The sequence below is a fragment of the Kitasatospora sp. NPDC048194 genome (assembly GCF_043202455.1).
Lineage (GTDB): Bacteria > Actinomycetota > Actinomycetes > Streptomycetales > Streptomycetaceae > Kitasatospora.
Map to the genome: position 1 here is coordinate 1 of NZ_JBIDAK010000007.1, position 56,293 is coordinate 56,293.

Consider the following 56,293-nt stretch of genomic DNA (forward strand, 5'->3'; position numbering starts at 1 on the left):
CCCACCCGCAGGCCGAGATCATCGAGTCCCTGCCCGGCATCGGACCGATACTCGGCGCCGAGCTCGTCGTGGCCGCCGGCGACCTGTCGGCCTACGCCGACGCCGGCCACCTCGCCTCGGCTGCCGGGCTCGTGCCCGTCCCCCGCGACTCCGGACGCCGCACCGGCAACCTGCACCGGCCCAAGCGGTACAGCCGCCGCCTCCGACGGGTGTTCTACATGTCCGCCCAGACCAGCATCATCAAGGACGGCCCCAACCGGGACTTCTACCTCAAGAAGCGCGCCGAGGGCTGCAAACATGTCCAGGCGATCATCGCTCTCGCCCGACGTCGGGTGAGCGTCCTGTGGGCGCTCCTGCGCGACAACAGGGTCTTCACCCCCGCTCCGGTCGCGCAGGCGGGTTGACTTCGTCATTGAGACTCCGGGGTCGGGGCTTCCGGGCGGGAGCGCCGAGAACAGTAGGAGCGCGGCGTGTCGTGTACCGCACAAGGGAGGTGAAGAACAGGCGAACAGCTGCGACGCGGTCGCCACACGAAGCAACCGGCGCGGCGGTGGATCTCACACCCGCCGCGATTGACCCGTTTCGGCCGCCCGTGGTGGGATCACGGGGGCTTGGACGAAGGAGCACGGGACGTGATCGGACTGATCGCCGGCGGCGGGGTCCGGCCGCACGCCGCCGACCCCCCGGCCCTGCGGGTCGTCACCCCGGACGATCCGGACCGCGGCGACGTCCTGGTGTTCCCGCGCACCCTGGTGGTCGGCATCGGCGCGGGCGGCGGCGCCGAACGGACCGAGGTCCTGCGGCTGTTGGCGGACACCCTGGAGGAGAACGGCCTCGCCGGCTCCGCGGTGGCCCGGCTCGCCACCGTGACCGGCAAGGCGGACCACCCGGCGGTGCGCTGGGCAGCGTCCCGCCTCGGCGGGGTGGCCGTGGACGAGCACCCGCCGCAGCTGCTGGCGGACGTGCCGGTGCCCAACCCGTCCGAGCTGGTCGGTGCGGCCGTCGGTACGGCCAGCGTCGCCGAGGCGGCCGCACTGGCCAGTGCCCCGGGCGGCCGCCTCGTGGTCACCAAACGGAAGTCGGCGACGGCGACGGTGGCGGTCGCCCGGGCGGCGGCGGTGCGCGGGCGGCTGGTCGTGGTCGGCCTCGGGCCGGCCGGGACGACCGACCGGTTGGGGCCGCGGGCGCTGGCCGAACTGCGGGCCGCCTCCGCGGTGGTGGGCCGGCCGGAGGCGGTCGAGGCGGTGGCCGGACTGCTGCGGCCGGAGCCGCCGCGGGCCGGCGCTGCTCCCACCGCTCGGACCGCCCGGTCCGCCTCCGGGACGGTACCGGGCGCCGGCGGGCGGGTGGTGGCGCCCTGCGTCGGCGAGGCGGTGGACGGCACCGGAACGGCGGTCGACCACGTCGGGGCGGCCGCCGCGCTCGCCGCGCACGGACACGCCGTCGTGCTGGTCGCCCTGGGCGACGGCGCGGAGCCCGCGGTGCCACCCGGCCCGTACGAGGTCCACCGCGCCCCCCGCCCGGCCACCGACGCCGCCCGGCCCGTTTGACCGGTCCGACCGGGTCAACCGGCCGGCCGGTTCAACCAGTCCGCTCGACCAGCTCCACCCGTCCGGACCGCCCGACCGGATCCACCCACTCGACCAGATCGACCAGATCGACCGGATCGACCAGCAGGAGACTCCGCGTGACCGCCATCGAACCCGACCTGCGCCACCACGGCGACGCCGAGGTCCGCGCCGACGGGCGCGCCCTGGTCGACCTCGCCGTCAACGTCCGCACCGGCACGCCCCCGGCCTGGCTCCGCGAGCACCTGGCCGCCACCCTCGGCGACCTCGCCGCCTACCCGGACCAGGGCGCCGCCCGCGCCGCGGTGGCCGCCCGGCACCGGCGCCCGGTCGAGGAGGTGCTGCTCACCTCGGGGGCGGCGGAAGCCTTCGTCCTGCTCGCCCGTGTGCTGACTGCGCGTCACATCGTTGTCGTGCACCCGCAGTTCACCGAGCCCGAGGCGGCACTGCGGGACGCCGGCCACCGCGTGCACCGGGTGCTGCTCACCCCCGAGGAGGGCTTCCGGCTCGCCGACGTCCCCGAGGAGGCGGACCTGGTCGTCCTCGGCAACCCGACCAACCCGACCTCCGTGCTGCACCCCGCCGGGGCCGTCGCCGCGCTCGCCCGGCCCGGGCGCATCCTGGTGGTGGACGAGGCCTTCATGGACACCGTCCCCGGCGAACGGGAGTCCCTGGCCTCGGTGCGGGACCTGCCCGGCCGGGTCGTCGTCCTGCGCAGCCTCACCAAGACCTGGGGCCTGGCCGGACTGCGGATCGGCTACGTCCTCGGCCCGGCGCCGCTGATCGCCGACCTCGCCGCCGCCCAGCCGCTCTGGCCGGTCTCCACCCCGGCGCTGGCCGCCGCCGAGATCTGCAGCGGCCCGGCGGCGCTCGCCGAGGCGGAGCGGGCCGCCGCCGAACTGGCCCTGTGGCGCGCGTACTTGCTGAAGGGCCTGGCCGCCTTCCCGGCACTGCGGATCCACGGCGAACCGGCCGCCTCCTTCGTGCTGGTCCGGCTGCCGGGAGCGGCGGCCGTCCGCGAGCGGCTGCGCGAGCACGGCTTCGCCGTCCGGCGCGGGGACACCTTCCCCGGGCTCGGCGAGGACTGGCTGCGGATCGCCGTGCGGGACGAGGAGACCACCGACCGCTTCCTCGAGGCCCTCGGAGCGGTGCTCGGTTCGGACTGACGCTGTCGCCGCTCACGAGCCGGCCGGGACGCCACCACTCGGAAGCCGCACCCGGCGGCCGCACCCGGCCACCGGGCCCGGCGCCGGTGCGGCGGCCGGGTCAGCATTCCTCCTGTGCCCACTCCCGCAGCGCCGCGAAGTGCAGCTCACCCAGGCCGAACCGCGGGTCGACCCAGAGCGGCAGCGCCGGCGCCGGGTGGTGGGCGGCGATCCACTCGATGTCCGCCGGGCCGAGTTCGTCGTCCAGCCAGACGAACGGCCGCCCGGCCGCCCAGGCGACCAGCTCCCTGGTCTTCCAGTGCAGGCCGTCCGGGTCCTCCCGGAAGACCTCCGTCCACGGTATGTAAGGGAGTTCGGGCAGTCCGATGCGCGGACCGATGAAGGTGTTCGCCTCGTGCATCCAGGTCGTCGCCCACACCAGCTCGTACGGCAGCGCCGACAGCTCGGGCCCGTGCAGCGGATTCAGCCACACCCGCAGCGGCTTCACCCGCGCCCCGGGCTGCGGCTTCTGGCGCGCCACCCAGGACTCGGGCAGCAGCCGGTGGGTGCCGTAGCCCGCGGGGCGGCGGGTGTTCGGCGCGGCGTAGGGGTTGAGCGGTCCGTCCACGTCGAGCAGGAGCAGGGGCCGTTGAGTCATGCCGCGCATTCTCCTGCGGCGGCCGGGGACCGACCAGCGATTTCCACCCGACCCCGCCCGGCTCCGGCCACCGCGCCTCACCACCGCACCGCGGCACCACCGCACCACCGCACCACCGCACCACCGCACCACCGCCGGCCCTACCGCCCCGGCGCCCGCGGCACGCAGGACGCCCGCAGGCCCTCCCCGAGCGGGAAGGGCCTGCGGGCGCGGTGCGTGCCCGGGGGCGGATCAGACCTGGCCGGCCTTCTCCAGCGCCTCGCAGCAGGTGTTGATCAGGAGGCGGGTGACGACGTAGGGGTCGACGTTGGCGTTCGGGCGGCGGTCCTCGATGTAGCCCTTCTTCTCCACCTCGACCTGCCACGGGATGCGCACGGAGGCACCGCGGTCGGAGACGCCGTAGCTGTAGACGTTCCACGGGGCGGTCTCGTGCTTGCCGGTCAGGCGGGACTGGATGTCGTCACCGTACTGGTTGACGTGCTCCAGCACCTTCTCCTGGGAGGCGCCGAGGGCCTCGCAGGCGGTGATGATGGCGTCGTAGCCCTCGCGCATCGCCTTGGTGGAGAAGTTGGTGTGCGCACCCGCGCCGTTCCAGTCGCCCCGGGCCGGCTTGGCGTCGAGGGTGGCGTCGATGCCGAACTCCTCGGCGGTGCGGTAGAGCAGGTAGCGGGCGATCCACAGGTCGTCGGAGACGGTCAGCGCGTCGACCGGGCCGATCTGGAACTCCCACTGGCCGGGCATGACCTCGGCGTTGATGCCGCAGATGGCCAGGCCGGCGTCGATGCAGCGGTCGAGGTGCAGCTCGACGATCTCGCGGCCGAAGACCTCCTCGGCGCCGACGCCGCAGTAGTAGCCGCCCTGCGGGGCCGGGAAGCCGCCCTCGGGGAAGCCGAGCGGGCGGGAGCCCTTGAAGAAGGTGTACTCCTGCTCGATGCCGAAGATCGACTCCTGCGCGGCGTACTTCTCGTCGACCTCGCGCAGCAGGGCGCGGGTGTTGGACTCGTGCGGGGTGCCGTCCGTCTCCAGGACCTCGCAGAGGACCAGGATGTGGTCGCCGCCGCGGATCGGGTCCGGAACGACCTTCACCGGCTCCAGCACGCGGTCCGAGGCGTGGCCCTCGGCCTGGTTGGTCGAGGAACCGTCGAAGCCCCAGGTGGGGATCTTGTCGGCGTTGGGCAGGACGCGAGTCTTGGAACGGAGCTTCGCGGTCGGCTTGGTGCCGTCGATCCAGATGTACTCGGCCTTGATTGCCACGGCGTGTCCCTCGCAGTGCTGGGTGGTGGGTGCCCGCGTAGCGTTGCAAGGCGCCGTTTCCCGGTTGTTCCTCTCGTGTAACGCGCATGTGAACCAACCGTCCGCAGTGGCACGGTTACGGTGCGGGAGTGCCGGGCGCGGCACTCCCGCCGTTCGCGGTGCCGACGCCCGGCGGCTCCGACCGTCCGGAGGGCCGAGGCGCGGTGCCCCCGCACCTCCGGACGGCCCGCCGGCTCAGCGCCGACGGGCGTGCGCGGCCCGGCGGCGCCGGGTGGCCCAGAGCGCGGCGGCCCCGCCCGCGACCAGGGCGGCGGCCCCGGCGGCCAGCGGGCCGGTGGCACTGCTGCCGCCGGTGGCGGCGAGCTTCCCGGGCTTCTCCACCGCCGCCTGCGGCACCGCGGCCCGGGTGGTCGTCGTGGTGTCCGCCACCGGCTGGGCGGCGGGCGCACCGGTGGACGCCACCGGGCTCGGGGTGCTGCCGGGCCCGGGGGTGACGGGCTTCTCGCAGCTCACCGACGCGACGGTGATCGTCCCGGTGACCTTGGCGACGTTCAGGTTGAGCGGGTTCACCTCCACCTGCACCTCCAGCGCCGAGGCGGCGGCGGTGGTCGTGGTGGTGGTCTTCTTGGAGAACTCCACCGACACGCTGCCGACCAGCGGCACGTCCACCTTGGTCGGGCCGTACAGCCCGACGGTGACCGGCTTGCCGAGCACGCTCAGCCTGGCGGGCGCGACCACGTTCGCGGTGGGCTGCCCGTCCACCGGGCAGGTCGCCTCCGCGCTCATCGCCTCCAGGCCGAGCAGCGCGGTGGCCGGCAGGCCGGGGGCGTGCACGTCGGCGTTGACCAGCTTGACGGAGGCGGCGGCGCCCTTGGCGTCGGCGCGGGTGACGGACGTGCCGACGTCGGCCTTGACGAGCTCGACCGGGCCGGTCTGGTCGACGCCGTCCACCTTGGCGGTCAGCACCGAGCCGTCGCGCCGAGCGGGCGTCTCCACCTTGTTGAGGGCGATGTCCACCGGGACGTCGACCGCGTTGTTCAACAGCTTGACGTCCAGGTCGAGTTCGGCGGTGACGGCACGCGCCTTGCCTGCCGGGGACGCGACCGGGGGCACGGTCGAGGCCGAGGGAGCGGTCGGGGCCGGGCTCGCCGGAGCGGCCTGGACGGGACCGGCGGTGAGCAGGATGCTCACCACCACGGCGGCGGATGCGGAAACGATTCGGCGAGACGGCCGAGAAGGCATGACGGGACCCCCACACAGGTGGAACGATGAGCCGCCAGTCTTCTCAAACGATCCGTCACATGAGTCACACAGAACGTCATTTCATCCGTTGGAGTGAGTTTGACGTTCCGCACTGACCACGATCTGCTACGGCAACCGCCAGTCCACCGGCTGCGCCCCCTGCCGCACCAGCAGCTCGTTCGCCCGGCTGAACGGCCGGGAGCCGAAGAAGCCGCCGTTCGCCGAGTACGGGCTCGGGTGCGCCGACTCGATCGCCGGGATCTCCCCGAGCAGCGGCCGCAGATTGCGGGCGTCCCGGCCCCACAGGATCGCCACCAGCGGCCCCCCGCGCGCCGCCAGCGCCCGGATCGCCTGTTCGGTGACCTCCTCCCAGCCCTTGCCCCGGTGCGCGGCCGGCTTGCGCGGCGCGGTGGTCAGCGCCCGGTTGAGCAGCAGCACGCCCTGCTGCGTCCACGGGGTCAGGTCGCCGTTGGACGGCTGCGGCAGGCCGAGGTCGTTGCCGTACTCCTGGAAGATGTTGACCAGGCTCGCCGGGATCGGCCGCACCTCCGGCCCGACCGAGAAGCTGAGCCCGACCGCGTGGCCGGGCGTCGGGTACGGGTCCTGCCCCACGATCAGCACCCGCACGTCGGCGAAGGGCTGCTGGAAGGCGCGCAGCACGTTCGGGCCGGACGGCAGGTAGGTGCGGCCGGCGGCCAGTTCGGCGCGCAGGAAGTCGCCCATGGCGGCGACCCGCCCGGCGACCGGCTCCAGGGCGGTGGCCCAACCGGGCTCGACGATCTCGTTCAGTGGACGCGGTGCCATGGTCGCCACCCTATCGGCCTACACCGACGGCCCGTTCAGCGGACGATCATGCGATCGACCGCCGGACCGGGCCGGTGGCGCGGTCGACGGAACCGCCCGTCACCCCGCGCCCACCGGGACCGCCGTTCCTCAGCCGCCGGGACCGCCGTTCCGCGCCCACCGGCACCGCCGTTCCACCTCCACCGGCACCGCCGTTCCGCGCCCACCGGGATCACGCCACCGGACGCCCCCGCAGCCCCACCGGGATCACGCCACCGGACGCCCCCGCAGCACCACCAGCCGCGGGTCGGCAAGCACCCGGACGTCCGCCCGGGGGTCCTCCCCGTACACCACGAAGTCCGCCGGCGCGCCCTCCTCCAGTCCCGGCCGCCCCAGCCACTCCCGCGCCCCCCAGCTCGCCGCCGACAGCGCCTCCGCCGGACTCAGCCCGGCCTTCACCAGCTCCGCCACCTCGTCCGCGACCAGCCCGTGCGCGAGCGAGCCGCCCGCATCCGTGCCGACGAACACCGGGATGCCCGCGTCGTGCGCGGCGCCCACCGTGTCGTAACGGCGCTCGTGCAGCCGCCGCATGTGCGCCGCCCAGGCCGGGAACTTCGCCTCGCCGCCGGCCGCCAGCCCCGGGAAGGTGGCGATGTTGACGAGCGTCGGCACGATCGCGACCCCGCGCTCGGCGAAGGCCGGGATCAGCTCCTCCGTCAGGCCGGTGGCGTGCTCGACGCAGTCGATCCCCGCCGCCAGCAGGTCCGGCAGCGACTCGGCCGCGAAGCAGTGCGCCGTCACCCGTGCGCCCTCCTCGTGCGCCGCGGCGATCGCCTCGGCCAGCGCGTCGCCCGGCCAGCAGGCGGCGAGGTCGCCGCGGTCGCGATCGATCCAGTCGCCGACCAGCTTCACCCAGCCGTCCCCGCGCCGGGCCTCGGCCCGGACGTACGCGGTGAGGTCGCCGGGCTCGATCTCGTGTGCGTAGTTGCGGATGTAGCGGCGGGTGCGGGCGATGTGCCGGCCGGCGCGGATGATCCGGGGCAGGTCCTCGCGCTCGTCGATCCAGCGGGTGTCGGCGGCCGAGCCGGCGTCGCGGATCAGCAGGGTCCCGGCGTCACGGTCGGTGAGCGCCTGCTTCTCGCTGGTCTCGGCGTCCACGGCGCCGTGCGCGTCCAGCCCGACGTGGCAGTGCGCGTCCACCAGACCGGGCAGCACGAAGCCGCTCACCGTCCGGACGTCCCCGGCGGTCCGCGGACGGGTGAAGCTCACCCGCCCGTCCACCACCCAGAGTTCGTCCCGGACCTCCTGCGGGCCGACCAGTACCCGACCCCGGACGTGCAGCACCGCGCCATCGCTCATGGCCGCACTCTACCGACGGGCCGGTTCCGGGTGGGCGGCGAGAATGCGGCAGACTCGGTGCGACCTACCCGCGCCGCTCACCGGCCCCACCAAGCGTCCGGACCGAGCGGCCGGACCGAGCGGCCCGACCGCCGGTCCGAACCACCGTCCCCGAAGTGAAAGGCCGTGTCGAAGCCGTGAGCCCCTTCCTCGACCTCCCCCCGCTCAGCGCCGCCGGGTTCGCGGCGATCGAGGACCAGGTGGCCGCGCTGCTGCACACCGAGGCCGACGTGATCGTGACCCAGGGCGAGGCGCTGCTCCCGCTGGAGGCGGCAATCCGCGGCGCCGCGCACCCGGGCTCCACCGCGCTGAACATCGTCACCGGGCCGTACGGGCAGACCTTCGGGAACTGGCTGCGCTCGTGCGGCGCCACCGTCGTCGACCTCGCCGTCCCCTTCGACGGCGCGGTGAGCGCCGCCCAGGTGGCCGAGGCGCTGGCCGCGCACCCGGAGACCGACTTCGTCTCGCTGGTGCACGCCGAGGCCGCCACCGGCAACACCAACCCGGTCGCCGAGATCGCCGCAGTGGTCCGCGAGCACGGCGCCCTGCTGATGCTCGACGCGGTCGCCTCCGTCGCCGCCGAGCCGCTGCTCACCGACGAGTGGGGCATCGACCTGTGCGTCATCGGCGGCCAGAAGGCGATGGGCGGCCCGGCCGGAGTCTCCGCCGTCTCCGTCTCCGGGCGGGCCTGGGAGCGGATCGCCGCCAACCCGGCCGCCCCGCGCCGCTCCTACCTCTCCCTGCTCGACTGGAAGGAGCGCTGGACGGACGCCGGTCGCGCCGTACTCCCGCACGCCCCGGCCCAGTTGGAGATGCTGGCGCTCGGCGCCTGCCTGGACCGGATCGCCGCCGAGGGCCTGCCCGCCGTGATCGCCCGGCACCGCGCCGCCTCCGCCGCCACCCGGGCCGGCGTCCGCGCCCTCGACCCCCTCGCCCCCTACGTCCGCGAGGACGCCCACGCCGCCCCGGTCGCCACCACCGTGCGCACCCCGGCCGGTCTGCACGCCGCCGAACTCGCCGCGGCCCTCGACCCGGCGCTGCCCGTCCAGCCGGGCGGCGGAGCCCTCGCCGCCGAGATGCTGCGGATCAACCACTACGGCCCGGCCGCCTCGCTGGAGACCGTCCGCGCCTGCCTGGCCGCGCTCGCGACGGCCACGAAGGCCGACGCCGGGGCGGCCCTGGCGGCCGCCGAGGCCGCCTGGTCGGCGACGGCCACCGCCTAGTGAGCTGGTTCGGAGTTGGTGCGTCGCCTCATGAGTTGCCGTGCGTACCGACTTCCGGCGAACGGCTGCGGCCGAGGCCATGAGCGCGGTGTTCTGGGGTACGTGGGTGACAGCAGGCTGATGCCGCTTGTGCTCTCCATGGCGGAGCGGCAGGTGCTGCAGGGCTGGGTGAAACGTCGGACGACCGCGCAGGGGCTGGCTCTGCGGGCGCGGATCGTCCTGGCGTGTGCGGAGGGTGGCAGCAATCTCGCAGTGGCCTCCCGGCTGGGCGTGAACCGCGGGACCGTGACGAAGTGGCGGGCCCGTTTCCTGCGCGAGCGGTTGGACGGCCTGTGCGACGAGCCGCGCCCCGGGGTCCCGCGCACCATCACCGATGCCCAGGTGGAGGAGGTGGTCGTGCGGACCCTGGAGGAGGTTCCGGAGGGCGGCACACACTGGTCCAAACGCGAGCTGGCGAGGAAGGTCGGCATCTCGCCGTCCAGCGTGCTGCGGATCTGGCACGCCTTCGGGCTGCAGCCCTGGCGCACGGAGGTGTTCAAGGTCTCCCCGGACCCGCTGCTGATCGACAAGGTCCGGGACGTCGTGGGCCTCTACCTGGCGCCGCCGGCGAACGCGGTGGTGTTCGCGGTCGACGAGAAGCCACAGATCCAGGCGCTGGAGCGGACGGCCCCGGTGCTGCCGATGCTGCCCGGAGTGCCCGAGCGCCGCAGTTTCGACTACGTCCGCCACGGCACCATCGACCTGTTCGCGGCCCTGGACATCGCGACCGGGAAGGTGATCGGGAAGCTGTCGGCCCAGCACCGGGCGGTGGACTTCCGGGACTTCCTCGACGAGATCGACCGCCAGACCGAGCCCGGTCTGGCGGTCCACGTGATCTGCGACAACCTCTCGGCCCACAAAGCGCCCGTGGTGCACCGCTGGCTGCTGGCGCATCCTCGCTTCCAGCTGCACTTCACACCGACGTACTCGTCGTCGATCAACCAGGTCGAGCGGTGGTTCGCCGAACTGGAAAGGCGCTGCCTCGAACGCGGCGTTCACTGCTCGCTGGACGACCTCAAGGCCAGCCTTGAGAACTGGATCAAGGTCTGGAACGAGAGCGCCAAGCCGTTCACGTGGACCAAGACCGCCGACCAGATCATCGATCGGATCTGCCGCTACTGCTCACGCATCTCCGAACCAGCTCACTAGGCAGCCGCCGGAGCGGCCCCCGAACCGCGTCGGGGGCCGCTCCTCGGCTCCGCCGCTCCGCCGGCTCCCCCCTCCGCCGTTCCCCGAGGCTGCGGCGCTCCCCGAGGCGCCGCCGTCCGTCCGGCCCTGCTCAGTGCCCGCCCGCGTCCACCACCTCGACGCCCCGGATGTTCCGCTCGATCTCCTCCGCCGGCAGTGCGACGGCGAGCGCCCAGTAGTAGATCACCAGCGAGAAGACCACCACGACCCCGATGTCCCACCACAGCGGCAGGTTCCCCTGGGAGCCCGCCCCGAAGCTGCCCTGCCAGGAGATCACGCCCATGCCGACCAGGTAGACCGGCAGCCACTGCCCCGCCCGGAAGTCCATCCGCGGTGCGTTCGGCACCCCTTTCGACGCGGCGTACGCGGAGTACCCGCCGAGCAGGAGGTAGCCGATGAGGATCGCCAGCCCCAGCCGCCACAGGGTGTCCCAGCCGGACCAGTAGATGACCAGCCCGGCCACCGCGAAGGCGGCCGGCGAGATGATCGTGCCGCCGGGCAGGTGGTACGAGCGCTCCATCCCCGGCAGCCGCCTGCGCAGCACGCCGAAGGCCAGCGGCGCGCCCGCGTACATCAGGACCACCGCCGAGGTGATGAAGCCGACCAGCCGCTGCCAGCTCGGGAACGGGAGGAAGCAGATCACCCCGGCGACCCACGCGATCAGCAGCCCCAGCCACGGCACCGAGTTGCGGTCGGTGAACTGCAGGGCCGGCGGCGCGTAGCCGTTGCGGCTGAGGCCGTAGGTGACCCGGGAGCTGGAGGTGATGTAGACCAGTCCGGTGCCGGCGGGCGAGATCACGGCGTCGATGAAGAGGACCGTCGCCAGCCAGCCCAGCCCGATCAGCGTCGCGAGGCCGGCGAACGGTCCGCTGATCCCGGGGTAGGTGAGCTTGCTCCAGCCGCCCGCGACGGTCTCCGGAGGCAGCGCGCCGATGAACACCACCTGGAGCATCAGGTAGACGATGGTGCCGACCACCACCGAACCGAGCACCGCCCGGGGGATGTCCCGGCGGGGGTTGCGGCTCTCCCCCGCCCACTGGATGGCCTGCTCGAAGCCGAGCAGCGCGAAGATCACCCCGCTGGTGCTGATCGCCGTCAGCACGCCCTTGGCACCGTCCGGCGCGAAGCCGTGCACGTCGAAGTTGGAGCCGTGGAACTCGGTGATCCCGAAGGCGAAGATGGTCAGGATCGGGATGGCGACCTTCCAGACGGTGGCCACGCTGTTGGTGTGGGCCAGCAGCCGGACCCCGAGGAAGTTGATCGCCACGAAGACGCCGAGCAGGACGGCCGCGACGACGAACCCGACGCCGGTCAGCGTCAGGTCCTTGTTCAGCAGGCCGTCCGCCCAGCTCCAGTGCTGGGCGTAGTTGATCATGGCCTGGACCTCGATCGGCGCGATGGTCGCCGCCTGCAGCCAGGTGAACCAGCCGAAGGACATCCCCGCGAACCCGCCGAAGGCGTAGTGCGGGTAGCGCGCCGTGCCGCCCGCCACCGGGAACAGCCCGCCCAGCTCGGCGTGGATCAGCGCCAGCAGGATGATCGCCACCGCGCCGATCGCCCAGGACAGCACGGCGGCCGGGCCCGCCGCCACCGCGGCCTTCTGCGCTCCGAACAGCCAGCCGGACCCGATGATCGCCCCGACCGAGGCCCACAGCAGGCCGGCGACCCCCACCTCCCGCCGGAGCCCGGTGTGCCCTGCGGGCGGCGGGGTCGTGGTACTGGGATGGGCCATGGCGCAGCTGCCTCTCACCTCGGGGGAATCCCCCCGACGATGCCGCAGCCGCGCACGGCCGCCCGCGCCGAAACGCGCCGGGCCCGGCCGCCCTCACCCGAACAGGGGGCCAGGGGGAGCGCGGATGGCGGCACCCGGGCACCGTCCGGGGCGACGGGGCGACGGGGCGGACGGCGCGGCCGCCGACGGCGGGCGGGCTGTTTTCGGCCACGCCTCCGGGGACAGTTCCCGCAGCGTTCACCCGTTCGGCACCCGTTCCTTGCCGGGGGCAGGCAAGCTCCCGCCAAGTGGGTGGAGTTGGCTATACAACTTCTGCCCGGAGGAGCCCGCCGAGGAGGACCCCCATGACCGAGCTGCCGCCCTACTGGCTGCGCGACAACTGCCCGTGCGCCGAGTGCCGGGACCCGCGCAACGGGCAGAAGCTGTTCCAGATCGGCGACCTGCCGGACGACCTGGCGATCGCGGCGAGCGCGGAACTCGACGGGAACCTGGAGGTGCTCTGGTCGGACGGGCACCGCTCCCGCTACCCGCTCGCCTGGCTGCACGAGGAGGCCGGGGACGACGGGCGCACCGAGCAGGGGAAGCGGCTCTGGACCGCCGCCGACTTCGCGCGCGGCATCCCCGAGGCCGACTGGGCGTCGTACCTCGGCGACCCGGCCGAGCAGGCGGCGGTGCTGGCCGCCGTCCGGCACAGCGGCTTCGCCCTGCTGCGCGGGGTGCCGACCGCCGACCGGCAGGTGCTCCGGGTGGCCGAGAGCTTCGGCTACGTCCGGGTCACCAACTACGGCGAGCTGTTCGACGTCCGGATCGAGCCGGACCCCAACAACCTGGCGTTCACGGCCGAGGCGATCGCCCCGCACACCGACAACCCGTACCGGGACCCGGTGCCGACGCTCCAACTGCTGCACTGCCTGGAGAACTCGGCGACCGGCGGCGACTCCGGGCTGGTCGACGGCTTCCGGGCAGCGGCCCTGCTGAGGGACGAATCCCCCGAGGACTTCGCGGTGCTCACCCGCACCCCCGTCCCCTTCGTCTTCCGGGACCGCCGCACCGAGCTGCGCGCCGACCGCCCGCTGATCGACGTGGACGCGCTCGGCCGGATCCGCGAGGTCCGCTTCAACAACCGCTCGATCGGCACGCTCCGGGGCGACGGCCTCGAGTTCTTCTACGCCGCCTACCGCCGCTTCGCCGCGATCACCCTGCGGCCGGAACTCCTGCTCACCCTCCGCCTGGGCCCCGGCGACTGCCTGGTCTTCGACAACACCCGCCTGCTGCACGCCCGTACGGCCTTCCAGCAGGACGGCCACCGCCACCTCCAGGGCTGCTACGCCGACCTCGACACGCTGTCGAGCACCCTCGCCGTGCTGCACCGCCGCACCGCCGCGCTGGACGGGATCGCCGAGCTGTTCGCGGGCGAGGGCGCCGGGGAGTACCTGGGCGAGCCGGTGACCATGGCCGAGCACATGCTCCAGGCCGCCGCTGCCGCCGAGGCGGCCGGGGCGCCGGACCACCTGGTCGCCGCGGCCCTGCTGCACGACATCGGCCACTTCCACGGTGCGCTGCACGGCCGCGACCTGATGCGCGGCCGGGACAACCGGCACAGCGACACCGGCGCCGACTGGCTCGCTCGCTGGTTCGGGCCGGAGGTCACCGAACCGGTGCGGCTGCACGTGGCCGCCAAGCGCTACCTGTGCGCGGTGGAGCCCGGGTACCGCGAGCGGCTCTCCGAGGCCTCCGAGTACACCCTGCGGGTCCAGGGCGGTCCGATGGACGACCGCGAGGCCGCCGCCTTCGCGGAACTCCCGGGCGCGGCCGACGCGGTGGCCGTACGGCGCTGGGACGAGCAGGCCAAGGCGCCCGGCGCGGCGACGCCGGACTTCGAGCACTACCGCCCGCTGCTGGCCGCCCTCATGCGCTGAGGCGCCTCACGCACCGGACCGCGTCGCGCGGCGAGGCGCCACGCCCTCCCGCGCCGAACCCCCTCACCCGCCGGGGCGCGCCGCGCGCCGGACCGCGTCGCACGCCGAGAACCGTGCCGCCCGGGCGCCGGACCTTCAGTCCAGCTCCCGGGCGTGCCGCGAAAGCGCCGAGGTGGCCAGCGAGTTGTGCACGCTGAAGGCCACCGTGCCGGGCAGGTACCGGTCCTGGGACCACTCCACCGGCGTGCCGGTCGGGTCGGTGGTGCGCCGCCGCTCGCGCAGCAGTGGTCCGCCCCGGCGGCAGCCGAGCAGCCGGGCGTCCTCCGCGTTGGCGGCGACGATGTCGATGGTGTGGTCGGCGTCGGTGAACAGGATGCCGTGCTCGCGCAGCACTTCGGTGTGCGAGACCACGTCCGGCGGCAGCTCGGCGACGATCTCGCCGACCCGCGGCGGGTAGATGGTGCGCTCGACCATCACCGGCGTGCCGGAGAGCGTGCGCAGCCGGACCGTCACGTACACCTCCGCGCCCGGCTCCAGGCGCAGTTGCTCGCGCTCGGCGGCGTCGGCCGGGCGGCGCACCAGCGAGTCGAGGATGCCGCCCGGCTCCTCGCCCATCGAGTACGCCCAGTGGGTGAAGCTGAGCAGTTCGGAGAAGCTCTGCACCCGCGCGCCCCCGAGCACCACCCGCCGGGTGCCGCGGCGGGAGGTGACCAGCCCGTCCGAGCGCAGCACGGCGAGTGCCTGGCGGACGGTGCCGCGGGAGACCCCGTACTGCTCGGCCAGCGCGCCCTCGGCGGGCAGCCGGCCCGCCTCGCCGTACGCGCCGGTGGTGATGGCCTCGCGGAGATCGGCGGCGACCTTCCGGTAGAGGGCGCCGGCAGCGCGCTCGGCGGGGCGCCCGGGCTCTACTGCCACGTCAGTCAATGTCCCTCCTGGGGCGGTGTCCTGCGCAGCCGTACCGGCGCGGACAGCCCGACCTTACCCCGCTGCGCATTCAGAGCATCGCACCGAACGGATCACCCATCGATGGCCGGATTCCACCGTTCCCGCAGCCGACCCCGGTTCTGAGTCGTCCGTTCACCTTCCCGTCACCGGGCTCCGGCGTACTTACCCCCGTCAGCAAAGTTGGCTAGTCAACTCGGACGACTCCGACGTCAGTCGACGCGGGCGGCTCCGAAGCAGGCCGGCTCCGGCGGCTCCGACCGCCACCCCGCTGATCCCCCCCGATCAAGACACCCGCTCGCAGTTCCCCCTTCTCAGGAGACTGACCCGTGTCCGTGCACCGCGCCCGCACCGCCGCCTTCGCGGCCGTCCTGACCGCCGCCGCGCTGTCCCTCACCGCCTGCGGTTCCGCCGGCTCCTCCTCCGCGAAGTCCGGCGGCGACGCCGCGGGCGGCAAGAGCGCCAGGACCGCCACCTCCGTCGCCGACTTCGGTGGCATGGACGGCCTGGTCGCCGCCGCCAAGAAGGAGGGGAAGCTGCACGTCATCACCCTGCCGCGCGACTGGGCGAACTACGGCAAGCTGATGGACGACTTCAAGGCCAAGTACGGCATCGAGATCGAGGACGAGAACCCGGACGGCTCCAGCCAGGACGAGATCAACGCCGTCACCTCCCGCAAGGGCCAGGACCGCGCGCCCGACGTCGTCGACCTCGGCTCCGCCTTCGCGATCAGCGCCGGCAAGCAGGGCCTGCTGGCCCCCTACAAGGTGACCGACTTCGACAAGATCCCGGCCACCATGAAGGACGCCAACGGCCTGAGCTACAACGACTACGGCGGCTACATGTCGATCGGCTGCGACGCCAAGAAGGTGTCCGTCTGCCCGAAGACCTTCGCCGACCTGCTCAAGCCCGAGTACAAGGGCATGGTCGCCCTGAACGGCAACCCGACCAAGGCCGGTGCCGCCTTCGGCGCCGTCTACGCGGCCGCGCTCGCCAACGGCGGCTCGCTGGACAACATCCAGCCCGGCATCGACTTCTTCGGCAAGGTCAAGCAGGCCGGCAACTTCAACCCGGTCGAGGTCACCCCGGCGACCATCGAGAAGGGCGAGACCCCGATCAGCATCGACTGGTCGTACCTGAACGCCGGCTACAGCGACAAGTTCAAGGACAAGGGCATCGACTGGCAGGTGGCCATCCCCTCGGACGGCTCCTACGCCCAGTACTACAACCAGGCGATCAACAAGGACGCACCCCACCCGGCCGCCGCCCGACTGTGGGAGGAGTACCTGTACAGCGCCCAGGGCCAGAACGGCTTCCTCGGCGGCTACGCCACCCCCGCCCTGTTCGACTCGCTGAAGGCCGCCGGCACCCTCGACGCCACCGCCGCCGCCAAGCTGCCGGCCGTCGAGAAGCCCTTCACCACCTTCCCGACCCAGGACCAGACGGACGCGGCCAAGAAGGTCGTGACCGAGAACTGGGCCAAGGCGATCGCGGGCTGACCTGAGATGACCACGGCTCCCACCCCGGTGCCGGCCACCGCCTCCGCCGCCCACAGCGGCGGAGGCACCACCGCCGGCCCCGCCACCCCCACCCCGGCCCCGGCCGCCGCCACCGCCGCGACCACGGCGACCACGGCGAACGCCCCGGCCCCCCGCCCGGCCGGGCGCCGGGCCGGCGGCAGCCGCGCCTGGCTCGCCGCCCTCCCCCTGCTGCTGTTCTTCGTGATCGGCTTCGGCCTGCCGGCCGTCGCGATCGCCATCGGCGCGTTCACCACCTCCTCGGACGCGCCCGACGGCGGCGGCACCTTCACCACGGACAACCTCACCGGCTCGCTCCAGGGCGCCTACTGGACGGCCCTGTGGGGCAGCGTCAAGCTCTCCCTGCTGACCGCGCTGATCGCCACCGTCGTCGGCCTGCCGCTGGCCCAGGCCGTGGCGACCTCCCGCTTCCGGCTCTTCCGCGAGGCCGTGATGTCCGCCTCCGGCGTGCTCGCCAACTTCGGCGGCGTGCCGCTGGCGTTCATGTTCGTGGCCACCCTCGGCAACTCCGGCGAGGTCACCAAGAAGCTCGGCCTCACCAAGCACGGCTGGAACCTCTACACCTTCTCCGGCCTGTCGGTGGTCTACCTGTACTTCCTGGTCCCGCTGATGGTCATCACCATCACCCCGGCCCTGGAGGGCCTCAGGGTCCAGTGGCGCGAGGCCGCGTACAACAACGGCGCCACCGCGCCGCAGTACTGGCGGCACGTGGCGCTGCCCGTGCTGCTGCCCTCGCTGCTCGGCGGCTTCGTGCTGCTGTTCGGCGCCTCCTTCGCCGCCTACGCCACCGCCGAGGCCATGGTGGGCAGTTCGGTGCCGCTGATCTCGATGCAGATCGGCGACGCGCTGTCCGGCAACGTCCTGGTCGGCCAGGGCAACCTCGCCCTCGCCCTCGGCCTCGACATGATCGTGGTCGCCTGCCTGGTGATGGCCCTGTACCTGCCCCTTCAGCGCCGGAGTGCCAAGTGGCTCGCCTGATCGATCGCATCCGTTTCGGCCGCGGCCTGATCCTGCTGGTCTGCGGGATCTACTTCGCGGTGCCGATGGCCGCCTCGCTGTGGTTCAGCGTCGACGACAACAAGGGCGGCACCACCTTCCGCGCCTACACCGAGCTGCTGAACGCCCCCGGCTTCACCGACAGCCTGGTCCTCAGCCTGGAACTGGCCGCCGTCACCGTCGCGGTGCTGCTGCTCCTGCTCGTCCCGGCGGTGCTCGCCGCCCGGCTCGGCGCGCCGAAGCTGCGCCCGGTGATCGAGATCATGTGCTCGATGCCGCTGGTCGTCCCGGTCGTCGCGCTCACCACCGGCATCATCGGCGTGCTGCGCTGGGGCCCGGACTACCTCCAGGACACCCCGCTGTTCCAGACCATCGTGGCGATCCAGGACCCGGACTTCCCGATCGTCCTGGTCATCGCCTACGTGCTGATGGCACTGCCGTTCGCCTACCGGGCGATCGACGCCGGCCTGCGCGGCGTCGACGTGGCCACCCTGGTCGAGGCCGCCCGCAACTGCGGGGCCGGCTGGCTGCGCGCCGTGTTCACCGTCGTCCTGCCCAACCTGCGCAGCTCGCTGCTGAACGCCGCCGTCCTCACCGTCGCCCTGGTGCTCGGCGAGTTCACCACCGCCTCCATCCTCGGCTTCGCGCCCTTCTCGGTGTGGATCAACTCCAACGGCAAGAGCGACGGCCAGATGTCCGTCGCGGTCTCGATGCTCAGCCTGCTGATCGTCTGGGTCGTCCTGCTGCTGATGTCCGCCGTCGGCCGGGGCCGCAAGGCCGCCCGGTCCTGACCGCCCCGGCCCGGCGACCCCGGGCCCCGGTCCCACCCCCTTTGCCTTCCAGGAGTCACCAGCCATGACCACGGCCACCGCCCCCGTCACCGGCGTCGCGCTCGCCCCGGGCAGCGCCACCGTCGAGTTCCGCTCGCTGCGCCGCTCCTTCGGCGCCACCACCGCCCTCGACGGCCTCGACCTGACCGTCCACCCCGGCGAACTCGTCGCCCTGCTCGGCCCGTCCGGCTGCGGCAAGACCACCGCGCTGCGCATCCTGGCCGGCTTCGAGCAGCACGACTCGGGCGAGGTGCTGGTCGACGGCCAGGACATCACCTCGATCCCCGCGCACAAGCGCGACGCGGGCATGGTGTTCCAGTCGTACAGCCTCTTCCCGCACCTGACCGCGCTGGACAACATCGCCTTCGGGCTGCGGATGCGCGGCACCGGCAAGGCCGAACGCCGCAAGCGCGCCGAGGAGCTGCTCGAACTCGTCGGCCTGCCGCACCGCGCCGGCCACTACCCGCACCAGATGTCCGGCGGCCAGCAGCAGCGCATCGCGCTGGCCCGCGCGCTCGCCCTCCAGCCGCGCGTGCTGCTGCTGGACGAGCCGCTGTCCGCCCTGGACGCAAAGGTCCGCCTCCAGCTGCGCGAGGAGATCCGGCGCCTCCAGCAGGAGCTGGGCATCACCACCCTGTTCGTCACCCACGACCAGGAGGAGGCGCTGTCGATGGCCGACCGGGTCGCCGTGCTGCGGGCCGGGCGGCTGGAGCAGTGCGCCACCCCGGCCGAGCTGTACGGCCGGCCGGCCACCGCCTTCGTCGCCGAGTTCGTCGGCACCATGAGCCGCATCCCGTGCACCCGCACCGCGGACGGCGTCGAGGTGCTCGGCCGCCGGCACGCCGTGGACGGCACCGTCCCCGCCGACGGCGACCTCCAGGTGCTGGTCCGCCCGGAGAACGTCACCCTCGCGCCGTCCGAGGACGGCCCGGCGCTGGTGATCACCGCCTCCTTCCTCGGCGCCGTCACCCGGCTCACCGTCCGCCTGGACGACGGCACCGAGGTCAAGGCCGACCTGCCCACCGAGGCCGCCGCCGCCCTGCCGGCCGGCTCCCGCGCCGACCTCACCCTGCCGGACCGCCCGGTCCTGGTGGACCGCCGCACCGCCTGAGGGCGGGCTGCCGGAGAATCCATCGCGGGGGCCCGTGCACCGAGGGCCGCGCCCTGCCACGTCCCGCCCCCGCGCCGTCCGAGGAACCACCGAAGGTACCGCCATGCCTGAATCCGCGTCCGCACTCCCCTCCGCCGTCCTCTTCGACATGGACGGCACCCTGGTCGACACCGAGCAACTCTGGTGGCAGGCCGCCGCCGAGCTCGCCGAGGAGCTGGACCACCCGCTCACCGACCGGGACGCCCCCGAGGTCCTCGGCCAGGCCGTCGAGCACACCGCCGCCCACCTGCACCGGGTCAGCGGCACCACCTGCACCGAGGCCGAACTCGCCGCCCGGCTGGGCGAGTCCTTCGCCGGCAAGGTCGCCGCCGGGACGGTGCCGCGCCCCGGCGCGCTCGCCCTGCTGGCCTCGCTGCGCGAGGCGCGGGTGCCCACCGCCCTGGTCTCCGCCTCCCCGCGCCGGGTGGTCGACCTCGTGCTCTCGGCGATCGGCCGCGACTGGTTCGAGGTCACCCTCGCCGCCGAGGACACCCCGCGCACCAAGCCCGCACCCGACCCGTACCTGGCCGCCGCCGACCGGCTCGGCCTGGACCCCGCCGCCTGCGTCGCCGTCGAGGACACCCCGACCGGCGTCGCCTCCGCCACCGCGGCCGGCTGCGCCGTCCTCGCCGTGCCGTCCACCGCCGTCCCGATGCCCGACGGCGAGCGGATCACCCTGCTCACCAGCCTGGAACAGGCCGATCTCGCGCTGCTCGGGAAGCTCTGCGCCGCGCCGGCGGTTTGACAGCGACATGTCCTACGTCCTGCTCGCCCTCGCCATCATCAGCGAGGTGTGCGCCACCAGCTGCCTCAAGCTCACCGAGGGGTTCACCCGCCTCTGGCCCAGCATCGGGGTCGGCATCGGCTACGCGCTCTCCTTCTCCCTGCTGGGCCGCGCCCTCAAGCACATCCCGGTCTCGGTCGCCTACGCGGTCTGGTCGGGCGCCGGGACGGCGGCGGTCGCCGGCATAGGCGTGGTCGCCTTCGGTGAGTCGCTGGGCCGGCTCCAGTGGCTCGGGCTCGCCCTGGTGATCGTCGGAGTGGTCGTCCTCAACCTCAAGGGAACCCACTGACGGTTCGTCAGTTCACGCACCAGCAGGCCGGAGAGGGAAGTCGGATCCACCGACTTCCCACTCCGGCCGGTTCGCTACCGTGTTCCCCATGACGGATCCCAGACCCCATCACTACCGCTTCGTCCACCGCGTGCTCTCCCGCCAGGTGCTGGAGTTCGGCCCGCGGGTGACCACCCCCGCACCGGACGGCGGCAGCCTGCTGCCCGTCCTCACCGGCATCTGGGACGACCTCGGCCAGAGCCTCCCGCCCGAGGACCGGCTGCCCAGCCACGGGCTCGACTGCCGCCACCTCGCCACCGACGACCACACGATGCTGCTGGTCACCCTCCCCGCGCCGGTCGGCGCCACCGAGGCCCACTTCGCCGCCGCCGTCCACCCCCGGGGGGCCAAGGCCGTCCGCTACCTGACCCTCGAACACGCCCTCAACCCCTTCGACGGCAGCGTCGGCACCGTCCTCGGCGAATGGACCACCGAGAGCCACCTCAACCACGGCCCCGGCCCCTCCCCGGTCGCCGAACTCTTCGTCGCCGCCGTGGCGGAGCTCACCGCCCCGAAGAAGCGCGGCTTCTGGCGCCGCTGAACCCCACCGCGGGGGCCTCCCGCCGCCAGGATTCCGTACGCGTCCCGCGGGAGCACCGCACCACCGATCACCCATCCGGCGACCGGCGTTATGCTCGGCCGGTCCGACAACCGACGCATCGGGGGAGATGATGGCCGACTTCACGGTCAGCCCGGAGCTCCTGGCCAAGCTGGCCAACGACCTCAGGGGCTGCGGCGACGAACTCGACCAAGGGCTGAAGGCACTCAAGGAGGCGAGCCGCGACGGGCTCGGCTTCGACTTCCTGGAGGAGGCCGGCAAGCACTTCCAGGAGAAGTGGGAGTACGGCCTCAAGAAGGTCCGCGAGTGCGTCAAGGTCCTCGACGACGGCCTCGGCAAGGTCGCGCAGTCCTACGACGGCACCGAGCAGTCCATCGTCAAGGCCCTCAGCCCGGCTGCGGGGCAGTCATGACCGACCCCAAGCCCCAGCCCGACTGGTCCGGCCTCGGCTTCAACCCCGCGCCCGGCGACCCAGGCGCCGTGTCCGGCCTCAGCGCGAGCCTGCGACGGGTGTCCCAGCACCTCACCGGCGTCCACACCACGCTCTCCCAGATCTCCGCCAACCAGGGCGAGTGGACCGGTGACGCCGCCAAGGCCTTCGCCGGCCAGTTCGGCAAGCTCCCCGGCTACCTCCAGGACGCCGCCGACTCGATCACCGCCGCCTACCAGGCCCTCGACACCTGGTACCAGACGCTGAACGAACACCAGCCCAAGGCCGTCGAGTTGGCCCGCGCGGCGCTCACCGCCATGCAGGACAAGGAACGGGCCGAACAGGCCCACCGCACCGCGGCCGCCGCCCCCGACCTCGAACTGGCCGGCAAGAGCTTCCCCGACGACGCGTCCCTCGCCGCCGCCGAGAAGCGCTACAACGCCGCCAGGAACCACCTCGACCAGGCCGCCAAACTCGTCAGCAGCGCCACCTCCACCCTCACCGGCCTCCAGAACCAGGCCCACGAACTCGCCGAGAACCACAAGGCCGACGCCCACAAGACCGCCACCGCCATCCGCAAGGCCGCCGACAGCAAGGCCCCGCCGGAGCCCGGCTGGCTCAGCAAGGTCGGCAACTGGCTGAAGAACCACGGCGCGGACCTGCTGACGGTGGCGGCGGGCGTCTGCGGCGTCGCGGCAATCTTCTTCCCGGCCTTCGCCCTGCCGGCGATCCTGCTCAGCGCGGCGGCCGCGGGCGCCCACGCGACCCAGTACGCCGTCAAGGGCCAGTTGTGGCCGCCGCAGAAGAACATCGGCAACTGGCTGACCCTCGGCGGTGACGTGCTGGGCGCCATTCCCGGCGTGGGCGTCGCCGCCAAGGGCGTCACCGCCGCCCGGGAGGCCGGCGCCGCCGGTGCGGGCGTGCGCGGCGTCGTGAGCGCCGGCGCGACCGAGGTCCGCGCCGCGGCCCGCGGGGTCGACCCGGCCAACCCGCTGTTCACCAACGCCATCGAGAAGCCCGCCGTCAAACTCGGACTCTCCAAGTCCGCCGCGATGGACCTCTCCGACGGCGTCCAGGCCGTCACCACCGCCGGACTCAACGCCCCGACCGCGTACGCCCTCACCCAGGACAACCCGAGCAACGGGCTCACCAGCGCGGTCAACTACACCACCGGTGCCAACAACATCATCGGATCGGGCGGCCTCGCCGCCGGCGGCGGCAAGGCCAACGCCGTCGTCGGCACCGTGTCCACCGTCGGCAACCTGCTCGGCCTGGGCGGATGGGCGGCCGGCTATGGACGTTGAGACCACCCCCGCACCGCCGCTCTGGCTCACGCTGCCCCCGGGCTTCACCGCGGTCGACCTGGACGAGGACCTGGGCGACCGGATGGCCCGCACCGCCTCGACCCTGGACTCGGTCTTCCCCGATGTCCGCCCCGAGCAGAAGCTCGGCGCCGTGATCGCCGCCGAGACCGCGCTGCAGGCCCAACTGCGCGAGGGCGTCGCCCACGTCGCCAGCTGCCTGGTGCGTGCCGAGGACGGTGAGCCCATCCACGGCATGCTCGCCGTGTTCGTCCGCCCGGAGGAACTCGACCCGCGCGACAGCTACCCTGCCCGCGTCGCCGAGGACCTGGCCGAGGCCTGGCCGGACGCCGACGTCGGCGTGGTGGAACTGCCGGTCGGACGCGCCGCCCTCGCCGCCCGGGAACTCGCCGTCCCGGTGCCCGGCGCGGTGCGGGGCGTGCCCGAGCCCAGCGTCAGCACCGTGCGCCAGCTCGAACTGCTGATCCCCCACCCGTGGAGTCCCCACGTGGTGGCCGCCGTCTTCACCACCGAGGACATCGACTACTGGTCCGAGTGGCTCCCCCTGCTCGCCACCGCCTTCCGGGGCATCTCCTTCCACCCGCCCCGGGACGAGAGCCTCGACGACCTGCCGCCCGAGCAGTGGGACAACATCCGGAAGGCCTTCGGATGACGGCGACCGCCGAAGGCCACCAGGGTCCGCGCAGCGGGCCACGCCGCCTGGGCGGCGCAATCGCCCTCATCGCCCTGTCCACCGCCCTGATCATCGGCATCGCGGCACTGGACGTGTACGTCGCCTCGTTCCTGGCGACGCTCGTGGGATTCGGCTACCCGCTGGCCATGTTCCTCGCCCTCGTCATGCGGCGCGATGCCGACTGCAACCCCGCCTTCCAGAAACGCCAGTTCGGATGGGGCGCAGCCATCGCCCTCCTCGGCTTCGCCGCCTACGTGTCGGGTGTCATCGCCTGGAACAACCTGATCCTGGAATCGGGCCGCACGGTGAGAGCGGTGGTCCTCAGCGAGAAGGTCGCCAACTCGCTCCACGGCACCGGCCGGGAGTACACCCTCGCCTCCTCGGAGTCGAACGACGAGGTTCCCGGCGGACCGCTCTCCCAGAGCTCCGCCCGGTTCAAGCCCGGCGACGTGATCACCGTCCGGATGGACCCGGCCGGGCGGGTGCCCCCCAAGCTTCCGGGTGAGGCGGACTCCCCCGTCGGCATGCTCACGTTCCTCGGGTGCAATGCGGTCATCGACGGCATCCTGCTCTGGTCCGCCAGCCGTCCCCGATCCGCCACGGCCGAACCGGCCGCAGCCGCTCTCGACTCCCCCGGGGCGTGACCCGACTCACCTTGCCCCGCTGAAACCCCGTCGGCCCGCCCCGTCGTCCTTTCCTTCACACTTCCTGATGAACAGGCAGTATGGGGGATGACGCGATGGCAGATGACGGAGCGAAAGCAGGCGGACCGGAGTTCAAGATCAGGCCGGGGGACCTGAAGGACGCCGCGCCGACCTTCGAGGCGCAGAGCAAGGCACTCAAGGACGCCCTCGACAAGCTCAGGAAGGCCCTCGCCGAGGCGGGCAGCCCCTGGGGAAGCGACAAGCAGGGCAACGAGTTCGCGGCGGCCTACAACCCGCCGCACGACCACGTGCTGTCCGCGCTCGACGTCCTCGTCCAAGGGCTCGACAGCATCAACACGGGCCTCCACGCCCACGCGGACAACCACACGGACGCCGACAACCACGCCAGGAAGAACTTCACCCCGTGACCGGGCACCAGTCCCGGAGGGGAGCCCGGCATGGGTGAGTCCACCGCGGCGAAGGCCGTCCGCAAGCTCACCGGCATGTGGTGGCCGGACGCGGACCCGGACAAGCTGCGCAAGGTCGCGGACGCGTGGGACGCGATGGCCACCGCCATCGACAACGTCACCGTGCCCACCAACCAGGCCGCCGCGGCGATCGTCGCGAACAACCACGGCCCGGCGATCGACGCGTTCGGCCGCTTCTGGGCCCAGTACTACGGCGGCAAGGACAGCGCCGGCAAGGGCAAGGGCTGGCTGCCCGACGCCGCCGAGGGCTGCCGCAGCCTCGCCAAGGCCCTGCGCGACTTCGCCGCGGAGGTCGACAAGGCGATCAAGAAGCTGGAGGAGGAAGCCGCGATCGTCGGCGCCAGCCTCGTCGCCGGCACCGCCCTCGCGTTCTTCACCGCCGGCATCTCCGAGGGCATCGCCGCCGGCGCCGCCGCGAGCATCGTCGCCACCGCCGCGGGCCTGGGCATCACCGTCTCGGAGACCATCGCCACCATCGCCGCCACCGTCCTGGTGGGCGCCGCCTTCGGCGCGGTCGAGGCGATCACCGTCGACCTCGCCGTCGCCCAGCCGATCCGCGTGGAGTTCTTCGGCGACGGCGGCTACAGCTTCCAGGAGGCCGTCGACTCCGCCGAGACCGGCGGCATCATGGGCGGCGCGGGGGGCGGCCTGGGCGCCGGCGCCCGAGCCGTCTCCACCGCCGCCGAGGTGTCGGACAACGTCTCCGTCGCCCTCGCCGCCGCCGGAAAGGTGGCCAACGCCGCAGACACGATTCCCGGCCGCATGGTCACCGGCGCCGGGCTCACCTACGCCTACGACGCCACCTTCCAGACCGGCCCGGTCCTGCCCCTCGACATCGTCCTCGGTGGAGTCGGTGGTGCGGCCGGGCCCAGTGGCAGGGGTGTCGACACCGTCAGGCGCATCGCCGCCCTCAGCGGCGAGGGCCACGCCCCGGGCCGCCACGTCAAGGCCACGGATGCCGCCCTCAAGACCCGTCTGGGCACCACGATCTACAACCAGGACGGCTCCCCCAAGGTCTACGGTCCGACGTCGGTGAACGCCGGCCACGTCAAGTCACGGGACCACATCGATCCGCTGACCGGCACCACCGTCGACGGCGACCACGGCGGCGTGCACAAGTGCGGCCCCTACGCGACCCGCTACAGCGATCCCGCGGACCTGGTGACCGTGGACAAGTACATGCGGAAGTACATCCGGGAGCACGGCGAAGCGCCCAGGGACCCGGTCCCCATCGAGGACATCCTGGGACCGGAGGGCCACAAGCGTTTCACCGGGTTCTACAAGGACCCGCAGGACCCGAATCAGTACCTGCCGGTGGACTTCGAAGGAGGGAACATCGTCGCCATCTACGTGAAGGACGCGAACGGCCACTACGATCTCCTGACGTCCTACGCAAACCCCGCGCGAGGAAAGCATCCCTAAGGAAACCATGGACCCCGAACTCGCCGGCTTCATGCAGATGTACCTCAGTGTAGAAGTCGCCTACGGCACCCTCGCCCGCGTCAAGGAGACCATCCGATCGGCCAGTTGGTGCGAGGACGTACAGCAGAGGTTCGAGCGGATGCTCGCAGAACGGAACATGACCAGGGGCGAGTACTGCGAACTCACCTGGATCGACTTCGAGACCGACGAGGAGATGTACGAATACCTGGAGAAGCTCCACGCCTATCTCTTCCTCGACCAGGGGGAACTGCCCCTGCCACCCGACTGATGACCGGACCGGCTACCCACGCGGAAGGTCGAGGTCCTCGGTTCGGTTCCGACGCCGTGCAGTCGGTGGTCGACCGACTGAAGGCTGTGAACTGGAAGTCGCCTGGCGAGGCTTTCGAGAAGGGATTCTCCCGTGCCGCGCTGATGAAGGAGTACTTCCGCCGGGCCGCGCTCTGGGTCGACACCTGTGGAGAACCCCAACAGTGGCCCTTCTTCGACCTCGCGGAAATCGTGAACCCCGCCATTCGCGTCGACCCGGCGGTCATCGCGGACGTCGAGGACTTCATCGACGAGGCCTGCGGCTCGTCGTACGCCATGGACAGCGGCGCGGCCGCCGTCCAGTGGGCCGCGGTGACCAGCACGCCCGGAACACGACTGCCGTCACTGCCGGACCCGTTCGAGCCCCTGCTGCGCCTCTACGAACGCGGTGGCGCCGGATTCGCCTTCGCCAACGGCTTCATCGACTTCGGCGTGGTCATGGTGAGGCGCGGCAAATGGCGCATGCACGTGTCCTCGACCCCCGTCATCGAGCTGAACGACGAAACCCTCGACTTCCTGGACGAACGCAAGTGGGCGGAACTCAACGCACTGGCGGCCCGCAGCGATCGGCGGTCGACCGGCCACAGTTGACCACCGAGACCACGGGACGGGGCACAGGCAAGGGAACGACACCGACTGACGGCGGCCGTCGGCGGCCCCGGCCCGCCTTCCCAGCCTTGATCACCGCGCACAGGAATGATCCGTGAACGTCACACAGACCCTTGCCGACCGGCTGACGAGCGTCGACTGGAATCCGGCGCAGACCGACCCTCGGCTGCGTATCTCGCTCATGAAGGAGTTCCTTCGGCGCTCGGCGCTCTGGGCCTACCAGTTAGGTTCGGACAGGTGGCCCATCTTCGACGTGGCGGCTCTGATCGACCCGTCCGTTCGCGCCGACCCCGAGCTGGTGGACCAGGTCTCAAAGAGCTGCGCGACGCAAAGCACGGCCGTTCAGCAGAGCTGCGTGGGAGCACTGCACTTCGCCGCCCTCCGGGAATCGGGCCGTGCCATACCCCGGCTGCCGGACCCGTACGAACCCATCGTCGTCCTCTTCGAGAATGGCGGCGGCTTTGCTCTTGACGGAACCGGAATGATCGATGTCGATGTCACTGTGAGCATGAGCCGGGGCAAACTGGCGGACTGGCTGGACCGCCCGGCAGCGGGCTTCTCGCACCGAGCACCTGCGGCTGAAGCCCGTCGATCCAAGCCGCCCCAAGCCACTCAGGCGAAAGGTCGTTCCCTCAAATGAGCTCTTTGGCTGTGCAGCTGACAGTCGACCGGCTCAAGGCGATCCGTTGGACAGATCACGAGCAGGCTCTTGCGAAGTCTTTCTCCCGAGCGGCACTCATACGAGAACACATGCGTCGGACTGCGCTGTGGCTGAATGTCTACGGGGACACCGAATACTGGCCCATCTTCGACCTCGCGGCGGTTGTCGCTCCGGAGGTGCGGGCCGACCCGGCGGTGATCGCGAATGTCGAGGAATTCGTCGACGCCGCCTCCAACAGATGGTATGCCGTCGAAACCTCTGTCGCCGCCGTCCACTGGACAGCAGTGGCCGACACCCCCGGGCTGAAACTCCCCCCGCTGCCCGACCCGTTCGAACCTCTGGTCCGGGCCTACGAGCGTGGTGGCCTCTTTTCGTTCGCCAATGGCTTCATCGACTTCGAGACGGTGATGGTGCCCTGCGGTGAGTGGCGCGCCCACCTCTCGCCCACTCCCGTTGTCGGACTGGGGGACCAGGATCTCGATGCGGTGGATGCCGCAGGCTGGGAGCGGTTCAACCACTCGGCTGGCCGGCACGAAGGGCACCCGACCCCTGGCGAACGCCCTCGCGCCACTGGTGCGAAAGGTCACGACCTCACATGAGTTCCGACGCTGTGCAGTCGATGGTCGACCGACTGAAGGCTGTCAGCTGGAAGTCGCCCGGCGAGGCCTTCGAGAAGGGACTCTCCCGCGCCGCGCTGATGGAGGAGTACTTCCGGCGGGCCGCGCTGTGGATCAATTCCTACGGGGAGCCGCGCCGATGGCCGTTCTTCGACCTCGCGGAAATCGTGAACCCCGCCATTCGCGTCGACCCGGCGGTCATCGCGGACGTCGAGGAGTTCATCGACGAGGCCTGCGGCTCGTCGTACGCCATGGACAGCGGCGCGGCCGCCGTCCAGTGGGCCGCGGTGACCAGCACGCCCGAGGTACAACTACCCCCGCTTTCGGACCCGTTCGAGCCCTTGTTGCGACTCTACGAACGCGGTCGCGCCGGATTCGCCTTCGCCAACGGCTTCGTCGACTTCGGCATGATCATGGTTCCGCGGAGCAACTGGCGCATGCACCTCTCCCTGACCCCGGTCATCGAGCTGAACGACGAAACCCTCGACGCACTGGACGAACGTAAGTGGGCAGCACTCAACGCAAGGGCAGACCAGAGCAAGCGGCAGTCGACCGGCCACAGCTGACCCTGCCCACGGGACGGGACACAGGGGACCAGGACCACGGTGACGAACCGCGTGGCCGCGATGAGGTGAGCCCGCCCGGGAAGAGCGCTGTGCCGGCTGAGGCTGACCGTTGGTGGCCCCGGTCCGCCGGGGCCACCAACGCGCAGAGCTGGCAGAGCGCTCCACGAACGATCACGCCCTCCGCGAGTCCGGGCGCTGTGCAGATGGTGGTTGACCGCCTCAAGGCGATCAACTGGAGGTCTCCTGCTGAGGCCATGGAGAAGAGCTACTCACGCGCCGCGCTGATGGAGGAGTACTTCCGGCGGGCCGCGCTCTGGCTCGACGTCTACGGAGACACTCAGTACTGGCCCTTCCTCGACCTCGCCGCCATCGTGGCTCCCGCCATCCGCGCCGACCCGGCGGTGATCGCGGACATCGAGGGCTTCATCGACGACGCCTCGGGCTCGTCGTACGCGATGGACAGCGGCGCGGCCGCCGTCCAGTGGGCCGCGCCGACCAGCGCGCCCGGGGTGGAACTGCCGCCGCTGCCGGATCCGTTCGAGCCCCTGCTCCGGCTCTACGAGCGCGGCGGCTCCGGCTTCCGCCTCACCAACGGGTTCGTCGACTTCGGCATGATCATGGTTCCGCGCGGCAACTGGCGCATGCACCTCTCCCCGATTCCGATCATCGAGCTGGACGACGAAGCCCTCGACGCGCTGGATGAGCGCAAGTGGGCCGAATTCAACGCGCTGACAGACGGCAGAGGTCAGTAGTCCTGCCCCGGAGGTTCAGCTGGGCTCGACGCCCGGTGACGGCGCCGCCCCCGGGCGGGGGCTGGGGGGCGGCCGGGCGTACGCTTCCACCCCGGCGTGCCGGGGAGCGGTGCGCGCCGAGGGGTTGGGGGTGGGTGTGGCGGGGGTGGGGAGCCGGCGGGGGGCGGTGGCGTTGGCGGCCGCGTTGGTGGCGGCGGTGCCGGTGGGGACGTTCGGGCTGGTGCTGGTGAGTACGTACGTGAGCCCGGGTCTGGCCTGGGTGCTGGGGGTGGCGGTCGACGTCGCGTGGGTTGCGGGGCTGGTGCGGCTGCTCGGGGCGGCCGGCTGTTGGGTGGCGGCGTTCGGGGCGATCCTGTGGCTGATGGCGCTGGGGGCCGTCACGTCCGCCCGGGACGCGATGGTGCTGGACGCGTCGGGGGTGACCGCCACCGCCTGGGTGTCGGCGGCGCACGACCACCCGCAGGGCAGGCATCCGGATTCGGCGTACGACCTGGTGGACGGGCGCGGCGTGCCGGTTCCGGGCGGCACGGTGTACGCGGGGCTGCGCTCGCACGCGGTCGGGGAGCGGCTGACCGTCCGCTACGACCCCCGGGGCGTGGTGGCGGCGAGGCTCCCGGACGACGTCGACGTCCTCGCGGAGGCGGCCCTGGCCTTGGGCCTGAACGCCGCCATGATGGCCGCCACCGCGGGCCTCGGTGTGTCGGTGGTCCGCAACGGCCGCCCGCGCCGGGTGCCGTTCCGGCGCGGCGGCGGAGACGGCGGAGGCGGCGGAGGCGGCGGAGGCGGCAGAGGCGGCGGGCCGGCGGCGCCCCTGCGGGGCCGGGTGCGCCCCCGGCGCTGACCTATCCCCGCACCACCCGGGCCCGCAGGTAGTTGCGCCGTCCGAAGTTGGGCTCGTCCACCGCGGTCAGCTCCTCGACCTGGAACCGGTAGAGCGCCGCCGCGCCGCCGCCGGTGAGGTACTGCCGCCGGACGTCCTCGTCCTGGGCGAAGGAGGGGTACCGCCCCTGGTACGCCGCGAGCGCCGCCTCCGCCTGCCGCCCCCGGGCCTCGCCGGCGCTTCCGGTGAGTTGCAGGCCGCGCAGTTGCTCGCCGAAGGCCGGCGGCGGCAGGAAGACGGTGGCGGCGGCCCGGGCCTCCTCGGCGAGGTGCCGGCTGTGCCGGGTGGAGCGCTCGCTGACGAAGGAGAGGACGAGGTCGTCGTCGTGGGCGAAGAAGGCCAGGTTGGCGTGCGGACCGTTCTCGTGGCCGGCGGTGGCGAGGGTGAGCACCATGGCTTCGGCGAGCAGTCCCTCGACGCCCTTGCGCAGCAGTTCGCCGGGCCAGTCCCCCTGCGTGATGTCGAGTCGGTACGGCATTCGGCATTCCCTCCCCTGGCACGCCCGGTGCCTTCGCGCCCCGGGCACGACTGAGCCGGGCGGGCGCCCCCGGAAGGGGCGCCGCGCCCGGCTCACATGCTCCACCCGCGGTCCGAAACCGGACAAGGGGCGGGGCCGAGGACGGGGGTGTCAGTGCTGCCGCGTGCCGTACGGCTGGTACCCGTGGGTCACGACCGGCACCGCGCCGGTGCCGAGCAGCGGGCGCAGCGCGCTCGCGCGCATCCGGTCGACCAGCGGCCCGCAGCGTCCGGCCAGCGGCGCGAGGACGAGCGCGACCAGGGTGCCGACCACCGCGCCGACCACCACGTCGTGCGGGTAGTGCACGCCGACCCAGACGCGGGAGGCGGCCATCAGCGCCGCGAAGACCGTGGCGACGACGCCGAGCCGCCGGCTGACGGACCAGAGGGCGATCGCGGCGGCGAAGGCGATCACCGAGTGGTTGCTCGGGAAGGACCAGTCGCCGGTGGCCGGGCAGGTCTCCAGCGAGACGCTGCCGCGGATCTGGGCGCAGGGCCGGAGCTCGTCGACGACGCTCTTGAGCACGGAGTTGACGCCGTAGGCGACGACCACGATCACCGGCGAGGCCAGCACCTTGGCCATCGTCGCCGAGTCGGCGCCGCGCGCCCGCCACCAGGCGTAGACCATGAAGACGGCGAACAGTCCGAGGCCGATCGCCGACCAGACCTTGATCACGTCGTTCAGCCAGTGCGGGGCCGACTGCGCCCACCCGTTGACCCGGGTGTAGAGGCTGCCGTCGATGCCGCTGCCGTCGTAGACGGCCAGGGCCCGTGGGGACATCACACGTCACCTCCGTGACGGCGCGCCTGCCGGGCGCGGAACAGTTCGAGAACAATGGGGAGCACGGAGACAACTACTACCAGACCGATGATCGGCAGCAGATATCGGTCGATGCCGGGTACGGAGGACCCGAGCCCGTACCCGGCCAGCACGACCCCGACGGTCCACACCGCACCGCCGGCCACCTGCCAGAGGGTGAACGAGCGGACGGGCACTTCGAGCACGCCGCAGAGCGGATTCAGCACCGTTCGGACCACCGGGATGAACCGGGCCAGGACGATCGCCTTGCCGTGCCCGTACCGGGCCAGCAGCCGCTCGGCCCGTTCGACGCCGTCCAGCAGGCTCTTCCGGCGGGTGCGGCGCAGCAGGGCCCGGCCGCCGCGCCGGCCGACCAGGTAGCCGACCTGGGCGCCGACCAGCGCTCCGGCCAGGGCGGCCGGCAGTACCTGCCACAGGTGCAGCTGCGGGCCCTTGACGGCGCCGGGCACGCAGAGCAGGCCGGCGGTGAACAGCAGCGAGTCGCCGGGCAGGAAGAAACCGACCAGCAGGCCGGTCTCGGCGAACAGCACCACGGCGATGCCGAGCGCGCCGAAGGCGGCGAGGAGCGAGGACGCGTCCAACGGGTTCACCGCCAGGTGAACCGCGTCGACGGGGAACTGGAGCAAGGCCGGCGAACCTCCCGTACGTTGGAGGGCGGTTCGCAGCCGGACCCGCCCCGACCGTCTACAGTAACGTAGACGGTCTACATGACTGTAGACGATCGCTGGAGGAAGCGCCGCCATGTCCGACCTACCGTCCGCCCGCCGGCCCGCCGGGGAGCTGGAGGCCGAGGTGCTGGCCGCCCTCTGGTCGGCCCGGCAGCCGATGACGCCGCAGGACGTCCAGACGGCGCTCGGCGGGGACCTCGCCCGCACCACCATCGCGACGATCCTGGCCCGGCTGCACGACAAGGGGACGGTCGAGCGCACCCGCGCCGGCCGCGCCTACGCCTACACCCCGACCGTCCAGGACACCGCGGGCCTCGCCGCCCGCCGGATGCACACCGAGCTCGGCCGCGAGGCCGACCGCTCCACCGTGCTCGCCCGCTTCGTGTCCGACCTCTCCGCCGAGGACGAGCGACTGCTGCGCGAACTGCTCGGCGACGGCGCCGGCGGGTCCGTGGACGGCCAGGAGGCCGGCACGCCGTGATCCTCGCCGTCTGGGCCCCGCTGCTGCTGCCCTTCCTGACCGTTCCGCTGGCCCGCCGCCTCGCCGACGCGCTGGCGCCCCGGACGGCCTCCTGGCTGCTGGCCGGCACCGCCGCCGTCCTGGCCGGGGGCACCCTGTGCTCGCTCGGCCTGCTCGCCGCCGCCGGGCTGCTCCACCTGCCGCCGGTCGCCGCCCTCGGCCACCTCTCGCTGCCCTGGCTCACCGCCGTCGCGCCGGACGCCCCGCTGGTGGCCGCCGCGGCCGGCCTGGCGCTCGGCGCGCTCACCGCGCTGGCAGTACGCACCGCCCGGCGCCGCCGGCTGGACCTCCGGACCGCCCGGGCCGCCCTGCCCGCCGATCCGGCCCCCTCCGACTCCGCCTCCGCCTCCGCCGCCCACGCCGACGCCGACGCCAACGCCCACGCCGCCGCCCACGCCGCCGCCGACGCCAACGCCCACGCCCACGCCGCCGCCGACACCGACGCCCACGCCCACGCCCAGCATCCGGACACGCGCCCCCGGCGCGCCCCCGTGCGCCGGGGACGCGCCGCGCGCTGGCCGCTGCCCGGCCGCCGCAACCCGCTCACCGCCCTGCTGCACGGGCCCGGCGACCACCCGCTCACCGTGCTGGACGACGAGAGCGCCGACGCCTTCGCCCTGCCCGGCCGTCTGCGCCGCCCGGGCCGACCGACCGAGCCCGGCCGCATCGTGGTCACCTCCGGCATGCTGCGCGCCCTCGACGGACCGGAGCGCGCCGCCCTGCTCGCCCACGAGCGCGCCCACCTGGCCGCCCGCCACCACGTCTTCCTCGCCCTCGCCGAGCACGCCGCCGCCGTCCACCCGGCGCTCCGCCCGCTGCGCGCGCCCCTCGGGTACCACCTGGAGCGCTGGGCCGACGAGGTGGCAGCGGCCCGGGTCGGCGACCGCACCGTGACCGCCCGCGCGGTCGGCCGGGCCGCCCTCGCCGCGAACCGGTCCCCCTGGCCGGCCCGGCCCCGGCTGGTCGCCGCCGCCCACGCCGGGCCCGTCCCGCGCCGGGTCGCCGCGCTGCTGCGACCCGGACCGGCCACCGCCCACGGCACCCGGTCGCGGGCCGTCGCCCTGGCCCTGGCCGCCTGCCTGGCGCTGACCACCGGCGCCGCCCTGGAGGCCACCGCCGACCTGCACCACACCGTCGAGGCCGCCCAGCACGAACCCGGCGTGCGGCGCTGAACCGCCCCGGGCGGTTTTCGTACCGACCGGTATGCCGAGTTGGCATACCCCATGCCCACCGGCCCATCGCACCCGTACGCTTTCGTCAGCGCGTCGGCCCCGGCGCGTCCTCGAACGGCGGCGAGGAGCAACGCGAGTGCGGCAGACCGGACGGCAGTCCCGACGACCAGAGCGCCGCACCCCGCCGACCGCGGCGGAACTGGCCAGGGTCCACGAACGCGCCCTCGCCGACGCCGCCGCCCGCGAGCTCCCCTTCCGCGAGGTGGGCGGGCCCGGCCCGATCGGCCCCCGCCCCGAGATCGGCGACTCCTGGGCCCGGCTGCAACGCCTCGGCCTCGACCCCGACGCCGGCGCGGCCACCGTGCTGCTCGGGCCGGCCGAGCTGGAGCAGCGCCGCCGCGCCAGCGGGCTGGGCACCGTCATGCCGCTGCTGCGCGAGACCCTGCTCGGATCGGCCGAGCCGGCCCCGCTGATCCTCGCCGTCGCCGACGCCGAGGGCCACGTGCTGTGGCAGGACGGCGAGCGCGGGCTGCGCCGCAGCGCCGACCGGATCGGCTTCGTCACCGGCGCCCGCTGGACCGAGGAGAGCGTCGGCACCAACGGCATCGCCGTCGCGCTGCGCACCCAGCGCCCGATGCACGTCCACTCGGCCGAGCACTACCTGCGCAGCCACCACACCTGGACCTGCGTGGCCGCGCCCGTGCACGACCCGGCCACCGGACGGCTGGTCGGCGCGATCAACCTCAGCGGCCCGGCCCACAACGTCCGCCCGTTCCTGCTCCAGCTCACCGCGACGGCCGCCCGGCTCGCCGAGACCGAGCTGCGCGCCCACCGGCTGGAGGCGCTGAACCAGCTGCGCAGCCTGGCCGCCCCGCTGCTCGCACGGGTCGGCGGCCCGGCCCTGGTGGTGGACGCGGCCGGCTGGACCGCCGCCGCGGCCGGGCTGCCGCCGCCCAGCCGGGTGCGGGTGCCCAGCGAGGGCTGGGCGCCGGCGGCCGTGCAGTGGGTGCCCGGGCTCGGCGAGTGCGTGCTGGAGCCGCTCGCGGGCGGTTGGCTGGTGCGTCCCGTCCGCCCGCCCGAGGAGGACGGCTCCGGCACCGTCGGCGCCGAACAGGCCGAGGGCGCCCGGCTCCGGCTCGACCTGCGCCGCCCGGACCGCGCCGAACTGTCCGTACGGGGCGCGGCCGACAGCTGGTCGCACCCGGTGAGCCCGCGCCACGCCGAACTGCTGCTCCTGCTGGCCACCTCGCGCGAGGGCAGCACGGCCGCCCAGCTCGCCGAGGCGCTGTTCGGCGACGCGCGGCGGACGGTGACGGTCCGGGCCGAACTGTCCCGGCTGCGCCGCTACCTGGGCGGGCTGCTGGCCCACCGGCCGTACCGGTTCGCCGACTCGGTGCTGGTCACCGTGGACGGTCCGGAGGACCCGTACGACCTGTTGCCCTCCTCCACCGCCCCGGCGGTGCGCCGACTGCGCGCCGAGCTCGCGGCGGGCACCGTCCGGCTGCCGGGAGCCCCGGCGCCGCTGCCCTCCCAGCGCTCCGCTGGGCGCGGTGCGGTCGGCGCTCAGCCGCCCGCGAGCAGTGCGGCCAGCTGGTCGTCGGTGGGGCCGCACTCCCGCTCCTGATCGGCGGAGACCAGTGCGTAGGTGCGGTCCAGCCAGTCCTGGACGCGGGGCTTGGAGGCCTCCAACAGGGCGCTGCCGTGCGGGGATTCGAGCGCGAGGTGCAACGTCGAGCCGTGGCACGGGCAGTAGGCCGGCCACAGCTTGACGTCGCCCTGGCCGCTGAGCGAGCGCAGGCCGTCGCGCAGCAGGTCGCGGGAGAACACCCAGTCCGCCTCGTCCGGCCGCCCCTGGTGGAAGGTCAGCAGCACCTCGTACGGGCGCGAGGCGTCGAAGCGGAACCGGGTGTGCACCTCGCCGACCACTTCCTCGCCCAGGGAGATCCGCAGCACCAGCACCTCCTCCACCGCCGCCGGAGCGGCGGTGGAGCCGCCCCCATCGCCGCCCGTGGGGGTGGCGGCGAGGGGGGCACTGGAGGCTGCGGACAGCGGGTCGGGCGGCATGACGGACTCTCCGGGAACGGCGCGGGATGCCATCAGCCTGCGCCACCGGCGACCGGACGGGCAAGGGTTGCAAGGGGGTTGCAATAACCCCCGTCCGCACCGCTCACCCCTTACCTGACCTTGTCAGACGGACCGTCAACTTCCGTCTGTCGAACGGGTGTCCACGAAGTGGATGGATCCTGTCCGCAGTGCGGCCGCCCGCTGGTACGCTCTCCCCCTCCCGACGCGGGGCGGCGGCGGAACCGGTGCGAACCGGTCGGATCCGGGCCCGGCGGCACGTGCGTGGGAGAATACGGCCGACGCGACGGCGACTTCGGGGAGGGAGGGGTCCGGTTGGCTGCGCGCGAGGACACCGCGCGGGACGTGCGGCACGAGCCCGGACGGCACGGACGGCACGGACGGCCGCGCCCGTTCGGCGGCCGGTTCCGGTTGCCCACCCTGCGCTTCTCCGGCGCCGCGATGGCGATGTCCACCGTCGTGGGCATCAGCATCGCCACCACCCTCCTGCTCAACGAACAGCAGGGCATCGGCCGGCGGGCCGGCGTGGCCCGGGTCGGCACCACCCCGCCGCCCACCCCCGGCACCACCGACCAGGCCGAGGCGGCCGCCGAACGGACACCGGCCAGCCCCGCGCCCTCCGACCGCGCGCCCGGCACCAGGCCCACCGGGCGCCCCTCGGCGCACCCGTCCGCTCCCGCGAACGCCGCCGCCACCGGGACCTCCGCCAAGCCTCCGGCGGGCGCCTCTGCCCGGGTCGAGCCCTCGACCGGCGGGCAGGCCTCCGCCGACGGGCAGGCCTCGGCCGGGCGCGAGCCCCGGTCCTCCGCCGACGTCCCCGCCGCGAACACCGGGGCGGGCGCGGACACTCCGGCCGGCCCCTCGCCCTCGGCGCAGCCGCCGACGGCCCCGTACGGCCCGGCGGGCGGCGCGCCGGCGGACGGCGGCCAGGCGGGCGGCGCCCAGACCGGCGGTGCGCCGGCGGGCGGCGCCCAGGTGGGAACCGCGCAGGCGCCGCACCTGCCCGGGCTGCGGCCGGTCACCCCCGGCCCGTCCGCCCAGCCCGCTCCCGGCAGCCCGCTGCCGCCGCCGTCCGCCCTGGTCCCGGGCGACCTCGGAGGCGTGGGGGCCGCCCTCGGGGGCGCCCACGACGGCACCTCCCCGGGCCCCGGCGCCACACCCACCGGCGGCGCCCCCGCCCCCGGCGCCACCCCCGCCCCCGGCAGCACCCCCACCGGCAGCACCCCCGCCCCCGCCGACCCCACCGACACGGAGGCGGACCAGGCCCTGACCGGCACCGGCCGGGTCACCCCGCTCGGGCGCGACGGCCTCCGGCACGCGCTGGAGCTCTCGGTGACCGAACGGGTCACCGCCCTGCAAGCTGAACTCCGGCTCGCTCCGGGCGAGTTGTCCCCCGGCAGCGGCACCGCCTGGACCGACCTGCCGGGCGCCGTGGTGACCGTCCAGCAGGAGCGCGGCACCCTGGTCTACCGCTTCACCACCCCACCGGGGACGGACGTCCAGCCCGGCCGCTACGGCTTCGCCGTCCACGGCGCGCGCCCGGCCGGCCCGGTCGGCCAGGTGCGCACGTCGGCCCCGCCGCAGGGCTGGAACGCCGCCGCCTTCGGCATCGACCACCCCCGGGCGGTCGCCGCGCTTGGCGGCTTCGGCCCACTGCTGCCGCAGCCCGCCCAGCCGCCGGCCCACGCGCCCCGCTGACCGACCGCCGGCCCACGCGCCCCGCTGACCGGCCGGCGGCCGCCGGCCGCCGTCCACAGCTCACCGCCCGACGGGCCGATCGGGCCACAGCGCGGGCCAGCTGACCCGCCGTCGGCACACCGGACCTCCGGCGACCGGACAGCTCGGCTCCCGTCGGGCGCATCCCCGCACCCTCGTTCGTTACTGTGTGCAGCACCCGGACCGGAGGCCCCACCGGCCCCCGGCCCCGGCCGTCGTTCCGCACCCGAGGAGGAGTCCGTGTCCACCGTCCTGACCCAAGGCGGCAACGCACCGCTGACCGCCGCGCGGGTGACCGTCGAGGTCACCGCGCCCAAGGCGCTGGACGTCTCCGGCCTGCTGCTGACCGACGCCGGCAAGGTCCGCTCGGACGCCGACTTCGTCTTCTTCAACGCCCCGAACGGCCCCGGCGTCACCCTCCGCCCGGCGGCCGCCGGAGCGCCGGACGCGATCACCGTCGACACCCCGGCCGTCCCCGCCGACATCAGCAAGATCGTGGTCACCGCGAGCCCGGCCGACCAGACCTCCACCTTCGCCGGGATCGAGCCCACCGCGACCGTCCGGGACGCCGACACGGGCACCGTCCTGGTCACCTTCACCCCGCCCCGGCTGGGCCGGGAGACCGCCCTGATCGTGGTGGAGGTCTACCGGCGCGGCGGGGCCTGGAAGGTGCGCGCCGTCGGCCAGGGGTACGCCGACGGCCTGGCGGGCATCGCCACCGACTTCGGCGTCAGCGTGGACGACTCACCCGCCCCCGCGCCCCACACCCCGGCGCCGGCTCCGGCCCCCGCCCCGGCCCCCACCTCGGCCCCGCCGAGCGCGCCGAACCAGGCTCCCGTCCCGCCGAGCGCGCCGTACCCGCCGAGCGCCCCGACCGTTCAGTTCAACCCCCCGGCCGAGCCGCCGCTCCCGCCCGTCCCGGCCGCCCCGCCCGCGGCCCCGGTCCCGCCGGTCGACCCGCGGATCGCCCTGGTCGGCGCCCCGCCCGCCCCGCCGGCCCCGCCCGCGGCACCCGCCGCCCCGCCGACCCCGGCCGACCGCCCCAAGATCACCCTGGACAAGGGCCGGGTCAACCTGGTCAAGGGCAGCTCCGTCTCCCTGGTGAAGAACGGCCGCCCCTTCCTGTCCTCCGTCCGGATGGCCCTCGGCTGGAAGTCCGCCGCCCGCGGTCGCGACATCGACCTGGACGCCTCGTGCCTGGCCTTCGACGCCCAGCGCAAGCGGCTGGAGACGGCCTGGTTCATGAAGCTGAACATCTTCGACGGCGCGGTCGCCCACTCCGGCGACAACCTGGTCGGCGGCGAGGGCGGCGACGACGAGGCGATCACCGTCCACCTGGAGGGGCTCCCGGCCGAGGTCCACGCGCTGGTCTTCGTGGTCAACTCCTTCTCCGGCCAGAAGTTCACCGAGGTGCGGGACGCCTACTGCCGCCTGGTGGACGCCCGGAGCGACGAGGAACTGGTCCGCTTCGACCTCACCCACTCCGAGCCCCGCACCGGCGTGGTGATGTGCAAGCTGGTCCGCCGCGCCTCCGGCGAGTGGGAGATGACGGCGCTCGGCGAGTACGTCGACGGCAAGACCGCCCGGGCGATGATCGAGCCCTCCGCCGCGCTGATCTGACCGGCAACGCCCCGGCACCGAACCTGGATTCACCCCTCCGAGGCATCAAGTCGTCCACGAATCGACTCGATTGATTCTCAGGGGGGTGAACCTCACTCTCCCCCGCACCCGCTGAGGAGAGACCGTGCCACGCTTCCTGTCCCGCCTCGCCGTCGCCGGCACCGCCCTCGCACTCGCGGCCGGCCTGACCACCCCCACCGCCTCCCTGGCCGCCGCCTCCCAAGCCGTCGGCGGCCCGGCATCCCGCTCCGGCACCCTCACCTGGGCCGCCCTCGGCGACTCCTACACCGCGGGGGTGATCGAGGCCACCGGTGAGCTGACCGCGCCCGCGGACGGCTGCGGCCGCACCACCGGGTCCTACCCCGAGGTGCTCCGGCGCGACCTCGGCTCCCGGGTCAGCCTGCGCAACGTCAGTTGCAGCGGCGCCACCGTCCTGGACGTGTCCGCGAACAAGCAGAGCCCGTCCGGCCGCCCGCTCCCGCCGCTCGGCACCGACCCCGACGCCCCCTACCCGGCCGTCCCGCCCCAGGCCGACGCGGTCGGCCCGGACACCGACGTGATCACCGTCGGGGTCGGCGGCAACGACCTCGGCTTCGCCGGGATCCTGAAGGACTGCATCATGCTGGGCGCCACCAGCCTCAACCGGGGCACGCCCTGCAAGGACGAGTACGACCCCCGGCTGCCGGGCCTGCTCGCGGAGCTGCGCACCCACTACTCGGCCATGCTCGGCACGCTGCGGACGAAGGCGCCGGCCGCCCGCATCGTCTCCGTCGGCTACCCCCACCTCGTCCCCGAGAACGCCGCCCTCTGCACCTACGGCGACCTCCTGCAGTTCTCCACCGTCACCACCGGCGACCTCGCCTGGGCCCGCGCCGCCGTCCTGGAGCCGCTCAACGCCCTCATCGCCCAGGAGACCACCGCCCGGGGCGGCACCTTCGTGGACCTCTACGCCGATTCCGCCGGACACAGCGTCTGCGACGCCGACCACTGGCTGGACGGCGTGTTGACCAGCATCATCCCGCTCAGGTACGCCCTGGTGCATCCCAACGCCCGGGGCCAGGCCTTCGCCGCCGCCCGGGTCAGGACCGCCGTCCTCGGCGGCTGAGCGGTGGCGGGCCGACCGCTGACCGGCGGCGGCCCGGCAGCGGGCCGGGCGCCCCGAAGCCGCCGCACGGGGCCCGGCCGAGGGCGGAAAACCGGTGGCCCGCCCACCCCTTCCGCGATCATCCTGGACGGATGCTCCTTCGCGAAGCCACTCCCGAGGACTGGCCGGCCATCTGGCCGTTCTTCCGCTCCGTCGTCGCCGCCGGCGAGACCTTCCCGTACCCCCTCGACAGGGACTCGGAGACGGGCCGGCAGTGGTGGATGCACTCCGCCCCCGACCGCACGGTCGTCGCGGTGGACGCCGAGGGGCGGGTCGTCGGCACCGCCACCATGAACCGCAACCGCCCCGGCAACGGCTCGCACGTGGCCAGCGCCAGCTACCTGGTCGATCCGGCTCACCACGGCCGGGGCATCGGGCGGGCCCTGGTCGAGGACAGCCTCGACTGGGCCCGCCGGGCCGGCTTCCGCGCCATGCAGTTCAACGCGGTCGTGGCCACCAACCACCACGCCGTGAACCTCTACCGCTCCCTCGGCTTCGAGATCGTCGGGACCGTCCCGGAGGCCTTCCACCACCCGGTCGAGGGCTACGTCGGCCTGCACGTCATGTACCGGCCGCTGTAGGGGCGGCTCACTCCTCGATCGCCCCGCCGACCCGCCGCAGGTGCTGCCGGAAGCTGTACGCCGGGTCGGCGGCGCGCCGCTCCAGGTAGTCATCGAAGGCGGTCTGCCGGCGCAGCGTGTCCCCGGCCGTGATCCGTTCGGCCTGGGCCCGCTCGGTCCGGGCGATGCCCTCGGCCGCCTCCAGCACCTCCCCGACCCGGTCGGCCGGTACGAACACCACGCCGTCCCCGTCCGCGAACACCACGTCCTCGGTGCCCACCAGGTGCGGCCCGACCCGCGCCGACACCAGCGCCTCCGGCTCCCGCCCGTCCAGGCGCATCGGCCCCAGCGGCAGCGCGCCGTAGCTGAACACCGGCAGCCCGATCTCCAGCAACTCCCGGGTGTCCCGGTGCAGCCCCCACACCACGATCCCGGCCACCCCGGCGGCCCGCGCCTCCAGCACGGCGAGGTCCCCGATGCAGGCCTCGTCCGTCCGCCCGCCGTTGTCGATCACCAGCACGTCCCCGTCCCGCGCCGCCCCGTACGCCTCCAGGAACACGTCCACGCTCCCGTAGTGCCGCACCGGCAGCACCCGCCCCGCCACCCGCGCCCCGGGCACCACCGCACCGACCCCCACCGGCGCCGCCCGCAACGCCACCCCGACCCGCACACACGCGTCCGCCACCACCGCCGTGGACAGCCCCGCGAACTCCTTGAGCATCCCAACTCCTCCTGTCGAAACCCCAGTTGACCAGCGCCGGAATCCTAACCGAGCCCTGGACTCACACCACCGAGTGAAACTCCACCGTGCGCTGCACGATCCGACCCGGCGACGAACAGCGTGCCGCCCGTGTGAAGAGAGGGGCATCGTGAGTGCTGCAGCGCATGGCCGACCGATCGCGGACCCGCCGTCGCAGGCCGACATCCTGCTGGAGGGCCATCCCCGCCCCGTTCGCGTGCGACTCGGACACGAAGGACTTCCTGTAGGAAGCACGAAACGGCCCGCACCCCCTCCCACACAGGGGGTGCGAGCCGTTCGGCATGCGGGGCGCGCTAGTTGCGGGTGGCCATGGCGCGCAGGAAGAAGGTGAGGTTGGCCGGGCGCTCGGCGAGGCGGCGCATGAAGTAGCCGTACCACTCCTGGCCGTACGGGAGGTAGACCCGCATGGTGTTGCCCTCGCCGGCGAGGCGCAGCTGCTCCTCGGGGCGGATGCCGTACAGCATCTGGTACTCGAAGGAGTCCCGGGTGCGGTTGTTCCACTCGGCCAGCTGGCCGGCGATCTTGATCATGTTGGGGTCGTGCGAGGCGATCATCGGGTAGCCCTCGCCGGCCATCAGGATCTTGAGCGCGCGGACGTACGCGAGGTCGACCTCCTGCTTGCCCTGGAAGGCGACCGACTCGGGCTCCTTGTAGGCGCCCTTGCACAGTCGCACGCGCGAGCCGGCGCCGGAGAACTCCCGGCAGTCGGCCTCGGTGCGGCGCAGGTAGGCCTGGAGCACGATGCCCAGCCAGGGGAAGTCCGCCCGCAGCTCGCGCGCGATGGCGAGGGTGGAGTCGGTGGTGGTGTGGTCCTCCATGTCGAGGGTCACCGTGGTGCCGGCGTCGGCGGCGGCCTCGCAGATGCGGCGGGCGTTCTCCAGCGCGATCTTCTCGCCGTCCACCGGGAGGAACTGGCCGACGGCCGACAGCTTGACGGACACCTCGGCGCCGGCCGCGAGGCCGGTCTCCTTGAGGGCCTTGAGCAGGTGCTCGTAGGCCTCCGCGGTGCCGGCTGCCTGGGCGGCGTCCCGGGTGTCCTCGCCGAGGTGGTCCAGGGTGACCTTGCGGCCGGTGGCGACCAGGTCGTCGCAGGCGGTGACGGCGTCGTCGAGGGCCTCACCGGCGACGAAGCGCTCGACTATGGCGTGGGTCGGGGGGAACTTCTCGACCACGGTGCGGACCTGCGGGGACCGTGAGGCCGCGAGAAGGACGGAACGGAGCATCGTGACTCCTGGAGCTGGTGTTTCCAAGGGTGGCAGAAAGAGGGCCGGGGCGGCGGTACGGGGGTGGAACCGCCGCCCCGGCGGGGGCGACACCCGGCTGCGGGACCGGGCGTCGCGGGTGACCGGCGGCTACGGGCGAACCGGTTGGCGGGCAGCAGGGCTGGTCGACCCGCGTGCGGGTAGCGGGTCAGCCCATGCGCAGGGCTGGTCAGCCCATGTGCGGGTAGCGGTAGTCCGTCGGAGGCACGAAGGTCTCCTTGATGGAGCGGGTCGACGTCCAGCGCGCCAGGTTCTGCTTGGCACCGGCCTTGTCGTTGGTGCCGGAGGCCCGGCCGCCGCCGAAGGGCTGCTGGCCGACGACGGCACCGGTGGGCTTGTCGTTGATGTAGAAGTTGCCGGCCGCGAAGCGCAGCTTCTCCATCGCGTGCTCGACGGCCGCGCGGTCCTGGGCGATGATCGAGCCGGTCAGGCCGTACGCCGAGACCGACTCCATCTGGGCCAGCATCTCGTCGTACTTCTCGTCCTCGTAGACGTACACGGCCAGGATCGGGCCGAAGTACTCGTCCTTGAAGTACTCGCTCGCCGGGTCCTGGCAGACCAGGACGGTCGGGCGGACGAAGTAGCCGACGGAGTCGTCGTAGGTGCCGCCGGCCAGGACCTCGACCTGCGGGTCCGCCTGGGCGCGGTCGATGGCGGCCTTGTTCTTGGCGAAGGCGCGCTCGTCGATGACCGCGGACATGAAGTTGGACAGGTCGGTGACGTCGCCCATGGTGAGGCCGTCGACCTCGGCGGCGAACTCGTCCTTCAGACCGGCCCACAGCGACGCCGGCACGTAGGCCCGCGACAGCGCCGAGCACTTCTGGCCCTGGAACTCGAAGGCGCCGCGGGTCATCGCGGTCTTCAGGACCTTCGGGTCGGCCGACGGGTGGGCGACCAGGAAGTCCTTGCCGCCGGTCTCGCCGACGATCCGCGGGTAGGTGCGGTACTGCGAGATGTTGTTGCCGACCTCGCGCCACAGGTGCTGGAAGGTGGCGGTGGAGCCGGTGAAGTGGATGCCGGCCAGCGCCGGGTGCTTGAGCGCCACGGCGGAGACGTCCAGGCCGTCGCCGGTGACCATGTTGATGACGCCCTTGGGCAGGCCGGCCTCCTCCAGCAGCTGCATCAGCAGGTGCGCGGAGAACTGCTGGGTCGGGGACGGCTTCCACAGCACGACGTTGCCCATCAGCGCGGGCGCGGTCGGCAGGTTGCCGGCGATCGCGGTGAAGTTGAACGGCGTGATCGCGTAGACGAAGCCCTCCAGCGGGCGGTGGTCGCTGCGGTTCCACACGCCGTCCGAGGAGATCGGCTGCTCGGCCATGATCTGGCGGGCGAAGTGCACGTTGAAGCGCAGGAAGTCGACCAGCTCGCAGGGGGTGTCGATCTCGGCCTGCTGGGCGGTCTTGGACTGGCCGAGCATGGTGGCGGCGGCCAGGGTCTCGCGCCAGGGGCCGGCCAGCAGGTCGGCGGCCTTGAGGAAGATCGCGGCGCGGGAGTCGAAGGAGAGCGCCTGCCAGGCCGGGGCCGCGGCCAGGGCAGCGTCGATGGCGTCCTGCGCGTCGGCCTGGGTGGCGTTGCGCAGGGTCCCGAGTCGAGCCGCGTGGTTGTGCGGCTGGACGACGTGGATCTCGGTGCCGCCGCCCATCCGGCGCTCACCGTTGATCGTCATGGTCAGCTGGACCGGCTCCTGGCCGCCCAGCTCCTTCAGCTTGGCCTCCAGACGGGCCCGTTCCGGGCTGCCGGGGGCGTAGCTGTGGACCGGCTCGTTCACCGGCGCGGGGACCTGGGTCACAGCGTCCATAGAGCGCACGCTCTCCTTCGTTCAGTGCGGGGGGATTGCCGGCGCGGGTCGCACACCGGCCACAGCACGAACGCTATTCCTGCCCGCCCGGCCACATGATTGGCCGGGCGGCTAAATTCCCCCGTACGGCGTTGTCCGCGCCGACGAAACCGGTCACGTCGCGGTCACGACCGCCTCGCCTGGGAACCCCTGACGAAGGATCGACCGCGCACCCGGCTCAGGCGGGCCGCCCGTGCCGCCCCGCCCCGGTCCCCGGCACCCGCACCGGCGCCACCCGCTGCTCCCAGTCGATCCGGTAGCCGTGCACCGGCCGGAGCATCTTCTCCGGGCTCATGAAGATCCGCATGGCGATCGGCGCGAGCAGCCGGAAGACCATCCGCCCGACCGCCCCGGAGGCCTTCTGGCTGTTGGTGCGCGCCGCGTCGGCGGCGATCTTCTCGACCCGCGGCCGGCGCAGCGCCTCGTACGCGGCGAAGGCGGCGGTGTGGTCGGGCAGGTCGCGCAGGCAGCGGGCGAGTTCGACGGCGCTCTCGACGGCCAGCGAGACGCCCTGGCCGGAGCTGTTGGAGGGGGCGTGCACCGAGTCACCGACCAGGACCATCCGGCCGCGGTACCAGTGCGGCACGGAGGGCATGATCTCCAGCTTCGGGAAGATCTCGACGGTCGCCGGGTCGGCCGCCCGGAGCACGTCGCGGGCGGGCAGGTCCTCGGCATGCAGCTCCCGGCAGCGCCGCAGCCACTCCGCCGCTCCGACGGCACGGGCCGCCTCCGGGGAGAGCTGCTGGGGCTGCGGGATGTTGCTGAACCAGGCGGTCCCGCTGCCGTCGGCCAGGCCCCAGTAGCCGAAAAAGGCACGGGAGCCGTTGGCGAAGTGCACGGACTCGCCCCGGCCGGCCCGGCCGGGCAGCCGGTGGGAGCTGTACCCGCCGATGCCGAGCAGTCCGGTGTACTGGGCGGCGGGTGCGGCCGGGTCGATCAGGGTGCGGACGGTGGAGCCGGTGCCGTCGGCGCCGATCAGCAGGTCGCCCGCGGCGCTGCTGCCGTCGGCGAACCGGGCGGTGATGCCGTCGGGGCCCTCCTCGACGCCGACCAGCCGCTTGCCGTGGTGGATCGCGATGCCGGTCTCGGCGAGCCGCCGTTGCAGCACCTCGTACAGTTCGGCGCGGCGCATCAGCCGGCCGCGCGGCAGGTCAGCGAGGCCGGCGAACTCGGCCAGCACGCCGCCCTTGCCGTCCTCGATGACCATCGGGCCGACGGGCTGCCCGATCCGGCCGACCTCCGCCTCGAGGCCGAGGAGGGCGAGCGCCCCGAGCCCGTTGGGGGCGATCATGAACGTGCCGCCGATGCCCTCGGCGGAGGTCCGGTAGGCCTCGAAGACCTCGGCCTCGATGCCGGCCTTGCGCAGGGCGAGCGCCGTCACCGGGCCGGCGATGCCGCCACCGATGACCAGCGCCTTCTTGGACGTACGCGGTGCACTCACTGCAGACTCCCGAACTCTTCGTACCAGGAGCGGACGAAGTCCGGCTCCCGGAGCTGTGGGACGAGGCGCTCGACGAAGGCGATCTCGGCCTCCAGTCCGCCGACCCGGTACTCCTCCTCGATCAGGAAGATCCAGCCGACGCCCTCCTCGGTGGCCTTGCGCAGCGTCGCCCTGGTGGCCGCCACCTGGGCGGTCAGCGCGGCCCGCCGCTGCTCCAGGAGTTCCACGGCCTCGGCCGGCGGGAGCACCATGAGCAGCGACAGCGAGACCCCGAACGCGGGGTACTCGTGCTGCGGTTCGGCGACCAGTTCGCGCATCCAGTCGTAGAGCTCCGCCTTTCCTTCCGCCGTGATGGCGTAGACGGTGCGCTCGGGCCGCTGGGTGTCGCGGAGGGTCTCCTGCTCGGCGACGAACCCGGCCTTCCGCAGCTGCTCCACGACCATGTACAGCGAGCTGCGGTTGTACTTGATGTCGCGGTCCTTGCCGTGCTCCTTGAGTCGGCGCCCCATCTCGTACGGGTGCAGCGGCTCGGCCAGGAGTTCGGCCAGGACTGCCAGGGCCAGCGGGTTCGACACCTTGCGTCGCTTCGCCACGAGACGTCCTCATCTCTTGGTCAGTATCGACTATCCATCCCTGAATAGTCAGAGTCAACTATTTGCGAGTAACGGACCACAGCTCTGTCCGCCCGGCTAAAATCAACCACACGGCGTTGTCCGAGCGGATGAAGGAGGGCCCGGAGTGACCACCCCCGGTCTCCCGCTCCGCGGACTGCTGATGTCGCTGGGCGAACCGCTCGTCGAACTCCAGGCCGCACCACAGGGCTTGGACGTGCCCGTCCGCGACGTCGCGATCCTGGACCCGGAGGACCCGCCCACCGCCGCCCCCGGTGAACTCGTCCTCGCGATCGGCGCCCGGGGTCGCGCCGCCCTCCCCGCCCTGCGCGCCGCCGGCCGGGCCGGTGCGGCGGCCGTCGCCGTCAAGCTGGACGGCCCCGGCCAGGCCGACGCCCTGCGCGAGGCCGCCACCGACGCGGGCGTCGCCCTGCTGTCGGTGCGCCGGGAGACGCGCTGGGAGCACCTGGACTCGCTGGCCCGCGCGATCATCGCCGGCCCGGACGCCCCGGACGCGCCCGGCGCCCCCGAGCCCAACGCCGGCGACCTCTTCTCCCTCGCCCAGACCGTCGCCGTGCTCACCAACGGCATCGTCTCGATCGAGGACACCTCCAGCCGGGTGCTCGCCTACTCCCGCTCCTCCGACTCCGACGAGGTCGACGACCTGCGGCGGCTGTCCATCCTCGGCTGGCAGGGCCCGGAGCCGTACCTGTCCAAGCTGCGCGAGTGGGGCATCTTCCAGCACCTGCGCACCTCGGACGCCCCGATCGCGGTCGAGCCGCACCCCGAGCTCGGGCTGCGCCGCCGGCTCGCGATCGGCATCCGGGCCGGCTCCCAGCCGCTGGGCACCATCTGGGTGCAGGAGGGCGCCCAGCCGCTGGCTCCGCACGCGGAGCAGGCCCTGGTCGGCGCCGCCCGGGTGGCCGCGGCCCAACTGGTGCGCCGCCGCCGCGAGTTGTCGGCCGACGTCCGGCTCACCCAGACTCTGCTGACCGGCCTGCTGGAGGGCTCCACCGGCCCCCAGTCGCTGGCCACCCACCTGGGCCTGGACCTGCGCCGCCCGGCCACCGTGCTGGCGTACGGCGCGCACACCACCGAGGCACTGCACCGCTCCGACGTCACCGGCCTGATCTCGGTGCACACCGCGGCCCGGCACCGCACCGCCCTGCTCGCCCCGATCGAGTCCCGGGTCTACGTGCTGCTGCCCGAGCTCCCGCCCGGCCTGGCGATGGCCACCGTGCGGGACTGGGCGGCCGAGGTGGTCGCGGCCGCCCGGGAACACCTCGGCGTCCCGCTGCGCGCCGCGATCGGCGCGACCGTCGACGGCCTGTCCCACGTGCCCGACTCCCGCGCCCAGGCGGACCGCATCCTGGACGCGATGGGCCGCGGCGGGGTGGACCTCGACGTCGCGGCCCTGATCGACGTCCAGGCCGAGGTGCTGGTCAGCGAGATGCTGGCACTGCTCCAGGACCGCACCGGCCTGCGCGACCCGCGGCTGACCGCGCTCACCGCGTACGACCGCCGGCACGGCACCCGGCTCGCCGAGTCCGTGCTCGCCTGGCTGGACGCGCTCGGCGAGGTGCGGGTCGCCGCCGACGCCCTGCACATCCACCCCAACACCCTGCGCTACCGGGTGCGCCGCGCCGAGCAGCTCACCGGCATCGACCTCGCCCAGCCGCAGCAGCGGCTGCTGGCGATGCTGCAACTGAGGCTGCCCGCGGACGAGTAGTCCACGGGCAGCCTGACGGACGGACGGACCGGGACTGACGGACGGACCGGGACTGACGGACGGTCCGGGGCTCAACGGTCCGGGGACGCCGGTCGCCTCACGCGCCGTAGCCCTGGCCGCGCCTGTGCTCGTTCAGCCGGCGCCACGGTCCGGTGATCGCCAGCTGGATGCCCGGCGTCTGGATGTTGGCGAACAGCGTCCGGCCGTCGTCCGAGAAGGTCACCCCGGTGAACTCGCTGAACTCCGGCTTCTCGGTGGTGCCGATGTTCAGCTCGTTGCGGGCGATCGGGTAGACCAGCCCGTCCTCGGTGGCGCCGAACAGGTGCGAGACGCCCTCGCCGTCCTCGGCGATCACGATGCCGCCGTACGGCGAGACGGTGATGTTGTCCGGGCCGTCGAAGTTGTCGTGGTCGCCCCACACGTCGGAGTTGACGCCCAGCAGCACCTTCAGGGTGATGGTGCGGCGGGCCGGGTGGTAGAGCCAGACCTGGCCGTCGTGCTGCCGGGGGCTCTCCGAACGGGCGTAGCTGGAGACGAAGTAGAAGCCGCCGTCACCCCACCACATGCCCTCCAGCTTGCGGGCCCGGGTCACCTCGCCGTCCTTGAACTGCTTGCGCACCGAGACGGTCCGGGCGTCGCGGTCCTGGACCTTGACCCAGTCCACGCCGTACACGGTGCCGACCTCGGTGGCCCGGGAGAGGTCGTCGACGAGCTTGCCGTGCGAGTCGAAGACCTTGAAGGCCTCCAGCGTCCCGGCGTCCGGGGCGAGCCGCCGCAGCTGGTGGCGGCCGTGCCGGAAGCCGGCCGGCGGGGTCCAGCGGAACAGCAGGCCGTTGGGGTTGGAGGCGTCCTCGGTCAGGTACACGTGGCCGCGCTTCGGGTCCACCACCACGGCCTCGTGGGCGTAGCGGCCGAAGGCCTTCACCGGCTGCGGGTCGCGGTTGTAGTCGTCGTCGAAGGGGTCGACCTCGAAGACGTAGCCGTGGTCCTTGGTGAAGCCGTTCTTGCCCGCCCTGTCCTCGGTCTCCTCGCCGGACAGCCAGGTGCCCCACGGGGTGACGCCGCCCGCGCAGTTGGTGGCGGTGCCGGCGATGCCGACCCACTGCTCGACCGAGCCGTCCCGCTTGGCGTGCACGATGGTGCAGCCGCCGGCCGCGCCCGGGTCGTAGACGTGCCCCTCGGTCAGGGGCACCGGGTACGGCCAGTTGGCCCGGGCGCCGGACAGCTCGTGGTTGACCACCATCAGGTTGCCGCCGTGCTCGTCCTCGAAGGCGGAGGTGCCGTCGTGGTTGCTCGGGGTGAACTCGCCGGTGCGCAGCCGGGTCCGACCGGCGCGGTTGAGCACCCGGTACGAGAAGCCCTTCGGCAGCGACAGCAACCCGGCAGGGTCCGGCACCAGCGCGCCGTAGCCGATCGCGGCGCCGCCCGCCGCGTTGGTCCCGGCTGCACCGGCGGCACCGGCGGCCGGCAGCTCGCCGCCGACCGGGGCGGCGATCGCGCCGGGGGCACTGGCCAGCACCTCGGCACTGCCGGCGATCAGCACGCCGGCCCCGACGAGGGTGGAACGGTTGACGAAGTCCCGGCGGGACAGCGACATGGCAGCAACTCCTGAGGGGTGGACGGGCGTCGAGGCGGGTCGTCGACGCCCAGCAGACTCCGCCGCAGGGGTGAACCCGGCGTGACGCCCACGTCGCGCACAGGCGGCCATTTGCCAACCGATGACCTACGCATGACCAGCGCTTTACTCCGACCGGTGTCGGCTCGCGCGCCGGGCCCGCCCGTCAGCCCCGGCCCGGCCGACCCGGTCAGCCTTGACCCACAGGTCAGCGTTGACCCACCGATCGACCTTGACCCAGCGGTCGGCCCCGACCCGCCCGGCCGGCCCCCGTCCGTCAGCCCCGAGCCGCCCGCCACTGCTCCCAGGCCGACAGCCACAGCTGCTCGGCCAGCCGGTGCTCCTCCCAGACCCCGGCCCCGCCGCCGCCCGGCCGCTCCCGCCACAGCTGCTCCCAGGCCCGCTGCGCCGGCAGGCTCGCCACGGCGCTGGCGAACACCGTGTACCGCACGACCTCCTCCACGGCCGCCTCCCCGGCCGGCGTGCCGATCAGCCAGTGCGTCTGCTGGGAGAGCCGGTTGAGGTGGTTGACCATCGAGGTCACCGCCGCCGCCGCCTCCTCCCGCGTCTCGGTGGCGAGCCGCATCTGCTGGCGCACCGCCGCCTCCCAGCGCACCGCGCAGGCCTCCCCGCGCAGCCCGCGCGGCAGCCTCGGCGTCCGCCCGGCCCGCACCTGCGCCTCGATCGCGGCGGTCTCCGCGATGCTCTGCGCGATCAGCTCCCGGTGCGCCTCCAGCCCGATCACCGCGGGCAGTTCGCGCTCCTCGACCGGCACGGACCGGGCCCGCCGGGCGGCGAGGTCACGCAGCAGGTCGGTGCGCCCGACCAGGTAGCGCTCGAAGTCGGCGATCACGCCGAGCTCCACACCGCCCGGGTCCACCCCGCGCCCGCACACCGTGACGGTCAGCCCGCCGACCCTCAGCCGCCCGGCCCACACCGGCCGGGCCGGTTCCGTTCCCACCGGCGCCACCGGCCGGTCCTCGTGCACCTCCACCGCGCAGGGCTCGCCGTCCACGGTGATCCACTCGCGCAACGCCCGTACCCGGCCCGGGCCGTCGCCCTCGTCGACGCCCAACTGCTCGTAGACCCGGTCGCGCTCGTCCTCGACCACATCCTCCAGCTCGGGCAGCGGCTCCCCCTGCTCGGCCCCGGGGCGGTAGGTGCGCACGGTCACGTACGGGCCGGCGACGGAGCTCCAGTCGCCGCACTGCACCTCGACCCAGCGCAGGTCGCCACCGCAGGTCTCGAAGGCGGCCAGCGCCTCGCCGCAGCGGGCCGGCCCGGCGGTCACGCCGTAGACGGGGAAGTCGAGCGCGGCCAGGGTCCGGCGGGAGAACTCCTCCTGGTCGGCGAAACGATCCTGCCCGCCCAGCCGGGTCCGGCCGGACCTGCCACCGTTGCACTCCTGGGGCCTTCCGCCGCTCTCCCGCACCATCCTCTGCCGCACCCCCGAGTCCTCGCGCCCGCACCGCTGACGCCACCTTACGTGCCGGGAGCTGCCGGGTCATCAGCTCGGCCACCATGCCGGGGCGGTGGCCGACCGGCCGTCGGGCGGGTGGCCGGCATGGCAGGCGAGCGGGAGGCCGGCCCGGCAGGCGAGCGGGGGGCCGGGCGCCGGTGGCCGGGCGGGCGGCCGTGTCAGACGCCCGGGTTGTCAGCCGCCCTCCCTACGCTGGCCGCATGACCGAACAGAGCACACCGGAACAGAGCAGCCCGGGACAGCCCGGCTTCCCCGCCCGGATCAGCATCGTCACCCTCGGGGTGTCCGACCTCGACCGCAGCGCCCGCTTCTACGAGAGCCTCGGCTGGAAGCGCAGTGCCGCCTCCAGCCCGGAGATCGTCTGGTTCCGCACCGCCGACTCCGTGCTGGGCCTCTTCCCCACCGAGGAGCTGGCCGCCGACGCGGGCGTGCCCGCCACCGGCGAGCCCTCCTTCCGCGGCGTCACCCTCGCGGTGAACCTGGAGTCCCCCGCGCTGGTGGACGCCGCGCTGCGGACGGCGGTCGAAGCCGGCGCCGTCGTGGTCAAGCCGCCGGTCCCGACCAGCTGGGGCGGCTACTCCGGCTACTTCGAGGACCCGGACGGGCACCTGTGGGAGCTGGCCCACAACCCGTTCTTCCCCTTCACCGAGGACGGCTCGCTGGACCTCCCGTAGCAGCCCCGGGCCTTCCCCGGGCTTCCCGACCACGGACCCTCCGGCCCTCCCGGGCGGTCCGCCCCGGTCCGCTACCCCCGGGACCGAGCCTTGAAGGCCGCCTTGCGCGCCTCCTTGGCCAGCGCCCGGTCCGGGTGCAGCTCGCCGATCGCCTCCAGGACGTCCGCCGTGTACGGGTGGTCGACCCGCCACAACTCGCCGAACCACTCCACCGGATCGCCGTTCACCGGCAGGTCGGTGATCAGTTCGCGCAGCAGCTCGGCGTCGCCGCCGTTGTCCAGCAGCTGGGCGGCGAAGGTGTCGACCACCGTCCACAGCGCCATCGCCCGCGAGGGCGCCGGCACGTCCGAGGCGCCCTGCGTGGACAGCCAGGCCCGCGCCGAACCGCCCAGCTCCGGGTCGTCCAGCACCTCCCGGACGGCGGGCTCGGCGCTCGGCCCCAGCAGGTTGAGCGCCGAGACGCACAGCATCCGGCGCAGCGGCCCGTACCCGTCGTCGCCGCGCGCCGCCGCCAGCAGCTCGCGGGCCGCCCCGACCGGCTCCCGGCCGGCCACCCAGACCCTCAGCTCCTCCTCCGGCAGCACGTTGGCCGACTCGCACACCCCGCGCAGCAGCTCCGCCGCGTCGCCCTGGGCCAGCTCACCGACCAGCGGCGCGTCGTAGCCGTCCTCCAGCAGCCACTGCCGGATCCCGTACTGGCCGAGCGGGGTGAGCCGGACCAGCCCGAAGCGGGCCGACTCCTCCTCGTCCAGCGGCTCCTCACCGACGACGGCGGGCTCCTCGCCCTCCTCCTCGTCGAACAGCTCCGGGTCGATCGGGCGGTACTCCAGCAGGCCCAGCTCGGCGAGGTCGCCGAGCATCGGGTCCAGCGCCACCATCACGTCGGTGATGTCGCCGAGCAGTTCCTCGCTCGGTTCCTCGCCCTCGGGCACCACCAGCAGCGCGGCCAGCACACCCAGCGGCACCGTCTCGTTGCCGGGCTCGGCGAAGGCCGTGGTCTCGTACAGCACCTGCAACGCCTCGTCGAGCAGTTCGGCGGCGGCGTCGCGGGCCTCCTCGACCTCGTTCAGGCCGTCCTCGTCCTCGTCCTCCTCCGGGACCGCCTCCGACGGGGCCCTCCCGCTCGCCGCCCGCCCCGGCTCCTCGGCCTCCCGGGGCTCTCCGGGCCCTTCGGATCCCTCGGGCCCCTCGGGCCCCTCGGGCCCCTCGGGCAGCGAGTCCGCCTCCACGGCCAGCTCCCGAACGATCCCGGCGGCGGTCAGCCACAGCTCCAGGACGGTGTCAGGGTCCCCCTGCTCGGCGGGCTCCAGGTCAGGCCCGGGGACGGCGACGTGCTCCCTGGCCGCGGTCGTCCCCAGCTCCACCAGGTCCAGGTCGCAGGCCAGCGACCAGGCCCGCAGCGCCTCGACCTCGGCCTCCTCCGGCACCTCGCCCTCGGCCGGGGCCAGCCCCAGCAGCCGCGCCGCGGGGGCGCGGTCCTCCTCGACCAGGTCGCCGAACTCGTCCACCGTGCGGTGCGGGGCGGCCCAGCGCGCCAGCGCCAGCGCGTAGCCGAACATCGGGACGGCCTTCGCCTGCGCGGCCAGCTCCTCCTCGGCGGGCAGCTTGACCGGCGGCACCAGGACGGCCGCGTCGTCGAGGTCCTCGTCGTCCAGACCGTGCGCGGCGAACGCCCCGTAGAGATCCTGGAGCTCCATGTCGGCGGGCAGCACGGCCTCGGCCGTACCCTCTGCCGCCGAAGCCCCGGCGTTCTTCCGACGTCGTCCGGCCATCGTCGTGTGCTCTCCCTCAGCCAGCGGTCAGCTAGAACAGCTCCGCGTACCGATCTACCTCCTCAGCGTATAGGCCGGGCACCCCCGGTGCCCGGCCTCCGGGGGCGTGCACGGGGGCGCGCGGCGTTTCCGTGCGCCTACGCCTTATCCTTCGCTTTGGCACCGTGCACAACCCCGCGCGGGCCGTGGGGCAACGAAGCCCCCGTTCCTCAGCTCACCCGCTCCACCAGGGAGCCCGCACCGCGGCCACCACCACAGCGCCTCCGGACGGGCGCGCCGGCACACCCCGCCGACCCCGGGTGGTGCCCTGCCACAGGAGACCCCTCAATGGCGGACCTCTCCCCCGCCGGCTCCGGCCTGCGCACCGCGCAGCTCGACGGACGCCGACTGTCGGAGGCCCTGCTTCCCCTGGAGCTCGCGCCGCGTGCCCAGCTCCAGCTCGCCGCGATCAGCCGCTGGAACGCGATGCGCGGAGTCCGCGTCGGCCTGGTCTCGGCCGCCCTGCTGCTGATGCTGATCGGCGCCAACCTGGCGACGCCGATCTACCCGATGATCCAGCAGCGCCTCGGCCTGACCGCGCTCGACACCACGATCCTCTTCACGGTCTACGTGTTCGCGCTCGTCCCGGTGCTGGCCGTGGTCGGCCACTGGTCCGACCACCTCGGCCGGCGCGCCCTGATCCTGCCCGCCGTGGCCCTGGCCGCCGCCGGCGACGTCGTGTTCGCCACCGCCGGCAGCTTCTGGCAGCTCGCCCTCGGTCGAGCCGTCCAGGGCATAGCCGTCGGCCTGTCCACCGGTGCCGCCGGAGCCGCCCTCGGCGACCTGCTGCCGGACCACCCGACGCTCGCCGCCAAGCTCACCCTGGCCTGCTCGGCGGGCGGCGTCGCGCTCGGCCCCGTCGTCGGCGCCCTGCTGGCCGGCGGCTCCGACCCCCTGCTGACGCCCTTCCTCCTGCACGCCATCGCCCTGCTCGCGCTCTGCGTCCCGCTGGCCGTCGTCCACCCCCGGATGCCCGGCCGCAGCCGCCCGCCGGCGTCGCCGCCCCGCATCACCACCCCGGCCCACCTGCGCCCGCAGCGCCTGCGGCTGCCGCGCACCGGCCGCCGCGAGTTCCTGCTCGCCGCCTCCGCCGGCTTCGTCTCCTACGCGGTGTTCGGCGTCTACCTCAGCCTGGCCCCGGCGTTCTCCGCCAAGCTGCTGCACACCCCCTCGCACCTGACCGGTGCGATCGTGGCCGCCCTGCTGCTCGGCTCCTCGGCCGCCGCCCAGCTGATCGTCCCGCCCACCGCGGACCGCCTGGTGATAGCCCTCGGCATGACCGGCCTGGCCGCCGGCCTGGGCCTGGTGGTCGCCGCCGGGTACACCGGTACGCCCGCCCTGCTGTTCATCGGCAGCGTCCTCGGCGGCGCCTGCCAGGGCGTGGCCTTCCGCTCCCTCTTCACCAGCGCCGTCGCCGCCATGAACCCGGAACGCCGGGGCTCCGAGCTGAGCGCCCTGTGGGTGATCGTCTACCTCGGCAGCTCCCTCCCCATCGTCATCGTCGGCGCCCTGGTCAAGAGCTACGGCCTCCTCCCCGCCATCAGCGGCTTCGCCACCGTCGCCGCCGCCCTCTGCGCCGCCCTGGCCC

Annotated in this window: 55 protein-coding genes (1 of these 55 cut by a window edge); 36 read left to right on the top strand and 19 right to left on the bottom strand. The window is 73.6% G+C overall.

Going from position 1 to position 56,293, the window contains the following annotated elements; all coding sequences use genetic code 11:
* From ACGF07_RS11405 to cobC, 3 genes are all read left to right on the top strand, one after another.
* Positions 1–404, top strand: a 404-nt coding sequence (locus ACGF07_RS11405; RefSeq protein ID WP_392897437.1) for a transposase, incomplete at its 5' end; no start/stop codon positions are given.
* Positions 405–632: 228 nt separating this feature from the next.
* On the top strand, positions 633–1,550 hold the full coding sequence (locus ACGF07_RS11410) for a cobalamin biosynthesis protein (RefSeq protein ID WP_392897439.1): 918 nt from the start codon (positions 633–635) through the stop codon (positions 1,548–1,550).
* 137 nt (positions 1,551–1,687) lie between these two features.
* On the top strand, positions 1,688–2,734 hold the full coding sequence (gene cobC, locus ACGF07_RS11415) for an Rv2231c family pyridoxal phosphate-dependent protein CobC (RefSeq protein WP_392897441.1): 1,047 nt from the start codon (positions 1,688–1,690) through the stop codon (positions 2,732–2,734).
* A gap of 100 nt (positions 2,735–2,834) precedes the next feature.
* On the opposite strand, the gene ACGF07_RS11420 is transcribed toward cobC, so the two are convergent.
* From ACGF07_RS11420 to ACGF07_RS11440, 5 genes are all read right to left on the bottom strand, one after another.
* The gene (locus tag ACGF07_RS11420; RefSeq protein ID WP_350737614.1) at positions 2,835–3,371 is read right to left on the bottom strand and encodes a hypothetical protein; all 537 of its coding nucleotides are present in this window, start codon (positions 3,369–3,371) and stop codon (positions 2,835–2,837) included.
* Between the two features lie 231 nt (positions 3,372–3,602).
* Positions 3,603–4,625, bottom strand: coding sequence for a glutamine synthetase (glnII, locus tag ACGF07_RS11425; RefSeq protein WP_350749349.1), 1,023 nt, complete (start codon positions 4,623–4,625; stop codon positions 3,603–3,605).
* Between the two features lie 234 nt (positions 4,626–4,859).
* Complete coding sequence (locus tag ACGF07_RS11430) at positions 4,860–5,822, bottom strand: SCO1860 family LAETG-anchored protein (RefSeq protein WP_392897443.1); 963 nt, start codon at positions 5,820–5,822, stop codon at positions 4,860–4,862.
* Positions 5,823–5,993: 171 nt separating this feature from the next.
* Complete coding sequence (locus tag ACGF07_RS11435; RefSeq protein WP_350749344.1) at positions 5,994–6,671, bottom strand: uracil-DNA glycosylase; 678 nt, start codon at positions 6,669–6,671, stop codon at positions 5,994–5,996.
* 246 nt (positions 6,672–6,917) lie between these two features.
* A complete protein-coding gene (locus ACGF07_RS11440) occupies positions 6,918–8,009 on the bottom strand; it encodes an amidohydrolase family protein (protein ID WP_392897445.1) in 1,092 nt (363 codons plus the stop codon).
* 155 nt (positions 8,010–8,164) lie between these two features.
* On the opposite strand from ACGF07_RS11440, the gene ACGF07_RS11445 reads away from it, so the two are divergent.
* Complete coding sequence (locus ACGF07_RS11445; protein ID WP_392897447.1) at positions 8,165–9,271, top strand: pyridoxal-phosphate-dependent aminotransferase family protein; 1,107 nt, start codon at positions 8,165–8,167, stop codon at positions 9,269–9,271.
* Between the two features lie 120 nt (positions 9,272–9,391).
* Positions 9,392–10,459, top strand: a complete 1,068-nt coding sequence (locus tag ACGF07_RS11450; protein ID WP_392897748.1) for an IS630 family transposase — start codon at positions 9,392–9,394, stop codon at positions 10,457–10,459.
* A gap of 130 nt (positions 10,460–10,589) precedes the next feature.
* Here the strand turns inward: ACGF07_RS11450 and ACGF07_RS11455 are convergent, their stop codons facing one another.
* A complete protein-coding gene (locus ACGF07_RS11455) occupies positions 10,590–12,230 on the bottom strand; it encodes an APC family permease (protein WP_350749198.1) in 1,641 nt (546 codons plus the stop codon).
* A 344-nt stretch (positions 12,231–12,574) separates the two neighbouring features.
* Between ACGF07_RS11455 and ACGF07_RS11460 the strand changes: the two genes are divergently transcribed.
* On the top strand, positions 12,575–14,149 hold the full coding sequence (locus ACGF07_RS11460) for a phosphonate degradation HD-domain oxygenase (RefSeq protein ID WP_392897449.1): 1,575 nt from the start codon (positions 12,575–12,577) through the stop codon (positions 14,147–14,149).
* A gap of 135 nt (positions 14,150–14,284) precedes the next feature.
* Here the strand turns inward: ACGF07_RS11460 and ACGF07_RS11465 are convergent, their stop codons facing one another.
* A complete protein-coding gene (locus tag ACGF07_RS11465; RefSeq protein WP_392897451.1) occupies positions 14,285–15,064 on the bottom strand; it encodes a GntR family transcriptional regulator in 780 nt (259 codons plus the stop codon).
* A 356-nt stretch (positions 15,065–15,420) separates the two neighbouring features.
* Between ACGF07_RS11465 and ACGF07_RS11470 the strand changes: the two genes are divergently transcribed.
* From ACGF07_RS11470 to ACGF07_RS11565, 20 genes are all read left to right on the top strand, one after another.
* Complete coding sequence (locus ACGF07_RS11470; RefSeq protein WP_350749189.1) at positions 15,421–16,590, top strand: extracellular solute-binding protein; 1,170 nt, start codon at positions 15,421–15,423, stop codon at positions 16,588–16,590.
* Positions 16,591–16,596: 6 nt separating this feature from the next.
* Positions 16,597–17,607, top strand: a complete 1,011-nt coding sequence (locus ACGF07_RS11475) for an ABC transporter permease (protein WP_392897452.1) — start codon at positions 16,597–16,599, stop codon at positions 17,605–17,607.
* Positions 17,607–18,416 carry an ABC transporter permease gene (locus ACGF07_RS11480; protein WP_392897751.1) on the top strand — a complete coding sequence of 270 codons (810 nt, stop codon included), beginning with the start codon at positions 17,607–17,609 and terminating at the stop codon, positions 18,414–18,416. The genes ACGF07_RS11475 and ACGF07_RS11480 overlap by 1 nt, the downstream gene beginning before the upstream one ends.
* Before the next feature lie 64 nt (positions 18,417–18,480).
* Positions 18,481–19,566, top strand: a complete 1,086-nt coding sequence (locus ACGF07_RS11485; protein ID WP_350749922.1) for an ABC transporter ATP-binding protein — start codon at positions 18,481–18,483, stop codon at positions 19,564–19,566.
* Positions 19,567–19,669: 103 nt separating this feature from the next.
* Positions 19,670–20,350: an HAD family hydrolase gene (locus ACGF07_RS11490; RefSeq protein WP_392897454.1), complete on the top strand. Its 681-nt coding sequence runs from the start codon at positions 19,670–19,672 to the stop codon at positions 20,348–20,350.
* A 7-nt stretch (positions 20,351–20,357) separates the two neighbouring features.
* Positions 20,358–20,678, top strand: a complete 321-nt coding sequence (locus ACGF07_RS11495) for a DMT family transporter (RefSeq protein WP_392897456.1) — start codon at positions 20,358–20,360, stop codon at positions 20,676–20,678.
* A gap of 88 nt (positions 20,679–20,766) precedes the next feature.
* Positions 20,767–21,258, top strand: a complete 492-nt coding sequence (locus tag ACGF07_RS11500) for a hypothetical protein (protein WP_392897458.1) — start codon at positions 20,767–20,769, stop codon at positions 21,256–21,258.
* Between the two features lie 130 nt (positions 21,259–21,388).
* On the top strand, positions 21,389–21,688 hold the full coding sequence (locus tag ACGF07_RS11505; RefSeq protein ID WP_350748740.1) for a hypothetical protein: 300 nt from the start codon (positions 21,389–21,391) through the stop codon (positions 21,686–21,688).
* On the top strand, positions 21,685–23,010 hold the full coding sequence (locus ACGF07_RS11510; RefSeq protein ID WP_392897460.1) for a putative T7SS-secreted protein: 1,326 nt from the start codon (positions 21,685–21,687) through the stop codon (positions 23,008–23,010). The genes ACGF07_RS11505 and ACGF07_RS11510 overlap by 4 nt, the downstream gene beginning before the upstream one ends.
* Complete coding sequence (locus ACGF07_RS11515) at positions 23,000–23,680, top strand: hypothetical protein (protein ID WP_392897461.1); 681 nt, start codon at positions 23,000–23,002, stop codon at positions 23,678–23,680. The genes ACGF07_RS11510 and ACGF07_RS11515 overlap by 11 nt, the downstream gene beginning before the upstream one ends.
* Entirely contained in the window at positions 23,677–24,345 is a 669-nt protein-coding gene (locus ACGF07_RS11520; RefSeq protein WP_392897463.1) for a hypothetical protein, read from the top strand. The genes ACGF07_RS11515 and ACGF07_RS11520 overlap by 4 nt, the downstream gene beginning before the upstream one ends.
* Before the next feature lie 95 nt (positions 24,346–24,440).
* The gene (locus ACGF07_RS11525; protein ID WP_350748753.1) at positions 24,441–24,773 is read left to right on the top strand and encodes a WXG100 family type VII secretion target; all 333 of its coding nucleotides are present in this window, start codon (positions 24,441–24,443) and stop codon (positions 24,771–24,773) included.
* 30 nt (positions 24,774–24,803) lie between these two features.
* Complete coding sequence (locus ACGF07_RS11530) at positions 24,804–26,255, top strand: hypothetical protein (protein ID WP_392897465.1); 1,452 nt, start codon at positions 24,804–24,806, stop codon at positions 26,253–26,255.
* Between the two features lie 31 nt (positions 26,256–26,286).
* Positions 26,287–26,544, top strand: a complete 258-nt coding sequence (locus ACGF07_RS11535) for a hypothetical protein (protein WP_392897467.1) — start codon at positions 26,287–26,289, stop codon at positions 26,542–26,544.
* Positions 26,545–26,609: 65 nt separating this feature from the next.
* Positions 26,610–27,173 carry a hypothetical protein gene (locus tag ACGF07_RS11540; RefSeq protein ID WP_392897468.1) on the top strand — a complete coding sequence of 188 codons (564 nt, stop codon included), beginning with the start codon at positions 26,610–26,612 and terminating at the stop codon, positions 27,171–27,173.
* A gap of 112 nt (positions 27,174–27,285) precedes the next feature.
* Positions 27,286–27,831: a hypothetical protein gene (locus ACGF07_RS11545; protein WP_392897469.1), complete on the top strand. Its 546-nt coding sequence runs from the start codon at positions 27,286–27,288 to the stop codon at positions 27,829–27,831.
* 11 nt (positions 27,832–27,842) lie between these two features.
* Positions 27,843–28,451, top strand: a complete 609-nt coding sequence (locus tag ACGF07_RS11550) for a hypothetical protein (RefSeq protein ID WP_392897471.1) — start codon at positions 27,843–27,845, stop codon at positions 28,449–28,451.
* On the top strand, positions 28,448–29,035 hold the full coding sequence (locus tag ACGF07_RS11555; RefSeq protein ID WP_392897473.1) for a hypothetical protein: 588 nt from the start codon (positions 28,448–28,450) through the stop codon (positions 29,033–29,035). Before ACGF07_RS11550 ends, ACGF07_RS11555 begins: the two co-directional genes overlap by 4 nt.
* Before the next feature lie 203 nt (positions 29,036–29,238).
* Positions 29,239–29,787 carry a hypothetical protein gene (locus ACGF07_RS11560; RefSeq protein WP_392897474.1) on the top strand — a complete coding sequence of 183 codons (549 nt, stop codon included), beginning with the start codon at positions 29,239–29,241 and terminating at the stop codon, positions 29,785–29,787.
* A 166-nt stretch (positions 29,788–29,953) separates the two neighbouring features.
* The gene (locus ACGF07_RS11565; RefSeq protein ID WP_392897476.1) at positions 29,954–30,628 is read left to right on the top strand and encodes a hypothetical protein; all 675 of its coding nucleotides are present in this window, start codon (positions 29,954–29,956) and stop codon (positions 30,626–30,628) included.
* Between the two features lies 1 nt (position 30,629).
* Here ACGF07_RS11565 and ACGF07_RS11570 read toward each other — a convergent pair whose 3' ends face one another.
* The 3 genes from ACGF07_RS11570 to ACGF07_RS11580 form a co-directional block, all read right to left on the bottom strand.
* Positions 30,630–31,145, bottom strand: coding sequence for a pyridoxamine 5'-phosphate oxidase family protein (locus tag ACGF07_RS11570; RefSeq protein ID WP_392897478.1), 516 nt, complete (start codon positions 31,143–31,145; stop codon positions 30,630–30,632).
* Between the two features lie 150 nt (positions 31,146–31,295).
* Positions 31,296–31,964 carry a phosphatase PAP2 family protein gene (locus ACGF07_RS11575; protein WP_392897480.1) on the bottom strand — a complete coding sequence of 223 codons (669 nt, stop codon included), beginning with the start codon at positions 31,962–31,964 and terminating at the stop codon, positions 31,296–31,298.
* Complete coding sequence (locus ACGF07_RS11580; RefSeq protein WP_392897482.1) at positions 31,964–32,629, bottom strand: DedA family protein; 666 nt, start codon at positions 32,627–32,629, stop codon at positions 31,964–31,966. The genes ACGF07_RS11575 and ACGF07_RS11580 overlap by 1 nt, the downstream gene beginning before the upstream one ends.
* A 115-nt stretch (positions 32,630–32,744) precedes the next feature.
* Between ACGF07_RS11580 and ACGF07_RS11585 the strand changes: the two genes are divergently transcribed.
* The 3 genes from ACGF07_RS11585 to ACGF07_RS11595 all read left to right on the top strand — a co-directional run bounded on the left by ACGF07_RS11585 (position 32,745) and on the right by ACGF07_RS11595 (position 35,987).
* Positions 32,745–33,152, top strand: coding sequence for a BlaI/MecI/CopY family transcriptional regulator (locus ACGF07_RS11585; RefSeq protein ID WP_350743050.1), 408 nt, complete (start codon positions 32,745–32,747; stop codon positions 33,150–33,152).
* Complete coding sequence (locus tag ACGF07_RS11590; RefSeq protein WP_392897484.1) at positions 33,149–34,363, top strand: M48 family metalloprotease; 1,215 nt, start codon at positions 33,149–33,151, stop codon at positions 34,361–34,363. The genes ACGF07_RS11585 and ACGF07_RS11590 overlap by 4 nt, the downstream gene beginning before the upstream one ends.
* A 136-nt stretch (positions 34,364–34,499) precedes the next feature.
* Entirely contained in the window at positions 34,500–35,987 is a 1,488-nt protein-coding gene (locus ACGF07_RS11595; protein WP_350743046.1) for a GAF domain-containing protein, read from the top strand.
* Here ACGF07_RS11595 and ACGF07_RS11600 read toward each other — a convergent pair.
* Positions 35,927–36,427 (bottom strand): SsgA family sporulation/cell division regulator, encoded by a 501-nt coding sequence (locus ACGF07_RS11600; protein WP_350743044.1) that lies wholly within the window; start codon positions 36,425–36,427, stop codon positions 35,927–35,929. The two genes, ACGF07_RS11595 and ACGF07_RS11600, sit on opposite strands and share 61 nt — an antisense overlap.
* A gap of 333 nt (positions 36,428–36,760) precedes the next feature.
* Between ACGF07_RS11600 and ACGF07_RS11605 the strand changes: the two genes are divergently transcribed.
* From ACGF07_RS11605 to ACGF07_RS11620, 4 genes are all read left to right on the top strand, one after another.
* Positions 36,761–38,143 (top strand): hypothetical protein, encoded by a 1,383-nt coding sequence (locus tag ACGF07_RS11605; protein ID WP_392897486.1) that lies wholly within the window; start codon positions 36,761–36,763, stop codon positions 38,141–38,143.
* Between the two features lie 270 nt (positions 38,144–38,413).
* Positions 38,414–39,781 carry a TerD family protein gene (locus ACGF07_RS11610; RefSeq protein WP_392897754.1) on the top strand — a complete coding sequence of 456 codons (1,368 nt, stop codon included), beginning with the start codon at positions 38,414–38,416 and terminating at the stop codon, positions 39,779–39,781.
* A gap of 124 nt (positions 39,782–39,905) precedes the next feature.
* Positions 39,906–40,886, top strand: coding sequence for an SGNH/GDSL hydrolase family protein (locus ACGF07_RS11615; RefSeq protein ID WP_392897488.1), 981 nt, complete (start codon positions 39,906–39,908; stop codon positions 40,884–40,886).
* 131 nt (positions 40,887–41,017) lie between these two features.
* Entirely contained in the window at positions 41,018–41,506 is a 489-nt protein-coding gene (locus ACGF07_RS11620) for a GNAT family N-acetyltransferase (RefSeq protein WP_392897490.1), read from the top strand.
* Positions 41,507–41,513: 7 nt separating this feature from the next.
* On the opposite strand, the gene ACGF07_RS11625 is transcribed toward ACGF07_RS11620, so the two are convergent.
* The 5 genes from ACGF07_RS11625 to ACGF07_RS11645 form a co-directional block, all read right to left on the bottom strand.
* Complete coding sequence (locus tag ACGF07_RS11625) at positions 41,514–42,206, bottom strand: RraA family protein (protein WP_350743036.1); 693 nt, start codon at positions 42,204–42,206, stop codon at positions 41,514–41,516.
* A 332-nt stretch (positions 42,207–42,538) separates the two neighbouring features.
* Entirely contained in the window at positions 42,539–43,468 is a 930-nt protein-coding gene (locus ACGF07_RS11630) for a proline dehydrogenase family protein (protein ID WP_350743032.1), read from the bottom strand.
* Positions 43,469–43,676: 208 nt separating this feature from the next.
* The gene (gene pruA, locus ACGF07_RS11635; protein WP_350743030.1) at positions 43,677–45,305 is read right to left on the bottom strand and encodes an L-glutamate gamma-semialdehyde dehydrogenase; all 1,629 of its coding nucleotides are present in this window, start codon (positions 45,303–45,305) and stop codon (positions 43,677–43,679) included.
* A gap of 217 nt (positions 45,306–45,522) precedes the next feature.
* Entirely contained in the window at positions 45,523–46,785 is a 1,263-nt protein-coding gene (locus ACGF07_RS11640) for an FAD-dependent oxidoreductase (protein ID WP_392897492.1), read from the bottom strand.
* The gene (locus ACGF07_RS11645) at positions 46,782–47,378 is read right to left on the bottom strand and encodes a PadR family transcriptional regulator (protein WP_350743026.1); all 597 of its coding nucleotides are present in this window, start codon (positions 47,376–47,378) and stop codon (positions 46,782–46,784) included. Before ACGF07_RS11645 ends, ACGF07_RS11640 begins: the two co-directional genes overlap by 4 nt.
* Positions 47,379–47,523: 145 nt before the next feature.
* Here ACGF07_RS11645 and ACGF07_RS11650 point away from each other — a divergent pair, with 145 nt between their 5' ends.
* Positions 47,524–49,125, top strand: a complete 1,602-nt coding sequence (locus ACGF07_RS11650) for a PucR family transcriptional regulator (protein ID WP_392897494.1) — start codon at positions 47,524–47,526, stop codon at positions 49,123–49,125.
* A 97-nt stretch (positions 49,126–49,222) separates the two neighbouring features.
* On the opposite strand, the gene ACGF07_RS11655 is transcribed toward ACGF07_RS11650, so the two are convergent.
* A complete protein-coding gene (locus ACGF07_RS11655; protein ID WP_392897496.1) occupies positions 49,223–50,722 on the bottom strand; it encodes an alkaline phosphatase PhoX in 1,500 nt (499 codons plus the stop codon).
* Positions 50,723–51,017: 295 nt separating this feature from the next.
* A complete protein-coding gene (locus ACGF07_RS11660) occupies positions 51,018–52,187 on the bottom strand; it encodes a hypothetical protein (protein ID WP_392897498.1) in 1,170 nt (389 codons plus the stop codon).
* 233 nt (positions 52,188–52,420) lie between these two features.
* Here ACGF07_RS11660 and ACGF07_RS11665 point away from each other — a divergent pair, with 233 nt between their 5' ends.
* Positions 52,421–52,894, top strand: coding sequence for a VOC family protein (locus tag ACGF07_RS11665; RefSeq protein WP_350743018.1), 474 nt, complete (start codon positions 52,421–52,423; stop codon positions 52,892–52,894).
* A 71-nt stretch (positions 52,895–52,965) separates the two neighbouring features.
* Here the strand turns inward: ACGF07_RS11665 and ACGF07_RS11670 are convergent, their stop codons facing one another.
* Entirely contained in the window at positions 52,966–54,666 is a 1,701-nt protein-coding gene (locus ACGF07_RS11670; protein ID WP_392897500.1) for a hypothetical protein, read from the bottom strand.
* A gap of 327 nt (positions 54,667–54,993) precedes the next feature.
* On the opposite strand from ACGF07_RS11670, the gene ACGF07_RS11675 reads away from it, so the two are divergent.
* A protein-coding gene (locus tag ACGF07_RS11675) for an MFS transporter (RefSeq protein ID WP_392897502.1) crosses the window boundary here: on the top strand, positions 54,994–56,293 show its 5' portion. The gene runs 35 nt beyond the window's last position; 1,300 of the gene's 1,335 nt are visible here — the first part of the coding sequence; it begins with the start codon at positions 54,994–54,996; its stop codon lies off the right edge, out of view.

What these genes read in the sequence shown, in the direction of transcription:
- ACGF07_RS11420 (WP_350737614.1), bottom strand. Translation starts at nt 3,371, where the DNA reads ATGACTCAACGGCCCCTGCTCCTGCTCGACGTGGACGGACCGCTCAAC.
- ACGF07_RS11495 (WP_392897456.1), top strand. Translation starts at nt 20,358, where the DNA reads ATGTCCTACGTCCTGCTCGCCCTCGCCATCATCAGCGAGGTGTGCGCC.
- ACGF07_RS11600 (WP_350743044.1), bottom strand. Translation starts at nt 36,427, where the DNA reads ATGCCGCCCGACCCGCTGTCCGCAGCCTCCAGTGCCCCCCTCGCCGCC.
- ACGF07_RS11440 (WP_392897445.1), bottom strand. Translation starts at nt 8,009, where the DNA reads ATGAGCGATGGCGCGGTGCTGCACGTCCGGGGTCGGGTACTGGTCGGC.
- ACGF07_RS11665 (WP_350743018.1), top strand. Translation starts at nt 52,421, where the DNA reads ATGACCGAACAGAGCACACCGGAACAGAGCAGCCCGGGACAGCCCGGC.
- ACGF07_RS11515 (WP_392897461.1), top strand. Translation starts at nt 23,000, where the DNA reads ATGGACGTTGAGACCACCCCCGCACCGCCGCTCTGGCTCACGCTGCCC.
- ACGF07_RS11630 (WP_350743032.1), bottom strand. Translation starts at nt 43,468, where the DNA reads ATGCTCCGTTCCGTCCTTCTCGCGGCCTCACGGTCCCCGCAGGTCCGC.
- ACGF07_RS11505 (WP_350748740.1), top strand. Translation starts at nt 21,389, where the DNA reads ATGGCCGACTTCACGGTCAGCCCGGAGCTCCTGGCCAAGCTGGCCAAC.
- ACGF07_RS11585 (WP_350743050.1), top strand. Translation starts at nt 32,745, where the DNA reads ATGTCCGACCTACCGTCCGCCCGCCGGCCCGCCGGGGAGCTGGAGGCC.
- ACGF07_RS11485 (WP_350749922.1), top strand. Translation starts at nt 18,481, where the DNA reads ATGACCACGGCCACCGCCCCCGTCACCGGCGTCGCGCTCGCCCCGGGC.
- ACGF07_RS11625 (WP_350743036.1), bottom strand. Translation starts at nt 42,206, where the DNA reads ATGCTCAAGGAGTTCGCGGGGCTGTCCACGGCGGTGGTGGCGGACGCG.
- ACGF07_RS11620 (WP_392897490.1), top strand. Translation starts at nt 41,018, where the DNA reads ATGCTCCTTCGCGAAGCCACTCCCGAGGACTGGCCGGCCATCTGGCCG.
- ACGF07_RS11560 (WP_392897474.1), top strand. Translation starts at nt 29,239, where the DNA reads ATGGTGGTTGACCGCCTCAAGGCGATCAACTGGAGGTCTCCTGCTGAG.
- ACGF07_RS11520 (WP_392897463.1), top strand. Translation starts at nt 23,677, where the DNA reads ATGACGGCGACCGCCGAAGGCCACCAGGGTCCGCGCAGCGGGCCACGC.
- ACGF07_RS11555 (WP_392897473.1), top strand. Translation starts at nt 28,448, where the DNA reads ATGAGTTCCGACGCTGTGCAGTCGATGGTCGACCGACTGAAGGCTGTC.
- ACGF07_RS11575 (WP_392897480.1), bottom strand. Translation starts at nt 31,964, where the DNA reads ATGTCCCCACGGGCCCTGGCCGTCTACGACGGCAGCGGCATCGACGGC.
- ACGF07_RS11510 (WP_392897460.1), top strand. Translation starts at nt 21,685, where the DNA reads ATGACCGACCCCAAGCCCCAGCCCGACTGGTCCGGCCTCGGCTTCAAC.
- ACGF07_RS11450 (WP_392897748.1), top strand. Translation starts at nt 9,392, where the DNA reads ATGCCGCTTGTGCTCTCCATGGCGGAGCGGCAGGTGCTGCAGGGCTGG.
- pruA (WP_350743030.1), bottom strand. Translation starts at nt 45,305, where the DNA reads ATGGACGCTGTGACCCAGGTCCCCGCGCCGGTGAACGAGCCGGTCCAC.
- ACGF07_RS11535 (WP_392897467.1), top strand. Translation starts at nt 26,287, where the DNA reads ATGCAGATGTACCTCAGTGTAGAAGTCGCCTACGGCACCCTCGCCCGC.
- ACGF07_RS11475 (WP_392897452.1), top strand. Translation starts at nt 16,597, where the DNA reads ATGACCACGGCTCCCACCCCGGTGCCGGCCACCGCCTCCGCCGCCCAC.
- ACGF07_RS11570 (WP_392897478.1), bottom strand. Translation starts at nt 31,145, where the DNA reads ATGCCGTACCGACTCGACATCACGCAGGGGGACTGGCCCGGCGAACTG.
- ACGF07_RS11500 (WP_392897458.1), top strand. Translation starts at nt 20,767, where the DNA reads ATGACGGATCCCAGACCCCATCACTACCGCTTCGTCCACCGCGTGCTC.
- ACGF07_RS11455 (WP_350749198.1), bottom strand. Translation starts at nt 12,230, where the DNA reads ATGGCCCATCCCAGTACCACGACCCCGCCGCCCGCAGGGCACACCGGG.
- ACGF07_RS11490 (WP_392897454.1), top strand. Translation starts at nt 19,670, where the DNA reads ATGCCTGAATCCGCGTCCGCACTCCCCTCCGCCGTCCTCTTCGACATG.
- ACGF07_RS11525 (WP_350748753.1), top strand. Translation starts at nt 24,441, where the DNA reads ATGGCAGATGACGGAGCGAAAGCAGGCGGACCGGAGTTCAAGATCAGG.
- ACGF07_RS11460 (WP_392897449.1), top strand. Translation starts at nt 12,575, where the DNA reads ATGACCGAGCTGCCGCCCTACTGGCTGCGCGACAACTGCCCGTGCGCC.
- ACGF07_RS11655 (WP_392897496.1), bottom strand. Translation starts at nt 50,722, where the DNA reads ATGTCGCTGTCCCGCCGGGACTTCGTCAACCGTTCCACCCTCGTCGGG.
- ACGF07_RS11530 (WP_392897465.1), top strand. Translation starts at nt 24,804, where the DNA reads ATGGGTGAGTCCACCGCGGCGAAGGCCGTCCGCAAGCTCACCGGCATG.
- ACGF07_RS11435 (WP_350749344.1), bottom strand. Translation starts at nt 6,671, where the DNA reads ATGGCACCGCGTCCACTGAACGAGATCGTCGAGCCCGGTTGGGCCACC.
- ACGF07_RS11670 (WP_392897500.1), bottom strand. Translation starts at nt 54,666, where the DNA reads ATGGCCGGACGACGTCGGAAGAACGCCGGGGCTTCGGCGGCAGAGGGT.